At 62.9% G+C, this 56,387-nt stretch carries 52 protein-coding genes, 1 pseudogene and 1 riboswitch (1 of these 54 running past the window's edge); of the genes and pseudogenes, 23 read left to right on the forward strand and 30 right to left on the reverse strand.

Annotated elements, in window-relative coordinates; all coding sequences use genetic code 11:
• The 10 genes and pseudogenes from GCN75_RS14915 to GCN75_RS14960 all read right to left on the reverse strand — a co-directional run.
• Positions 1–625: pseudogene (locus tag GCN75_RS14915) on the reverse strand (hypothetical protein); the annotation flags it as partial.
• Positions 622–900, reverse strand: coding sequence for a hypothetical protein (locus GCN75_RS14920; RefSeq protein ID WP_226941407.1), 279 nt, complete (start codon positions 898–900; stop codon positions 622–624). The gene GCN75_RS14920 and the pseudogene GCN75_RS14915, both read right to left, overlap by 4 nt.
• Before the next feature lie 31 nt (positions 901–931).
• Positions 932–1,321, reverse strand: coding sequence for a flagellar export chaperone FliS (gene fliS / locus GCN75_RS14925; RefSeq protein WP_034757830.1), 390 nt, complete (start codon positions 1,319–1,321; stop codon positions 932–934).
• A gap of 58 nt (positions 1,322–1,379) precedes the next feature.
• Positions 1,380–2,789: a flagellar filament capping protein FliD gene (gene fliD, locus GCN75_RS14930; protein ID WP_152283208.1), complete on the reverse strand. Its 1,410-nt coding sequence runs from the start codon at positions 2,787–2,789 to the stop codon at positions 1,380–1,382.
• An 89-nt stretch (positions 2,790–2,878) separates the two neighbouring features.
• A complete protein-coding gene (locus tag GCN75_RS14935; protein ID WP_070289072.1) occupies positions 2,879–3,316 on the reverse strand; it encodes a flagellar export protein FliJ in 438 nt (145 codons plus the stop codon).
• A gap of 8 nt (positions 3,317–3,324) precedes the next feature.
• Positions 3,325–4,635, reverse strand: a complete 1,311-nt coding sequence (gene fliI / locus GCN75_RS14940) for a flagellar protein export ATPase FliI (RefSeq protein ID WP_152283209.1) — start codon at positions 4,633–4,635, stop codon at positions 3,325–3,327.
• On the reverse strand, positions 4,632–5,321 hold the full coding sequence (fliH, locus tag GCN75_RS14945; protein ID WP_152283210.1) for a flagellar assembly protein FliH: 690 nt from the start codon (positions 5,319–5,321) through the stop codon (positions 4,632–4,634). The genes fliI and fliH overlap by 4 nt, the downstream gene beginning before the upstream one ends.
• Positions 5,318–6,358, reverse strand: coding sequence for a flagellar motor switch protein FliG (locus GCN75_RS14950; protein ID WP_077403172.1), 1,041 nt, complete (start codon positions 6,356–6,358; stop codon positions 5,318–5,320). Before GCN75_RS14950 ends, fliH begins: the two co-directional genes overlap by 4 nt.
• Positions 6,336–8,072 carry a flagellar basal-body MS-ring/collar protein FliF gene (gene fliF, locus GCN75_RS14955; protein WP_152283211.1) on the reverse strand — a complete coding sequence of 579 codons (1,737 nt, stop codon included), beginning with the start codon at positions 8,070–8,072 and terminating at the stop codon, positions 6,336–6,338. Before fliF ends, GCN75_RS14950 begins: the two co-directional genes overlap by 23 nt.
• A gap of 60 nt (positions 8,073–8,132) precedes the next feature.
• Entirely contained in the window at positions 8,133–8,471 is a 339-nt protein-coding gene (locus GCN75_RS14960) for a flagellar hook-basal body complex protein FliE (RefSeq protein ID WP_099380180.1), read from the reverse strand.
• Positions 8,472–9,091: 620 nt separating this feature from the next.
• On the opposite strand from GCN75_RS14960, the gene GCN75_RS14965 reads away from it, so the two are divergent.
• The 7 genes from GCN75_RS14965 to GCN75_RS14995 all read left to right on the forward strand — a co-directional run bounded on the left by GCN75_RS14965 (position 9,092) and on the right by GCN75_RS14995 (position 15,469).
• Positions 9,092–9,889 (forward strand): FliM/FliN family flagellar motor switch protein, encoded by a 798-nt coding sequence (locus GCN75_RS14965; RefSeq protein ID WP_152283212.1) that lies wholly within the window; start codon positions 9,092–9,094, stop codon positions 9,887–9,889.
• 1 nt (position 9,890) lies between these two features.
• Entirely contained in the window at positions 9,891–10,256 is a 366-nt protein-coding gene (locus GCN75_RS14970) for a FliM/FliN family flagellar motor switch protein (protein ID WP_046684914.1), read from the forward strand.
• Entirely contained in the window at positions 10,253–11,023 is a 771-nt protein-coding gene (fliP, locus tag GCN75_RS14975; RefSeq protein ID WP_092715676.1) for a flagellar type III secretion system pore protein FliP, read from the forward strand. The genes GCN75_RS14970 and fliP overlap by 4 nt, the downstream gene beginning before the upstream one ends.
• 3 nt (positions 11,024–11,026) lie before the next feature.
• Positions 11,027–11,299 carry a flagellar biosynthetic protein FliQ gene (locus GCN75_RS14980; protein WP_034757874.1) on the forward strand — a complete coding sequence of 91 codons (273 nt, stop codon included), beginning with the start codon at positions 11,027–11,029 and terminating at the stop codon, positions 11,297–11,299.
• A gap of 11 nt (positions 11,300–11,310) precedes the next feature.
• Positions 11,311–12,108, forward strand: coding sequence for a flagellar biosynthetic protein FliR (locus GCN75_RS14985; protein ID WP_152283213.1), 798 nt, complete (start codon positions 11,311–11,313; stop codon positions 12,106–12,108).
• A gap of 137 nt (positions 12,109–12,245) precedes the next feature.
• The gene (locus tag GCN75_RS14990; protein WP_152255268.1) at positions 12,246–13,385 is read left to right on the forward strand and encodes an EscU/YscU/HrcU family type III secretion system export apparatus switch protein; all 1,140 of its coding nucleotides are present in this window, start codon (positions 12,246–12,248) and stop codon (positions 13,383–13,385) included.
• Positions 13,382–15,469, forward strand: a complete 2,088-nt coding sequence (locus GCN75_RS14995; protein ID WP_152283214.1) for a flagellar biosynthesis protein FlhA — start codon at positions 13,382–13,384, stop codon at positions 15,467–15,469. Before GCN75_RS14990 ends, GCN75_RS14995 begins: the two co-directional genes overlap by 4 nt.
• A gap of 69 nt (positions 15,470–15,538) precedes the next feature.
• On the opposite strand, the gene GCN75_RS15000 is transcribed toward GCN75_RS14995, so the two are convergent.
• The 7 genes from GCN75_RS15000 to GCN75_RS15030 all read right to left on the reverse strand — a co-directional run bounded on the left by GCN75_RS15000 (position 15,539) and on the right by GCN75_RS15030 (position 24,975).
• Positions 15,539–16,636, reverse strand: a complete 1,098-nt coding sequence (locus tag GCN75_RS15000) for a hypothetical protein (protein WP_152283215.1) — start codon at positions 16,634–16,636, stop codon at positions 15,539–15,541.
• A 57-nt stretch (positions 16,637–16,693) separates the two neighbouring features.
• Positions 16,694–17,569, reverse strand: a complete 876-nt coding sequence (locus GCN75_RS15005) for a flagellin N-terminal helical domain-containing protein (protein ID WP_152283216.1) — start codon at positions 17,567–17,569, stop codon at positions 16,694–16,696.
• 181 nt (positions 17,570–17,750) lie between these two features.
• Positions 17,751–18,626 (reverse strand): flagellin N-terminal helical domain-containing protein, encoded by an 876-nt coding sequence (locus tag GCN75_RS15010; protein ID WP_152255272.1) that lies wholly within the window; start codon positions 18,624–18,626, stop codon positions 17,751–17,753.
• 243 nt (positions 18,627–18,869) lie between these two features.
• The gene (locus GCN75_RS15015) at positions 18,870–19,745 is read right to left on the reverse strand and encodes a flagellin N-terminal helical domain-containing protein (protein WP_152283217.1); all 876 of its coding nucleotides are present in this window, start codon (positions 19,743–19,745) and stop codon (positions 18,870–18,872) included.
• Between the two features lie 141 nt (positions 19,746–19,886).
• Positions 19,887–20,615, reverse strand: coding sequence for an LbetaH domain-containing protein (locus GCN75_RS15020; protein WP_152283218.1), 729 nt, complete (start codon positions 20,613–20,615; stop codon positions 19,887–19,889).
• The gene (locus GCN75_RS15025; protein WP_152283219.1) at positions 20,615–21,769 is read right to left on the reverse strand and encodes a DegT/DnrJ/EryC1/StrS family aminotransferase; all 1,155 of its coding nucleotides are present in this window, start codon (positions 21,767–21,769) and stop codon (positions 20,615–20,617) included. Before GCN75_RS15025 ends, GCN75_RS15020 begins: the two co-directional genes overlap by 1 nt.
• A complete protein-coding gene (locus GCN75_RS15030) occupies positions 21,766–24,975 on the reverse strand; it encodes a tetratricopeptide repeat protein (protein ID WP_193317521.1) in 3,210 nt (1,069 codons plus the stop codon). The genes GCN75_RS15025 and GCN75_RS15030 overlap by 4 nt, the downstream gene beginning before the upstream one ends.
• 275 nt (positions 24,976–25,250) lie before the next feature.
• Here GCN75_RS15030 and GCN75_RS15035 point away from each other — a divergent pair, with 275 nt between their 5' ends.
• Positions 25,251–25,913, forward strand: a complete 663-nt coding sequence (locus GCN75_RS15035; RefSeq protein ID WP_152283221.1) for a NeuD/PglB/VioB family sugar acetyltransferase — start codon at positions 25,251–25,253, stop codon at positions 25,911–25,913.
• Between the two features lie 72 nt (positions 25,914–25,985).
• Here GCN75_RS15035 and GCN75_RS15040 read toward each other — a convergent pair whose 3' ends face one another.
• Entirely contained in the window at positions 25,986–27,662 is a 1,677-nt protein-coding gene (locus GCN75_RS15040; protein ID WP_193317522.1) for an electron transfer flavoprotein-ubiquinone oxidoreductase, read from the reverse strand.
• 251 nt (positions 27,663–27,913) lie between these two features.
• Between GCN75_RS15040 and GCN75_RS15045 the strand changes: the two genes are divergently transcribed.
• Complete coding sequence (locus GCN75_RS15045) at positions 27,914–28,690, forward strand: SDR family oxidoreductase (protein ID WP_034752351.1); 777 nt, start codon at positions 27,914–27,916, stop codon at positions 28,688–28,690.
• Between the two features lie 156 nt (positions 28,691–28,846).
• Here GCN75_RS15045 and GCN75_RS15050 read toward each other — a convergent pair whose 3' ends face one another.
• Complete coding sequence (locus GCN75_RS15050; protein WP_034784217.1) at positions 28,847–29,413, reverse strand: LuxR C-terminal-related transcriptional regulator; 567 nt, start codon at positions 29,411–29,413, stop codon at positions 28,847–28,849.
• Positions 29,414–29,560: 147 nt separating this feature from the next.
• Here GCN75_RS15050 and GCN75_RS15055 point away from each other — a divergent pair, with 147 nt between their 5' ends.
• Both GCN75_RS15055 and GCN75_RS15060 read left to right on the forward strand, forming a co-directional pair.
• Positions 29,561–30,262, forward strand: a complete 702-nt coding sequence (locus tag GCN75_RS15055) for a CoA transferase subunit A (RefSeq protein ID WP_077403224.1) — start codon at positions 29,561–29,563, stop codon at positions 30,260–30,262.
• 20 nt (positions 30,263–30,282) lie between these two features.
• Positions 30,283–30,933, forward strand: a complete 651-nt coding sequence (locus GCN75_RS15060) for a CoA transferase subunit B (protein ID WP_152255279.1) — start codon at positions 30,283–30,285, stop codon at positions 30,931–30,933.
• A gap of 52 nt (positions 30,934–30,985) precedes the next feature.
• Here GCN75_RS15060 and GCN75_RS15065 read toward each other — a convergent pair whose 3' ends face one another.
• Positions 30,986–31,396 (reverse strand): DoxX family protein, encoded by a 411-nt coding sequence (locus GCN75_RS15065; protein ID WP_152283222.1) that lies wholly within the window; start codon positions 31,394–31,396, stop codon positions 30,986–30,988.
• 234 nt (positions 31,397–31,630) lie between these two features.
• Entirely contained in the window at positions 31,631–32,968 is a 1,338-nt protein-coding gene (locus GCN75_RS15070) for a dicarboxylate/amino acid:cation symporter (RefSeq protein WP_226938839.1), read from the reverse strand.
• A 338-nt stretch (positions 32,969–33,306) separates the two neighbouring features.
• On the opposite strand from GCN75_RS15070, the gene GCN75_RS15075 reads away from it, so the two are divergent.
• The 3 genes from GCN75_RS15075 to GCN75_RS15085 are packed head-to-tail and all read left to right on the forward strand — an operon-like array spanning position 33,307 to position 36,885.
• Complete coding sequence (locus tag GCN75_RS15075) at positions 33,307–34,188, forward strand: alpha/beta fold hydrolase (protein WP_152283223.1); 882 nt, start codon at positions 33,307–33,309, stop codon at positions 34,186–34,188.
• Positions 34,189–34,233: 45 nt separating this feature from the next.
• On the forward strand, positions 34,234–34,584 hold the full coding sequence (locus GCN75_RS15080) for a RidA family protein (RefSeq protein WP_034784210.1): 351 nt from the start codon (positions 34,234–34,236) through the stop codon (positions 34,582–34,584).
• Positions 34,585–34,632: 48 nt separating this feature from the next.
• Entirely contained in the window at positions 34,633–36,885 is a 2,253-nt protein-coding gene (locus GCN75_RS15085) for a RelA/SpoT family protein (RefSeq protein ID WP_152255284.1), read from the forward strand.
• 95 nt (positions 36,886–36,980) lie between these two features.
• On the opposite strand, the gene GCN75_RS15090 is transcribed toward GCN75_RS15085, so the two are convergent.
• The 3 genes from GCN75_RS15090 to GCN75_RS15100 form a co-directional block, all read right to left on the reverse strand.
• Positions 36,981–37,937 carry a cation diffusion facilitator family transporter gene (locus GCN75_RS15090; RefSeq protein ID WP_152283224.1) on the reverse strand — a complete coding sequence of 319 codons (957 nt, stop codon included), beginning with the start codon at positions 37,935–37,937 and terminating at the stop codon, positions 36,981–36,983.
• A gap of 116 nt (positions 37,938–38,053) precedes the next feature.
• Positions 38,054–38,929, reverse strand: a complete 876-nt coding sequence (locus GCN75_RS15095; RefSeq protein ID WP_152283225.1) for a pirin family protein — start codon at positions 38,927–38,929, stop codon at positions 38,054–38,056.
• A gap of 57 nt (positions 38,930–38,986) precedes the next feature.
• Positions 38,987–39,586, reverse strand: a complete 600-nt coding sequence (locus tag GCN75_RS15100) for an FMN-dependent NADH-azoreductase (protein ID WP_152255287.1) — start codon at positions 39,584–39,586, stop codon at positions 38,987–38,989.
• Between the two features lie 124 nt (positions 39,587–39,710).
• On the opposite strand from GCN75_RS15100, the gene GCN75_RS15105 reads away from it, so the two are divergent.
• A complete protein-coding gene (locus GCN75_RS15105) occupies positions 39,711–40,616 on the forward strand; it encodes a LysR family transcriptional regulator (protein WP_152283226.1) in 906 nt (301 codons plus the stop codon).
• 17 nt (positions 40,617–40,633) lie between these two features.
• Here GCN75_RS15105 and asd read toward each other — a convergent pair whose 3' ends face one another.
• Positions 40,634–41,482, reverse strand: a complete 849-nt coding sequence (gene asd, locus GCN75_RS15110; protein ID WP_152283227.1) for an archaetidylserine decarboxylase — start codon at positions 41,480–41,482, stop codon at positions 40,634–40,636.
• A gap of 417 nt (positions 41,483–41,899) precedes the next feature.
• On the opposite strand from asd, the gene GCN75_RS15115 reads away from it, so the two are divergent.
• From GCN75_RS15115 to GCN75_RS15140, 6 genes are all read left to right on the forward strand, one after another.
• On the forward strand, positions 41,900–43,981 hold the full coding sequence (locus GCN75_RS15115) for a TonB-dependent receptor plug domain-containing protein (RefSeq protein ID WP_226941408.1): 2,082 nt from the start codon (positions 41,900–41,902) through the stop codon (positions 43,979–43,981).
• A 152-nt stretch (positions 43,982–44,133) separates the two neighbouring features.
• A complete protein-coding gene (locus tag GCN75_RS15120) occupies positions 44,134–45,372 on the forward strand; it encodes a DEAD/DEAH box helicase (RefSeq protein ID WP_152283228.1) in 1,239 nt (412 codons plus the stop codon).
• Positions 45,373–45,439: 67 nt separating this feature from the next.
• The gene (locus GCN75_RS15125) at positions 45,440–46,057 is read left to right on the forward strand and encodes an LON peptidase substrate-binding domain-containing protein (RefSeq protein WP_152283229.1); all 618 of its coding nucleotides are present in this window, start codon (positions 45,440–45,442) and stop codon (positions 46,055–46,057) included.
• A gap of 153 nt (positions 46,058–46,210) precedes the next feature.
• Positions 46,211–46,954, forward strand: a complete 744-nt coding sequence (locus GCN75_RS15130; protein WP_046684938.1) for a DNA-binding protein — start codon at positions 46,211–46,213, stop codon at positions 46,952–46,954.
• Between the two features lie 235 nt (positions 46,955–47,189).
• On the forward strand, positions 47,190–48,182 hold the full coding sequence (locus GCN75_RS15135; RefSeq protein ID WP_152283230.1) for a chemotaxis protein CheB: 993 nt from the start codon (positions 47,190–47,192) through the stop codon (positions 48,180–48,182).
• A gap of 52 nt (positions 48,183–48,234) precedes the next feature.
• Positions 48,235–49,182, forward strand: a complete 948-nt coding sequence (locus GCN75_RS15140) for a cupin-like domain-containing protein (protein ID WP_152283231.1) — start codon at positions 48,235–48,237, stop codon at positions 49,180–49,182.
• A gap of 272 nt (positions 49,183–49,454) precedes the next feature.
• Here the strand turns inward: GCN75_RS15140 and GCN75_RS15145 are convergent, their stop codons facing one another.
• On the reverse strand, positions 49,455–50,360 hold the full coding sequence (locus GCN75_RS15145; protein WP_152283232.1) for a DMT family transporter: 906 nt from the start codon (positions 50,358–50,360) through the stop codon (positions 49,455–49,457).
• Between the two features lie 51 nt (positions 50,361–50,411).
• On the opposite strand from GCN75_RS15145, the gene GCN75_RS15150 reads away from it, so the two are divergent.
• Positions 50,412–50,969 carry a helix-turn-helix domain-containing protein gene (locus GCN75_RS15150; RefSeq protein ID WP_152283233.1) on the forward strand — a complete coding sequence of 186 codons (558 nt, stop codon included), beginning with the start codon at positions 50,412–50,414 and terminating at the stop codon, positions 50,967–50,969.
• 6 nt (positions 50,970–50,975) lie between these two features.
• Here GCN75_RS15150 and GCN75_RS15155 read toward each other — a convergent pair whose 3' ends face one another.
• From GCN75_RS15155 to trpS, 4 genes are all read right to left on the reverse strand, one after another.
• The gene (locus GCN75_RS15155; RefSeq protein ID WP_152283234.1) at positions 50,976–51,707 is read right to left on the reverse strand and encodes a class I SAM-dependent methyltransferase; all 732 of its coding nucleotides are present in this window, start codon (positions 51,705–51,707) and stop codon (positions 50,976–50,978) included.
• A complete protein-coding gene (locus GCN75_RS15160; RefSeq protein ID WP_152283282.1) occupies positions 51,704–52,945 on the reverse strand; it encodes a voltage-gated chloride channel family protein in 1,242 nt (413 codons plus the stop codon). The genes GCN75_RS15155 and GCN75_RS15160 overlap by 4 nt, the downstream gene beginning before the upstream one ends.
• Before the next feature lie 98 nt (positions 52,946–53,043).
• Positions 53,044–53,118, reverse strand: a riboswitch (Fluoride riboswitch).
• 48 nt (positions 53,119–53,166) lie between these two features.
• Positions 53,167–54,756, reverse strand: coding sequence for a pyridoxal-dependent decarboxylase (locus tag GCN75_RS15165; RefSeq protein ID WP_152283235.1), 1,590 nt, complete (start codon positions 54,754–54,756; stop codon positions 53,167–53,169).
• A gap of 165 nt (positions 54,757–54,921) precedes the next feature.
• The gene (gene trpS / locus GCN75_RS15170; RefSeq protein WP_226941409.1) at positions 54,922–55,998 is read right to left on the reverse strand and encodes a tryptophan--tRNA ligase; all 1,077 of its coding nucleotides are present in this window, start codon (positions 55,996–55,998) and stop codon (positions 54,922–54,924) included.
• A 317-nt stretch (positions 55,999–56,315) separates the two neighbouring features.
• Here trpS and GCN75_RS15175 point away from each other — a divergent pair, with 317 nt between their 5' ends.
• On the forward strand, positions 56,316–56,387 hold the 5' end (the start) of the coding sequence (locus tag GCN75_RS15175) for a CocE/NonD family hydrolase (protein WP_152283236.1). 1,872 nt of this gene lie beyond the right edge of the window; 72 of the gene's 1,944 nt are visible here — the first part of the coding sequence; its start codon is at positions 56,316–56,318; its stop codon lies off the right edge, out of view.

Genomic DNA, 56,387 nt, shown 5'->3' on the forward strand with positions numbered 1-56,387 from the left:
CGCCATCGCGCGGGGCGGCGGCAACGGCAGGGGCGGCCGGAGCGCTTTGCTGCAGCAGCGATTCGAACGGCTGCGCCGGTGCGCTGCTTTTGGCCGCCGTCGCCGGGTTGGCGGCGGCCAGCGGCTCGCGCGTATCGCGGCCTGCCGGTTGCGCCGTTGCCTGGGCCGTGAGGGTGATGGCAGCCGGATGCAGGCTGATGTTGAGCGCCGGATTGGCTTGCGCCACATTTGCCTGCGCTTGTGTCTGTACTTGCGCCTGCGCGCTGGCGCGCGCCTCGACCGCGGCAGCGTCTGCCGGCGGCAGCATGGCGACGGGCAAGCCGAGGATGGGGGCGGCCATGGCTGGCAGGCTGCTGTCGGCCTGGCTGTCGCTGTCGCTCTCTTTGGCGGGCGCAGCGGTACTGCTCTCGCCGGCAGCGGCATCGGCCGTCTGTCCGCCCGTCACGTCGAGCACCTGCGCGAACAGTGGCAGGGCGGAGGGGGCGACGCCGTTGCCAGCGGCATTGCTTCCATAGCCCGGCGTGCCGGGCAAGGTGGTAATCTGTGCCGGCGCTGGCGCCGACGCGGGTGCCGCATTGGCTGCCGGTGCCGGAGCGGCCGGCGCCGTGTTGAAGTTCATGATCATGCTTGATTCCCGTCCGAGTCGTATTCGCCGAGCGCGGCGTAGGCGACCCAACCTTCCTTATTTGCCTGTAATGCACCCAGGTGTAAACCCAGGCGTTCTTTTTCCTCAGAGCAAATTTTAACCGCTTGCGCGTGAATTTTGCGCAATTGCAACAATTCTGTTTGTTCCAGCGCATTCCATGCGCCCCGTTCGGCCAGTAGCGGGATGTTTTTCGCCAGGCTGGCCGAGAGTTTTTCCAGCGCTTCCCAGTCCGGCTGCGCGACTGCCGCGCTCAATTGCCGGCTCAGCTGCTGCAGCGCAGCGCGCCTAGGCATTGTTGGCCTGGACGCCCACCCAGCCGCGCTTGATGGTCGTCATCAAGGTCGTCACTTCGTCGATCAGGGTCGGGTCCAGCTTGATCCCGGCCGTGTACAGGCGCGCCACGCAGTAGTCGTACAGGCGCGCCAGGTTGACCACCACTTCGCCGCCATTGTCGAAATCGAGCGAGCTCGACAAACCGTTGATGATCTGCGTGCACTTGTCCAGGCTGATCGCCTTCTGTTCGTAGCGCTTGCCCACGATATGCCCGCGCGCGCGCGCCAGTTCTTCCAGCAGGCCGTCCGTCAGCACCAGCACCAGCTCGACCGGTGTGGCGCGGGCGGTCTGGGAATCCAGGTTGACGGCGTGGTAGCTGCCGTAAGCTTCATTGTTCAACATGTCTTGGTTCTCACTGTTTCACGGTTTAACTGGCTGCGGCGCGGCGGGCGCGCCCGCCTTAGGATTTGTTGTTGCCGAACATGGCATCAAACATGTCGGCGTTCTTTTGCATCTGTTCTTGCAGGATCTGCAAGCGGGTGAACTGGTCCAGATAGCGCTTGTAGGCGGTGTCGTACTGCGCGCTCAGGCGGTCCATGCTCGTGCTCAGGTTCTTTTGCAGCTTGTCGTTGGCGGCCAGGCGCTGGGTGATCTGACCCTTGGTGACGTTGCCCCACTGGGCCAGCACCTTGTCCAGGCCGCCCAGCACGCCGGCAGGGGCGGACAGGCTGTTGTTGCCGAACAGTTTGTCCAGGCCGCCCGGGTTGTCGGCCAGCTTGGCCGTCAGCTTGGCGCTGTTCAGGCTGATCGAGCCGTCGCGCTGTGCGGTAATGCCATACGACACCAGCGACACGCCGTCGACGGTCAGGCGCAGGGCATCGCCCATGCTGGTGCGCAGGGAATTGAGGCCCGAGTCGTGGGCGAAAATGCCCGCGGCCACGTTCTTGGCCGGGTCGCCAGGGCTGGCCATGCCATCCATCAGGCTTTTCAGCTTGTTGTAGGCATCGACGAAGGCTTGCACATTGGCGATGGTGCCTGCATTGTCGGTGCCCACCGTGACGGTGACGGGATTGTCGCCGGCCGTCATGGCCTTGGTGAACGTCATCTTCACGTCGGGCACGTTGGTGAAGGTATTCGATGCCTGCGTAATCTTGGTGCCGGAACCCTGGGCGCCCAGCCAGACGACGGCATCCTTGGCCGCCACCATGGTCTTGATGTTGGCGGAGTCCGTCAGCGCCGTTTTCAAGGTGGCATTGGCGACGCTGTTCGCGTCCAGCGTGACGGCGTTTTCCACGCCGGTCACGTTCGACGTCAGGACCAGCTGCGCCTGGTTGCCGATATTGATGATCGATGCCGTGACGCGCGCATTGTTCTTGCTGTTGCCGTTGATGGCAGCGGCCATTTCCTGCGGCGTCAGCTTGCCGTCGCCATCCTTGTCGGCAGCGGCCAGGTCGATGTCGAGCGTGTTGTCGCCCACGCCATCGCCGATTTTCACTTTCAGGTTGCCCGTGCCGTCGGCCACGTTGATCGTGCTCAAGCCGCCATACGAAGTCTGGCTCGCGGTGGCCAGCTGTTCCACAAAGAACGAGTAGCTGCCCGGCGTGGCCTTGATGCCGGCCGTGGCCGTGCCATATGCCGTATTGCTGAAGGTGGCAGCCTGGCTCAGCACGGATTTGCTGGTGGTCATCGCCGTCATGGCGGTCTGGAAGGCCGAAATGGCCGTTTTCAGGTTGCCCAGTGCCGTCGCGGTGTTGTTGGCCAGCGTATTCTTGGCGATCAGGTCCGCTTTCTGCGTCGCAACTGCCTTGGTCGCCAGCTTTTCAGCCGTGGTGATTGGATCGTATTGCGGTGCGGTAATTACGCTTGCCATGCCAGACTCCTGAATAAAGGGATATACCGGTACAAGGCGACCCCCATTCCCGTTTCGTGAAGTTTTCCTGAAAGAAACTTACACAAACCTCATTTTACCTGCCCGCGGAACCAGAATTGCGTCGCCAGCTCGTCTTGCCGCTTGGCATCGACACGTTGTTGCTCGTTTGCAACATGCTTCTGTTTTTGCGTCAGCACCTGGTCCAGTACTTCGCGCTTGGCCCAGGCCGTATTCAGGGCGCGCTGCGAAACGGCCATGTTGGCTTCGTGCAGGTGCAGGTCCGTACGGTGCTGGTCGGCCATCTGCATGACGGCCTGCTTGAAGTTACCGCAATTGACGGACAGGGCCAGGGGCAGGGCGCCGCTGGGGCCACTATCCGTGTACAAGCCCGTCAGGCGTTCCAGGTTTTTCTGGTAGCGCTCGCGCACGGCCGTCTGCGCCGCCATTTCGCCTTGCAGGCGTTCCACTTCGGTGCTGCGCAGGCCGACCAGGGTGGTCAGGTTGCGGATGGTATGCGCGTCGCTCACGTATGCTCCTAGGCCATGATCTGTTCAAGTTGTTCGATGCACGGTCCCATCGGCGCCTCTTCCTTGGTGCCCTGGCACAGGAAGGCTTCGATGGGCGCGTGCAGCTGTACGGCGCGGTCGGTGATCGGGTCGGCGCCGGGCACGTAGGCGCCCAGCGGGATCAGGTCGCGCACGCGCGCATGGCGCGCCATCGACGCCTTCAGTGCGCGCGCCGCCTGCATGTGGTCGGGCGTGATCACCTGCGCCATGCAGCGGCTGATCGAGGCGGCGATGTCGATGGCGGGGTAGTGGCCCCGCTCGGCCAGTTCGCGCGTGAGCACGATGTGGCCGTCGAGAATTGCGCGCGCCGTGTCGACCACGGGGTCCTGCTGGTCGTCGCCTTCGGCCAGCACCGTGTAGATGGCGCTCATGCTGCCTTCCGGGTGGGCGCCGTTGCCGGCGCTTTCCACCAGTTGCGGCAAGTTCGAAAAGACGGACGGCGGATAGCCGCGCGTGGCCGGCGGCTCGCCCAGGGCCAGCGCCACTTCGCGCAAGGCCATCGCATAGCGCGTCAGCGAGTCGACCAGCAGCAGCACGTGCTTGCCCTGGTCGCGGTAGTGGGCGGCGATCGAATGGCACAGTTCGGTTGCCATGATGCGCATCAATGGCGATTCGTCGGCCGGCGCGATCACCAGCACGGCTTTCTTCAAGCCGTCGGCGCCCAGCGATTTTTCCACGAATTCGCGCACTTCGCGGCCCCGTTCGCCGATCAGGCCGACGACGACCACGTCGGCCACCGTCTGGCGCGTGATCAGGCCCAGCAGCACGCTCTTGCCCACGCCGGAACCGGCCATCAGGCCCACGCGCTGGCCCTTGCCCAGGGTCAGCATGCTATTGATGGCGCGCACGCCCACGTCCAGCGGCTCGACCACTGGCTGTTTCTTCAGGGGATTGATCTTCGGCGGCGTGACTTCCAGGATGTGTTCGCCACCGAGGCGGCCCAGGTCGTCGATCGGCTCGCCCAGGCCATTGACCATGCGGCCCAGCCACGACGGGCCGATCTGCAGGCTGGCCTTGTCGGGCAGGGGCAGCACGCGCGCTCCCGTGGTCAGGCCCGTGGCCTTCTTGAACGGCATCAGGTAGGACAGTTTTTCGCGGAAGCCCACGACCTGCGCATCGAGCCACTCGCCGTTCACAGTTTCAATTTGACAACGCTGGCCCGTGTGCAGCCGGCAGCCGGCGCTTTCCAGCAGCAGGCCGGAAGCGCCGACCAGGCGGCCCGTCGGCGTCGCGACCGGGATATCGCCGATCTCGAAACTGCGCAGCGTGTCGGCGATCATGCAGGCGCGCCCTGGTCTGCGTGTTCGGCGGCCAGCGCCAGGTGGCTGCTGACCTGTTCCATGCAGGCCGACAGGCGCTGGTGGCAGCCCGCGTCGACTTCATTGTCGCCCGCCTTGATGCGGCATTCGCCTGCGTCGAGGCGCGCATCGGCGATCAGGTTCCAGCGCTTGGCGCGCTTCGGATCGAGTTCGCTGATGCGTTTCAATTCTTCGGGATTGAGGAAAACGTCGATTTCTTCGCGCGTGGGCGGCATCGAGGCCAGGGTCTCGTCGACCAGGGCCAGCAATTGTACGGGCTGCAGCGCCAGTTCCGCGCGGATCACCTGGCGCGCCACCTTGGCCACCAGGTCGACCACTTCCTTGCGCTGCGCTTCGCGGTAATCGGCGCGCACTTTTTTCAGGTCGCGCAAGATGGCGTCGACGGGGCGCGCCAGACGGTCCAGCGCCACCAGGGTTTCATTGCGGCCTTCTTCGCGGCCCTGCGCCATGCCATCGCTGCGTCCGGTGTCGTAGCCATCCTGCTGGCCTTGCACCAGGCCCACTTCGTAGCCGTCGCGCTGGCCCTGCTCGAAACCTTCCGAGACGGACGCCTGCCACTGGCCATCCGTATCCTCGTTGGAGGCGCGCTGGCCGGCGGCGATGAATTGCGACAGGGGCGGGAAACGATACGAGCGGAAGTGTTTCATTCGATCACCGCTTCAGCAAACAGTTGCACTTCGATCTCGCCCGCATCGGCGAGGCCCTTGACGGTGGCCATGATTTCCTGGCGCGTCTGTTCGATGCGGCTCAAAGGCACGGGGCCGGAACGGCGCATCATGTCTTCGAAGCTCTGCGCCTGGCGGCGCGGCATGGTTTTCAGCACGGCGTCGCGGATCGACGGTTCCGCACCCTTGAGCGCGATGGCCCACTGTTCCATCGGCACGTCTTCCAGGATACGCGTGAGCGTGACATCGCTCTGCGTGGCCAGGATCAGGAAGTCGTACATGCTCAGTTCGATTTCCGACACCACTTCGGGGTCGTGCGCGCGCAGCAGTTCGACCAGCGCGGCGCGGTTGCCCGGCATGCGGTTGAGAATCTCGGCCGCCTGGCGGATGCCTTCCACGCTGGTGCTTTGCGTGTCGAGCGTGCCCAGGCAGCGGCCCACCAGTTCGTCGAGCTCGACCAGCAGGTCGCGGTCGATCTCGTCCAGGCGGGCCAGGTTCAGCAGCACCAGGTCGCGGCCTTCGACGGGCAGGGCGTCGAGGATCTGGCCCGCCAGCGCGGGCGGCAAAAAGGCCAGGAACACGGCCTGCATCTGCACGTGCTCGTTGACGATGTATTCGGCCAGCCATTTTGGCGAAGCCCATTGCAGGCGCGCCATCTTGGGGCGGATGGCGTCGCCGTAAATATTGTTCAGCACGCTATTTGCGATATCGCTGCCCAGCGCCATGTCCAGCGAGCGCTTCAGGTAGCTGCGCGAGGCGCCGTGCACGCCGCTTTGCTGGCGATAATCGTCGAAGAAGGTCTGCATGGCCGTTTTCACGGACTCGACCTTGATGCCGCTCATGCGCGACATCACTTGCGTGACTTCCAGCAATTCTTCACGCGACAGGCAGCGCAGCACATTGGCCGCCTGTTCTTCGCCTATGCTCAGCAGCACGATGGCAGCCTGTTCCACGGGGTTCAGGCTGGCGCTTTCGTATTCGGCGCCGTCGGAGGGATTATTGTTGTTGAGTTCGGCCATTTTTCTGCATCCATTGTTTGACGACTTCGGCGACACGCTCGGGTTCTTTTTCAGCCAGCACTTTCAGGTGGTCGACCATCACGTCGACCGCCGAGCCTGGTGGCGGCAAGTCATAGTTTTCCAGCAAAGGCACGACCGGCATGCTGCCGCCAGCGGCGGCTGCCGCCTGGCCTTCCAGGGCAGGCAAGCCGTTCAGGCCCAGCGCCGGCGCGCCGGCGGCGGCCACGCCATTGGCGCCGGCGGCAGTGCTGCCGGCCAGTGCCAGGGCGGGATCGATCTGTTTCAGTGCCGGCGGCGCCAGGCGCGAGGTCAGCAGACGCATCAGCGGACGCAGGATCAGGAAGTAGCCGAGGACGGCACCCAGCGCGTACAGCAGCCAGCTGCTGAAATCGACGACGGTGTCGCGCTCTTCCCACCACTGCGCCACGGGCGGCTTGGCAGGGAAGGGCAGCGCCGTCAGGCTCAGGCTGTCGCCGCGCTGGGCGTTGATGCCCAGGCCGCTGTTGAGCATTTTTTCAATATTGCCCAGTTCGGCAGGAGTCCAGCCCGTCTTCGGATTCGGTGCGGCGGCGCTGTTGAGGACGACGGCGACGCTGAGTTTTTCCAGGCGGCCACGGCTGCGCTTGATCTGGGTGATGCTGCGGTCATACGCGTACTGGCGCGTGGTGGCGTTCTTGCGGGCAGTGCCGTCGTCGGACGGTTTCGGTGCGCCATCGGCGGGCGCGGCGCCTGCAGCGTCGGCCGGGGCCGGTACGGCGGCCGCTGGCGGACGGTTCGACAGGCTGCCGGGAATGCCAGCCACGGTGCGGTTGCGTTCCTGCTCTTCGCGCATCGCCTCGCTCGTCACTTTCGGGGCTTCGCCGTATTTTTCCAGCGTTTCGTCCACGCGGTCGTTGTTCACGGCGGCCGTCACGCTGAGCTTGAAGTTGTCTTCGCCGATGACGGGGCCCAAAAGGCCCGTGACGTTGCGGCGGATCTCATCCTGGAAGCGCTTCGCGCCTTCATTGCCGGCGGCCGAGGCATCGAAGCCGTCCGTCAGGTCGACGTGCGAGGACAGCAGGTTGCCGCCTTGGTCGACCAGGCTCACGCGCGTGGGCGCCAGGCTGGCGACGCTGCCGGCCACCATGTTGATGACGGCGGCGATCTGTTCCGGCGCCAGGGTGCGGCCCGGTTTCAGCGCCACCACCACGGAAGCGGACGATTTGTCGCCGTCGCTGGCGACGAACGACGTCGACTTGGCAATCGACAGATGGACGCGCGCCGAAGCGATCGCGTCCATCGTCATGATGCTTTGCGCCAGTTCGCCTTCCAGGCCGCGGCGGAAGCGCACGTCCTGCACGAACTGGGATACGCCCAGCGGGTCGTTCTTGTCCATCAGTTCCAGGCCGGCTGGCAGCTGCGCCGTCACGCCCTTCGAGGCGAGCAGCATGCGCACCTTGCCCAGCATGGCGTCGGGCACCAGCACCTGGCCGCTGTCCGGATGCAGGCGGTAGGGGATGTGCTCGGCGTCCAGAGTGGCCATCATGTCCGTCACGGCCACTTTTTCGCGCGCGCCAAACACCGGCTTGTAGTTGGCCTGGTCGCGCCAGGCATACATGGTCACCATGGCGGTGATGCCGATGGCCAGCACGACGATGGGAACCAGGTTTTTCAGCAGGGCGGGCGGGATGGCGGGCTGGGCGCCAGGGCGCCAGCGCGCAAATGCGGACTTCATGGTGGTAATCACTTGGGGTAACTTTCGCTGGGAGGCTGGGCGGGGATCAGGACGTGAAGATTACAGAGGCAGTTTGATGAGTTCGTCGACGGCGCCCATGACCTTGTTGCGCACTTGCATCAACATGGAGAAGGACAGGCTTGCTTCCTGGCTGGCCAGCATGGCGCCGACCATGTCGTCGCTCTTGCCGCTGTCGACGTCGCTCATTTTCTGTGCGGCCATGCGGTCATCGCCGTTGACCTTGCCGATGGCGTCTTTCATGCTTTGCGCAAAGGAGAAGCCGGCTTGTTCCGGCGCGCCGAACTGGGCGGCGGGCGCGATGCTGGCGCCCAGGGCGCGCGCGTCATTGCTCAGTGCTGCCAGATCGGCCTTGATCAGACCTGCGAGTTCGTTGCTCATCTTGCCCTCTACTTTCAATATGCGGTGACGTATCAATCAGAAATACTGGTGTTGCCATTCCGGCAGTCGTGCATGGAATGCCATCCTGCCCGGCCCGACCTGCAGACCCATCAGTTTTATCAGTTGCCACACCATCCGCTCAAGCAGACTCAAACAAACCCAGCAAACCCACGCCGACATGATTTACATGGCCATGATAACTAATATTTAACTGATAAGAGTTTCTGCTGGTGGCAATAAGAGGACTGGAAACTGCCATAAAAACCGGAATCAGGTAAGCGGAATGGCGCACTGCAAATCACTATTTTCTCGCTATAAGCTTACCTCGGGGCAACTATAAAGTAAAGAGAGGATTGGCTCAAGGAATATTGATACATGGCAATATTTAGCATTTTCATGTATTGTTCAGCACCGTAGTCATCTAGCATGCGATACGATGCGCAATCGTTTGCTTGCGGACCCGTCGGCAAGGTCAAGATGATGCTGTATTTAATTTCGGGCGATCCGTATAATTTGTTCTGCCACCGCAATACGACATGACCCACATGATAACCACTAAGACAGATCAAACTGTGCGCCATCAAGTCCTCGATTCCTGTCTGCTTGGACGTCCTGTCCATTTGCTGCATGTATTCGGCGCCCAGCTGCGCGACGACCTGGCCGTGGCCCTGCGCCAGCCGATGAGCCGTCGCTATTGGGGCAATTTCCAGATCGACGCCGTGACCTTGTCGCGCGTGGAAGACGAGGACAGCGTGAACCGCTGGCTGAGTTTTTCCACGCCGGCCAGCCAGCTGGGCTTTACCCTCGAACGCCAGATACTCTTGAGCGTGCTGAACTATCGCTATGGTAGTGCCGGCGCCAAGGGCGCGCTGCCCGATCCCGCGCAGGTCCGCGTGACGGCCACGGAGGAGCGCCTCGCTGTGGTGCTGGGACAACAGTTGGTCAGCAGTTTGTTCGCCCGCGTCCACAAGAACCTGCAAACCCTGGGCAAGAGCAGCGACATCGACACCAGTGCCGAAGTCGCCGTGCAGTCCGGCGTGCACCCGGCACGCGGCAGCTGGATCGTCACCGTGGCGCTCAGCGACGTGGAAGCGGGGCAGAGCGGCCACTTCTGGTTCTCGCTCGACAAGCGCCTGATGGCCGACGTACTGCGCGGCTTGCTGCCCGAGCGCGCGCAGGCGAAGAAGGCGCTGCGCAGCGTGCGTCCGCTCGCTTCGCGCTTGCAAGTGACCCTGGAAGGCCGTCTCGTCAGCAAACAGGTGCAACTGGGCGCCTTGTTCGACTTGCGCGTGGGCGACGTGATTCCCGTCAGCCTGAGCCGCACCGACGTGATGCTCGACGATTCCCGTTTATTTACAGCTGCTGTTTCCGAACACAAGGGCAAGCTCTGTTTAACCTCATTTGAAGATGTCGAATAATATGAATATGACCGATACCAACCAGAGCGAAACCCTGCTGGAAGACCTGGGCGATGACATGATCATCGACCAGGGCGACGTGTCCGACGTGGCCAGCACCCGCGCGCGGCGCGACATTCCCCAGATGATGCGCAAGATTCCCGTCACCCTGACCCTGGAAGTGGGCTCGGCCCGCATTTCGCTGGAAGAGCTGATGGCCATCGGTCCGGAAAGCGTGATCGAACTGGACATGCTGGCCGGCGAACCGCTGGTGATCAAGGTCAATGGCACGCCGATCGGCCGTGCCGAAGTGGTGGTGGCCGGCGAGAACTATGGCCTGAAAGTCATCGACCTCGACGGCCTCAATCTCGACCTGATGACAGCATGAAGCTGGCGGTACCCGGTTTGAGCCGGCGCCGCGGCGCGCTGGCTGCCGCGCTGGCTGTTCCCGTTCTGATGCTGTGCTGCAGCGCCGCCGGGGCGCAGGATTTGCTGTCCGGCGTGGTGCCGGGCGCAAAGACCGACCTGTCGGTGAAGATGCAGATCCTCGTCGTCATGACCCTGCTCGGGCTGCTGCCCGTGATGGTCATGATGATGACCAGCTTTACCCGTTTCGTCATCGTGCTGTCCCTGCTGCGCCAGGCCCTGGGCCTGCAGCAGGGTTTGCCCAACCGTATCGTCACGGGCATCGCCCTGATCCTCACCTTGCTGGTCATGCGTCCCATCGGCGACCAGGTCTGGAAGGAAGCATTCGTGCCCTACGACCGCGACCAGATCGGCATGCAGGAAGCGCTGAAGATTGCCGAAGTGCCGATTTCGCGCTTCATGCTGGCGCAGACGAGCAAGGCGGCGCTGGCGCAGATCGCGCACCTGGCCGGCGAGCCGTCGACCATGCGCCCGCAGGACCACAGCTTCACGGTCAAGCTGGCCGCATTCGTGCTGTCCGAACTCAAGACGGCGTTCCAGATCGGCTGCATGCTGTTCATCCCGTTCCTCATCATCGATCTGGTGGTGGCGTCCGTGCTGATGGCCATGGGCATGATGATGCTGTCGCCGCTGGTGATCTCGCTGCCGTTCAAGCTGCTGCTGTTCGTGCTCGTCGACGGCTGGACCCTGACCGTCAACACCCTCGTTACCAGCATACAGGGCTACTGATCCATGTTTACCCCTGAAGTCGCCGTCGACCTGATCATCGAAGCGCTGCATGTCGTCATGCTGCTGGTGGTGATCCTGGTCGTGCCGGGTTTGCTCATGGGCCTGCTGGTCGCGCTGGTGCAGGCGGCCACCTCGATCAATGAACAGACCATGAGTTTCCTGCCGCGCCTGCTGGTCACCCTGCTGGCCCTGATCCTGGCCGGACGCTGGATGGCCGGTTACCTGATGGATTATTGCGTGTCCATTTTTCAGCGCGCCGCCACCCTGGTCGGATAGCGCCGCGCGCCATGGATCAGATTTTCAATCAGGTGCTGCCGTTTCTGCTGGCCGTGTGGTGGCCGTTCTGCCGCATCCTGGCCATGCTCAGCGCCTCGCCCGTGATCGGCGACGCCATGGTGCCCGTCCCCGTGCGGGTGCTGCTGTCGCTGGTGCTGGCGATCCTGATGCTGCCCGTGATGCAGGCGTCGGGCATCTCGCAGGACTTGCTTAAGATCGATCCGTTTTCCCTGCACGCCCTCGTGGCCACCCTGGAGCAGGCCATCATCGGCTTCGTCCTCGGCCTGGCCTTCCACTTCGCCATGTCCGTCATGTCGGTGCTCGGCTACCTCGTGTCGAGCCAGGTGGGCTTTTCCATGGCCGTCATGAACGATCCGCTCAACGGCACGTCGTCGGACGTGATCACGGGCTTGCTCACCATCATGTGCATGATCGTGTTTTTCGCCATCGACGGCCACCTCGTGCTGACGGGCGTGATCGGCGCCAGTTTCACGGCCTGGCCCGTGGGGCAGGGCTACGGGCCGATGCTGCTGCAGACGGTGGCGTATAACGTGGCGTGGATCTTCGCCGCCGCCATGCTGCTGGCCTTGCCCATCGTCTTTTCCACCATGGTGGTGCAGCTGGGCTTTGGCTTCCTGAACCGCGTGGCGCCGTCGCTGAACCTGTTTTCGCTGGGCTTTTCCATGATCACCATGTTCGGCCTGCTGATGCTGATACAGATCGTGCGCTTTATTCCGGAGCACTATGTCGCCATGACCAACCGCGTGCTCGACATGATCGCCGAACAGATGCGGGTGGCCCATGGATAGCGCACGTGCCAACAAGCTACTGCGCAGTCCACTTCCGGGCATCCGTTGCTCGCTGTACCTCCGTACAGCTGCGCTACTCAACCCGGCATTGAACTTGCTCGCTACGCTGGTAGGACACGTGCGGAAAGGTGTGGCCCATGGCCGATAGCAGCACGGGCGACAAGACAGAAAAGGCTTCAGCGCAGAAGCTGAAGAAGTCGCGCCAGGAAGGGCAGGTGGTGCGTTCGCGCGACCTGTCGACGGCGCTGGGCATCCTGATCAGCATGAAGGTCTTCATCTACCTGCTGCCCGGCTATCTGGTGAGCTTCCGCGAGCTGTTCGCCATGGCCTTCATGCCGCTCGACAGCAAGGGCGCGCTGGAAAATGCCATGTCGATGGCGTTTACCACGTCCGTGGGCTTGCTGATCAAGATGATCGTGCCCCTGTTCTGCGTGCCCCTGTTCGTGGTGCTCGGCTCATTGATTCCCGGCGGCTGGGTCATCAGCACGAAGAACTGGATGCCGAAGATGGAACGCCTGAGCCCGGCCAAGAACCTGGGCCGCTTGTTTGCGCCCAAGCATGCTTTTGAATTCGGCCTGTCGATTGCCAAGGCCGTCGTGCTGGGCATGGTGCTCGTGCACGTGAGCCGTTCCAGCCTGACGCAGTACGTGGACCTGCAGCACCGTCCCCTGCAGCAAGCCATGCTCGACGGTTCGGCGCTGATGCTCGACGGCCTGATGGCGCTGATTTCCGTCTTCGTGCTGTTTGCCATCATCGACGTGCCGGCGCAGGCGTTCTTCTTTGCCCGCAACCAGCGCATGAGCAAGCAGGATGTCAAGGAAGAGCACAAGAGCAGCGAAGGCCGCCCCGAAGTGCGCCAGCGCATCCGCCAACTGCAGCAGCAGATCGGCCGGCGCAGCGTGCGCAAGACCGTGCCCGACGCCGACGTGGTGATCGTCAACCCCGAGCATTACGCCGTTGCATTGAAGTATGACCAGGACCGCGCCGAGGCGCCGTTTGTCGTTGCCAAGGGCGTCGACGAGATGGCGCTGTATATCCGGCAAGTGGCGAAGGAACACAATATCGAGACGCTGGAGTTGCCGCCGCTGGCGCGCGCCATCTACAACACCAGCCAGGTGCAGCAGCAGATCCCCGTGCAGCTGTACCAGGCCGTGTCGCAGGTGCTCAACTACATCCTGCAGCTGAAAGCATTCCGTACTGGGCAGCGTGCCGCCCAGCCCCCATTTCCCACCGAGGTGGTCGTGCCATCTTATTTGAGCGAGGTAGTACCTTCATGAATTTCCTGAACCGGTTGGTTGCCGAAATGCGCCGCCACAAGTTCGCCACGCCGCTGTTCCTGCTGGTGATCCTGGCGATGATCATCCTGCCGCTGCCGCCCGTGCTGCTCGATATCTTGTTCACATTCAATATCGTGCTGGCACTGATCGTCATCCTGGTCAGCGTCTCGGCCAAGCGGCCGCTCGATTTCTCCGTCTTCCCGACGGTGATCCTGGCCACGACCATGCTGAGGCTGACCCTCAACGTGGCGTCCACGCGCGTGGTATTGCTGCACGGTCATACGGGGGCGGATGCGGCCGGTAAGGTGATCGAGGCCTTCGGTAACGTGGTAATCGGCGGTAACTTTGTCGTCGGTATCGTGGTCTTCGTGATCTTGATGATCATCAACTTCGCCGTCGTCACCAAGGGTGCGGAGCGCATCTCGGAAGTGTCGGCGCGCTTTACGCTGGATGCCTTGCCGGGCAAGCAGATGGCCATCGACGCCGACCTGAACGCCGGCCTGATCAACCAGGAAAAAGCCCAGATCCGCCGCAAGGACGTGGCTGCCGAAGCGGATTTCTACGGCGCCATGGACGGCGCGTCGAAGTTCGTGCGCGGCGACGCCGTCGCCAGTATCCTGATCCTGATCATCAATATGGTGGGCGGCGTGGCCATCGGCTCGCTGATGCACGACCTGTCGTTCGGCGACGCTTTCCGCCAGTACGCACTGCTGACCATCGGCGATGGCCTGGTCGCGCAAATTCCGGCGCTGCTGCTGTCGGCCGCGGCCGCCATCCTGGTCACCCGCATCAGCGATTCGGGCGACTTCGAACAGCAGGTGGCGGGCCAGGTGCTGACCTCGCCGACGGTGATCTTCAGCGCGGCCGGCATGATGGTGGCGCTGGCCCTGATCCCGGGCATGCCATGGTTCATGTTCATGACCTTTGCCGCCGTGCTGGCCTTCGTGGCGTGGCGCCTGACCAAGCGCGTGAAGGGGCCCGACGCGGCCGGCATGGCGGCCATCGAGGCAGCCTTGCGCGACGAGCGCCCGGCCGAGCTGGAATGGCAGCAGCTGCCTGCCGTGCAGCCGCTGATGGTGATGCTTGGCTACAAGCTGGTGGGCATGGTCGACAAGACGCAAGGCGAGCCGCTGAACAAGCGCGTCAAGGGCGTGCGCCAGAGCCTGTCCGAGTCGATGGGCTTGCTGTTGCCGAACATCGGCGTGCGCGACGACCTGGCCCTGAAACCGTCGCAGTATGCGATCGTGCTGTCGGGCACCGTGGTGGCGCAGGCGGAAGTGCAGGCCGACCGCCTGATGGCGATCCCGTCGCCAAACGTGTATGGCCAGCTCGACGGTATCCCCGGCATCGAACCCGCCTACGGCATGCCCGTCACGTGGATCGAGCCCGGCGAAAAGGCGCATGCGCTGGGCCTGGGCTACCAGGTCATCGAGGCGCCCAGCGTGATCGCCACGCACTTGTCGAAGATGGTGCGCGAATACCTGCCGGAGCTGTTCCGCCACGAAGACGTTTCCAACATGATGGAACGCCTGACGGCCATGTCGCCGAAACTGGCGGGCGCGCTGGACAAGGCGCTCACGCACACGCAGCTGCTGCGCGTGTTCCGCGTCTTGCTGGCAGAAAACGTGTCCCTGAAAGATATCGTGCCGATCGCCACCACCTTGCTCGACAGTTCGGAGACCACCAAGGACCCGATCCTGCTGGCGGCCGAAGTGCGCTGCGCGCTGCGGCGCCAGATCGTCAGCGGCCTGTTCGGCCAGAAGATGGAAATGCAGGCATTTAACTTGGGCGGGGAGCTGGAAAACATGCTGCTCGGTTCGCTGAACCAGGCGCGCCAGTCGGGCAAGATCACCCTGGATAACTACCCGATCGACCCGCACCTGCTGTCGCAGCTGCAGGTGAACATGCCGGTGGCGCGCGAGCAGATGAAGCAGCAGGCCACGCCGCCGCTGCTGCTGGTGCTGCCGCAGATCCGTCCGCTGCTGGCCCGCTACGCGCGCCTGTTCGCGCCTGGCCTGCATGTGCTGTCGTATAACGAAATCCCGGAAAACCGCGAAGTGAGCATCATCGGCACGGTGGGCTAAACAAAAAAAACGGCGCTTAGGGCGCCGTTTTTTTTGCTGCGTCAATTGTGCTGCATTGATTGTGCCGCCTCAATCCTGTTCGTCAATCGGCGGCAGCAGATCGTGTTCCTGGCCGTCGGCCAGCAGCAGCACGGTGCTGCCTTGCGCCGCGCCTTCCCCGTCGCCATAGTCGTAGCCGAACGGCGCCGCCACTTCCTTCGAGACGATGACGGGCTCTTCTTCGGCTGCGGCCGGCGGTGCCGCGGGCTCGTCGGGATTGGCCGCCGCTTCCGCCGGCGGCTGCGTCAGCAGCAGCGCCACTTCGGCCATGGCGCGGAACAGGGGCAGCGACAGCGTCGCGGCCGCCGCCTGCATCGGATAGTTGCCGTGCACGCGCTGTGCGTGCAGCTGGCGGTTCAGGCGGCAGCGCACCAGGCGCAGGCCCGCGCGCCGCACGGCGTCGGCGATCTCGGGCAGGGCCTGGCGCAAGTGGTGCAGGGCGCCGTCTTCATCGGCGGCCAGTTCCAGCAGCACGCCATCGCCGGCCGGCTCCATCTGGATCACCACCCGGCCGATGCCGATGATGATCACTTCGACGCGCAGCGCCACCTTGCCGCGCCGCTTCGGCGCGGCGTCTTCATCTTCGTCGCTGGCCAGCACGCGCAGCAGCAGGCGTTGGCCGGCCCATCCATACACGGCAAAGCGCCACGCTTCGCTGTCCACCGTCAATGGCGGACGGGGGCCTTCGCGCAGCAGGGCCGGCTGCTGTTCCGCCATGAACAGGTTGCCCGGCACATGCTGGCCGCGCGCCTGTTCCTGCAGGGCGGCGTACTGTTCGCCATAGGTCTTGACCATCACGCGCCACGAGGCGGCCAGCTGCGCCGCGTCGGGCGGCTGCCATATCAGCTGGCGCGTGAAGAACAGCTGATTGACTTGCATGGCGCTGCTGTCGCGCGGCATGGCGCCGCCCGCACCGTCGGCATTGGGCTTGATGAGCGACGCCAGGCCGTCCTGGCCCTGCTGCAGTTGCGCGGGCAGGGTGCCGGCATCGGGCGCGGGCGCCATGTAGGGGCCGATGGGCACCAGCGGCTGCACCACGCCCGGCACCATGGGCGTGGCGGGGCTGACGTCGAGGCGCTGGGTAATCAGGGGAGCCGGATTGCCCGATGAAATACGGTCTATCGCCATGCCATTGCTTCCAGGTGGTAAGTATGAATAAGATCCGCCATCGCGCCCGGCCAGCAATTATTGTAGTAGAGAAAGAATCAGCTTGCTCATGCTCTGGCTTTGCTTGAGCATGGCCGTACTGGCTTGCATCAGCATCTGGGCCGAGGTCATGTTGGCGCTTTCCGCCGCATAGTCGACATCCATGATGCGGCCGATGGCGGTCTTGGTGTGGGTGATCATGTTGGACAGGTTATTGTAGACATGTCCGAGCCGGTTTGCCGTGGCGCCCAGCGCCGAGCGCACGCTGCCGACCTTGTCGATGGCCGCCGCCAGTTGGTCGATCATGCCGTTGGCGCTGCCGTTGCTGGCAAATTCGCTGCCCGCCGTGGCGCCTGGCGCGAAATTGACCGAGATCGCCTGCAGCGCCGCATCCAGGCTGCCCATGTCGCCGGACACGTCAAATTGCATGGTTTCGCTGCCGCTGGCGCCGATCTGGAACGTCATCGCTTGCGACAGGGTGCCCTTGCCGGCGCTGCCATTGCCCAGCAATAAAGTGCCGCCATAGCGGGTGTTCGTCATCACGTTGTACAGCTCGGCACCCAGCGCATCATATTCGCCCTGCATGGCGTCGCGGTCTTTCTGGTTCGACGAGGCGTCCGCCGCCTGCGTGGCCAGGTCTTTCATGCGCACGAGCATGGCGGTGACTTCGCCAAACGCGCCTTCGGCCGTCTGCAGCAGCGAGGTGCTGTTTTGCGTGTTGCGCATGGCCACCGCCATGCCGCTGGTCTGGGCGCTCAGCCGGGTGGCGATCTGCAGGCCGGCCGCGTCGTCCATGGCCGAGTTGATGCGAAAGCCCGTGGCGAGGCGCGTCATCGACGTCGACAGCATTTGCTGGGCCCAGCCCATGGCCCGCTGGGCTGACAGTGCGGCAGTATTGGTATGAATGCTCAGCACGTGGCGGCTCCGGTAGGCGATTGTTCGGTGTTCTACCTTGTATAGGCGACTATGCCGGCAACATCGTTAAACGTGATGGCAATTTAGTTAAATATGCCGGGAATGCATGGTTGTACGGGCGAAAAAAAAGCCAGACCGGAGTCTGGCTTCGAGGCACGGGCCGCAAGCGGCCAGGGCGATATTATTGCAGCAGGGACATGACCATCGAGGACATGCTGTTGCTTTGTTTCAGCATCGCGGTGCCAGCTTGCAGCAGCATTTGCGACGACGTCATGTTCGAGCTTTCGGTAGCGAAGTCGGTGTCCATGATGCGGCCGGTAGCGGCTTTGGTGTTGGTGGCGATGTTCGACAAGTTGGTGTTGACGTGGTCCAGACGGTTGGCCGTCGCGCCCAGTGCCGAACGCACGGTGCTGACGCTGTCGATGGCGGTAGCCAGCAGGCCGATGGTGGCGTTGGCGGTGGCGGTCAGTTCCGTTGCGCCCGTCGATGCTGCCGACGAGAAGTTTTTGCTCAGGCCGGTCAGGGCTGCGTTCAGCGCGGTCAGGTTGCCCGACACGTCGAAGCTCATTTTTTCCGTCGAGCTTGCGCCGATCTGGAACGTCATCGAGGTCGACAGCGTGCCGGAGGCAGCAGCCGCGCCGTCGCCCAGCAGCTTGGTGCCGCCGAACGTGGTGTTGGTCATGACGTTGTACAGCTCTTGACCCAATGCATTGTATTCAGCTTGCATTGCGGTTTTGTCGTTGGCGGTCGACGAGGCATCGGAAGCTTGGGTAGCCAAGTCTTTCATGCGCACCAGCATGTTGGTGACTTCGGCGAATGCGCCTTCAGCCGTTTGCAGCAGCGAGGTGCTGTTTTGCGTGTTGTTCATCGCAACGGTCATGCCGCTGGTTTGTGCTTTCAGGCGGGTTGCGATCTGCAGGCCGGCAGCGTCGTCCATTGCCGAGTTGATGCGGAAGCCGGTGCTCAGGCGCGTCATCGAAGTCGACAGTTTGGATTGGGTATTCGAGATCGAATTTTGTGCCGACAGGGAGGCAGCGTTGGTGTGAAGGCTCAGCATGGTGTCATTCCTAATTGGGTGGTTACGGTGAGGAGCGACGGTTTATCTGCTCCTATCAGTACAAGACGACCGTGCCGCCACCTTAATTAAATGCTTTAAGGAAATTTCTTAAAATAATTGGTATTTCTTGTTTCGCCGGCCCGTTCGGCGGGTATTGCGGCATGCCTGCGCCCGCTGCACACGAAAAAAAAGCCAGACCGGAGTCTGGCTTCGAGGCACGGGCCGCAAGCGGCCAGGGCGATATTATTGCAGCAGGGACATGACCATCGAGGACATGCTGTTGCTTTGTTTCAGCATCGCGGTGCCAGCTTGCAGCAGCATTTGCGACGACGTCATGTTCGAGCTTTCGGTAGCGAAGTCGGTGTCCATGATGCGGCCGGTAGCGGCTTTGGTGTTGGTGGCGATGTTCGACAAGTTGGTGTTGACGTGGTCCAGACGGTTGGCCGTCGCGCCCAGTGCCGAACGCACGGTGCTGACGCTGTCGATGGCGGTAGCCAGCAGGCCGATGGTGGCGTTGGCGGTGGCGGTCAGTTCCGTTGCGCCGGTCGATGCGCCGCTGGAGAAGTTCGCGCTCAGGCCGCTCAGGGCCGTGTTCAGCGTGGACAGGTTGCCCGATACGTCGAAGCTCATTTTTTCCGTCGAGCTTGCACCGATCTGGAACGTCATCGAGGTCGACAGCGTGCCTTTGGCTGCGCCGCTACCGTCGCCCAGCAGCTTGGTGCCGCCGAACGTGGTGTTGGTCATGACGTTGTACAGCTCTTGACCCAATGCATTGTATTCAGCTTGCATTGCGGTTTTGTCGTTGGCGGTCGACGAGGCATCGGAAGCTTGGGTAGCCAAGTCTTTCATGCGCACCAGCATGTTGGTGACTTCGGCGAATGCGCCTTCAGCCGTTTGCAGCAGCGAGGTGCTGTTTTGCGTGTTGTTCATCGCAACGGTCATGCCGCTGGTTTGTGCTTTCAGGCGGGTTGCGATCTGCAGGCCGGCAGCGTCGTCCATTGCCGAGTTGATGCGGAAGCCGGTGCTCAGGCGCGTCATCGAAGTCGACAGTTTGGATTGGGTATTCGAGATCGAATTTTGTGCCGACAGGGAAGCAGCGTTGGTGTGAAGACTCAGCATGATGTCATTCCTAATTGGGTGGTTATGGTGAGGAGCGACGGTTTATCTGCTCCTACCAGTACAAGACGACCATCCTTTCCGTTTTATTAAATGCCGTGTGGAAATTTATTTTCCATTGACTGAATGGCAATGTTGGCAGATTCAATCCGCCACGCCGCCGTGTTCCGCCTCCCATTGCCGGCGGCTGCTCTTCAGGATGTCGATGACCAGCAATGCCTTCGCTTCGTCGGCGCACAGGTCTTCCATGAACATGGCGTTATTGTTGCGTACCCAAGGCAGCGGCATTTCCCACCATGCCAGCTCCAGCAGCGCGGCACGGACTTTTTCCGTGAAACGGTAGCGTATCAGGCGCGCCGGCGACCCCGCGTAAATGCCATAGGGTTCCGAGCGGAAATTGGGCGGCAGCAGCGAGCGGGCGCCGATGACGCAGCCGTTTTCGATCACGCTGCCGCCCAGCACCATCACTTCGTCGCCGATCCAGACATCGTTCTTGATCACCGTGTCGGCATACTGTGGCGGGGGCGCATTTTTCAAGCCGCCGCCGAGGATGGACAGCATGTACGTCGAGATCGTGCGCATCTCATGCTGGCCATTGAGGATGAAACTCAGGCGCGAGCCGCCGGCCACATAGCGGCCGACGCACAGGCTTTGCTGGCCGCTGTCATATTTCACCAGCGAACCGACGCCGAAACAGGAGCCGCGTCCGATATAGAAGTGGCCGCTCTCCGGTTCCTGGTCCAGCCAGTTGCGGAAAAACTGGTGGGGCAGGGTGCTGATGGCGCCATCCGCGTAGCCCAGCACCGTGAACTGGGCCGACCAGGGGTGGTTTTCCGCCACGCCGGAGAAATTGGTTTCGGTGGAAATTTGCATCAGGCGATGTTCCGTACGGGTTCTTGTTGCAGCGCGGGGGCGGCGATCATGGCGATAATGGCGTCCACGGTTTCCATCGCCAGGTCCGGATAGATGGGCAGGCAGATCACCTGCGACGACGCCAGCCGCGCCACGGGCAGGTTCGCGTGCGCGGCGGACGGCATGCCGCGGTACATGGGGAAGTCGCTGATGAGCGGATAAAAATAGCGGCGCGCGTAGATTTCCTGGTCGCGCAGCAGCTGGAACAGGGCGTCGCGCGACAGCGGGTAGCCGGGGCCCACGAGGATGGGGAAATACGCGTGGTTGGCCGCCTCGCCGTCGCCCTGCTGCAGGCAGGTGATGCCACCGATGCCGGCCAGCTGCTGGCGGTAACGCGCATCGATCGCCTTGCGCTTCTGGCGCGCGCCGTCGATGCCCTTGAGCTGCAGCAAGCCGAAGGCGGCGTTGATCTCGCTCATCTTGCCATTGATGCCGGCGGCCACGACGGTCACTTCATCGACGAAGCCGAAGTTTTTCAGGTGGTCGATGCGCTGCTTGGTCTTGGCGTCGGGACAGACGATGGCGCCGCCTTCGAAGGTGTTGAAGATCTTGGTGGCGTGAAAGCTGATCACGGACAGGTCGCCGTGATTGAGCACGCTGCCGCCCCGGTGGCGCACGCCGAACGCATGGGCCGCATCGTAGATCACCTTCAGGTTGTAGTTGTCGGCGATTTTTTCGATCGCTTCGATGTCGCATGGCCGGCCGTAGCAGTGCACGGGCATGATGGCCGTCGTCTGCGGCGTGATGGCCGCTTCTATCTTGCTCGGGTCGAGGTTCAGGCTGTCCGGCTCGATGTCGGCAAACACGGGCTTGATGTTATTCCACAGCAAAGAGTGGGCGGTGGCGACGAACGAGTACGGCGTCGTGATCACTTCGCCATTGATGCGCAGTGCCTGCAGGGCCGTCATCAGGGCCAGCGTGCCGTTGGCGAACAGGCAGATGTGCTTGACGCCCAGGTAGTCGCACAGCGCCTGCTCCAACTGTTGGTGGAAGGGGCCGCCGTTGGTGAGGATCTTGTTGTCCCAGATCGTCTCCAGGTACGGCAGGAAATCCTCCAGCGGCGGCAGCAGGGGCTGGGTGACATAGACGGGTTTGTTTTTTTGAGCGCTCATCATAATCCGATCGGCGGGTTGGGCACGGCAACGGGGGCTTCGAACGAGACGGGCGGCAAGCCTTCGCACCAGCGTTGCCAGATGATGCGCAGGCCGTTTTCCAGGCCTTCCGTGATCAGCTTGGGCTTGCCCAGGGTGGAGCGTTCCAGGCGGTGCCGCATGCTGAAGCGGTAGGCGCCCAGCAGCATGGGGTTGGCCGCCATGGCCACGCTGCGGCGCACGAAATCATCTTCGTCGGTGGCGACAAAGTCATCGAGTTCGACCTGGCGCATGATCATGTTGCCGGCGCGGCTAGGCATGGTCGGGCCTGCCGTCGTGAGCGTGGGCACGCCCATCCACAGCGCATGCAGGGTCGTCGTGCTGCCGCAATACGGGAAGGCATCGAGGCAGATATCGATGCGGTGATGGATGGCCATGAACTGGGCCATGCCCGTGCGCCCTTCGAAGGTCAGGCGTTCCGGCGCAATGCCTTCTTCCGCGAACCAGGCCGCCAGTTGCGGCGGCGCCTCCGATTTCGGCATGGCCGCCACGATCATCCTGGCGTCGGGGACGGCGCGCAGCACCCTGGCCCAGCGCGCGATGACCTGGCGGTTGATCTTGTTGGTACGGTTGAAACTGCCAAACGTGATATAGCCATTCGTCAAAACGGGCGCGGGCTGGACGCTGGGCGCCACCTTGGACGGCAGGAATGGCACGCAGGCGGGGAGCAGCAACAGCTTTTCGGAGAATTGGTCGCCCAATTCGTCCGGTGGCGTGAAGAACTGGTCGCCCAGATAGTAGTCGATCGATTGCAGCCCCGTCGTGAGCGGGTAGCCGATCCAGCTGGCCTGCACCGGGGCGGGCTTGGCGGCAAACATGAGCAGCCGGTTCTTGCCCGTGTGGCCGGACAGATCGATCAGGATGTCGATGCCATCGTCGCGGATCAGCTGGCCCAGGTCCGGATCGGACAGGTGCTCGACCTGGCGCCAGTGGGGAATGACTTCCTGCAGGCGCTTCGTGATATCGTCGTTTTGCGGATTGTTGTGGTATGCATACAGCGACAACTTGGCGCCATCGGCGATATTTTCCAGTATCGGAATGAGGAAATGCGGCACCGGATGGTTGTGCAGGTCGCCCGACACGAAGCCGACTTTCAAGGTGCGCAGCGGGTCGCGGACATTGCTGTGCCCTGCGTGTTCCTTGGCGATATGCGTTTCAAAGGTGTCGCTGAAGCGCTGATGCTCCGCATACAGCGCCTGCGGATCGATCTCGGTGCTATGCGACAGCAGGAACAGGTAGTTGCTGAACAGGGTTTCCCACAGGGGGCAGACGGCCAGGCCCTTGCGGCAGGCTTCGATGGCTTCTTCTATCCGGCCGATATTGCTGAAAGTGGCGCTGATGTTGACGTAGGCATCACGATAGTCGGGATTGATTTCCAGTGTCCTGTGGTAGCACTCGAGCGCCAGCAGCTGTTCGTTCATGAGCACGTAGCAATTGCCGAGTGCAAAGTGCGCGCGCTCGAATGCGGGGTCGATCTCGAGCACAGCCAGATACGTCTGCTTGGCCTGTTCCAGCTGCTTTTGCGCCTGCTGCGTCGAGCCCAGGTTGCACAGCGCCGAGATGTTTTTCGGTTCCAGTGCAAGCGCGCGCTCATAGGCGGCGGTGGCTGCGTCGTATTGCTCGAGCTCTTGCAGGGCGACACCCAGGTGGTTATGCGTTTCGCTATCGCCGGAATCGAGTTCCAGGGTGCGGCGGTACGCCTCCACCGCGAGGGGATAGCGCTTGATGGTGCTGTAGTAGTCGGCCAGTTGCCGGTGGCTCGCGGCGCTGTCGGGGGCCAGGTCGACGGCTTGCTGGAAGTATTTCAGGGCGTTGTCGCGGTCTTCGGCGGCGCCGTAGGCGATGGCGAGCTGGCCGCTCGCTTGCGCATCGTCCGGCTGCAGGCGCAGCACTCTTGCGCAGTACTCGATGGCCGCCGTGTAATTCTTCTGTTTGCATTGCAGCAACCCCAGATTGCTCAGCGCCTGGGGGAAATCGCCATCGAGCGCGATCGCCCGTTCATACGCGGCGATGGCTTCCTCGGCCTGGTCCAGCGACTGGAGGGCGCGTCCCAGGTTGTTGTGCAGCTTGGCATCGTCGGGATGCAACTCGATGGCGCGCCGGTAGCTGGCCACGGCGCCCGCGTAGTCTTCGGCCCCATGCAGCGCCGCGGCCAGATTCGCATGCGCCGCCTTGGTGTGGGGCGCCAGTTGCAGCACGGCCCGGTAGCTGACGATGGCCGCTTGCCATTGCTGCAAGTCTTGCTGGGCATTGCCCAAATTCAGGTAGATTTCAGCATCGCCCGGCAGCAGGGCCAGCGCGCTTTGATAGCACGCGACGGCTTCGGCGCTGCGCTGCATCGATTGCAGTGTATTGCCGAGATTGAAATGGCCCTTGGCGTAGTCGGGACGCAGCGCCAGCGCTTGCCGGTATGCCTGTTCGGCCTGTTCCAGCTTGCCCTGTGCCTGCAGCGCCGCCGCCAGGTTGCCATGCGCCTCGACAAAGTCCGGATTCAGTTCCAGCGCCCGCGTATAGCTGTCGATCGCCTGATCGTACATGCCCCGTTCCTGCCATGCGGTGCCCAGATTGCCATGCGCTTCGGCATCGTTGGGCGCCAGTTGCGCGGTTTTTTGCAGGGCTTCGAAGGCATCCTTGCCCTGCAGTTGCAGGGAGGTGCCCAGCACGCTCCAGGCAAAGTCCGATTCGGGGTAGCGCTGCGTCAAGGCGTGGCTGGCCGCTTCCAGTTCGGCATGGCGGCCGGCTTGATACAGCTCAATGACGTGCTGCGTTTCCTGCGCCGTCGGCGTGCTTGCGATTGCCGTTTCGATGCGGCTGCGCAAGCCCTGCGACTGTTCGTTGTCGAGGCCGCGCGCGATGGCCGCCGTGACGATCTCCAGCGCCTGTTCGCGTTCGCCCGCCTTGAGCAAGCCATCGGCATACGACAGCCAGAACTGGCCTTCGTCGGGGTTCACCGACAGCGCCTTGTGCAGGTATGGCAAGCCGGCCTGGTATTGCCCGACCTGTCCCGCCAATAAGCCCATATTGTGGTTGGCAATGGCGTGATACGGCTGTGCCTGCAAAATCGCCAGGTAAAGCTCTTCCGCCTCGGCAAAACGGCCAGCCTGGTGTTCGGTGATTGCCTGCTGTAATTCGGCGTCGAGGGGCACTGCGGGGGGGGCGGTTGCGTTCATGGGCGGGCGGCAGTTGAAATATTTAGCAAAGGGAATTGTAACTGGTGGAAGTGCTTCTGAGAAACTTTCCAGGTGGAATTTATCCGGGAATGCTGTCGCAATGCAAACTTGGTGTTGCTGGCTGGTCAAAGCGGGGGGGAAAGTGGCTGTTTTCGAACAATCCGGACGCCGGACGGGCGGCATGCCTAGCGCCGGGCTGCTGGTATGATGCCCGGGATGGGCCCATTCCTTGCCGGATGGCTGCCGCCCGATTTCGTTCACTTTTCAGCTTGAATATGCAAAACATTTTAATCATAGGCTCGTCGGGCCACGCGAAGGTCGTCATCGACGTGGTTGAACGGCAGGGGATATTTCACATTGCGGGCTTGATCGACGCGTTTCGGACGGTCGGCGAGGAAACCTCGGGCTATCGCGTTCTTGGCGCCGAGTCCGATTTGCCGGTCCTGGTGGAAAAGCTCGCTGTCGCAGGCGTGCTGGTGGCCATCGGCGACAACTTTGTAAGGGCAAGCGTGACTGCCCGCGTGGCGGCATTGTGTCCGCAGCTGCCATTCGTCAGCGCCGTGCATCCGCAGGCCAGCGTCGCCAGGGCCGTGCGGCTCGGCGCGGGCAGCGTGGTGATGGCGGGGGCGGTGATCAATCCCGGATGCGACGTCGGGCAGGGCTGTATCGTCAATACGCGCGCCTCGCTCGATCACGATTCCGTGATGGAGGCCTTTGCCAGCCTGGCGCCCGCTGCTGCGACAGGTGGCGGCTGCTTCATCGGCACGGGCAGCGCCCTGGGCATGGGCGCCTTGCTGCTGCAGCGCATGCGCATCGGCAGCCATTGCGTGGTCGGTGCCGGCGCCGTGGTGACGCGGCCCGTGGCCGATCTGTGCGTCAGTTATGGCGCGCCGGCGAAAACGATACGCAGCCGCCTGGCCGGCGACAAGTATCTGTAAGGCCGCGGCAGCCGAAGCGGGGCGGCGCTACCGGATGCGGTAGCGCCGCTGCTGCGGCATGCCGGACGGCGCTTACATGTTTGGATAGTTCGGTCCGCCGCCGCCTTCCGGTGTCACCCACACGATGTTCTGCGTCGGGTCCTTGATGTCGCAGGTCTTGCAGTGCACGCAGTTCTGCGCATTGATCTGCAGGCGTTCGGCGCCGTCGTCGTTCTTCACGAACTCGTACACGCCGGCCGGACAGTAACGGGCTTCCGGACCCGCATACGTGGCCAGGTTCACGTCGACGGGCACGCTGGCGTTCTTCAACGTCAGGTGGATGGGCTGGTCTTCTGCGTGGTTCGTGTTCGAGATGAACACGGACGACATCTTGTCGAAGGTCAGCTTGCCATCGGGTTTCGGATACACGATCTTCTTCGACTGGGCGGCCGGTTTCAGGCATTCGTGGTCGCCATGCGAGTGGTGCAGGGTCCAAGGCGCCTTGCCGCGGAAGATCAGCTGGTCGATGCCCGTCATCAGGCTGCCCAGGTACAGGCCTTTCGACAGCCATGGCTTGACGTTGCGCGCCACGTGCAGTTCTTCATGCAGCCACGATTGCTCAAACGCGACAGGGTAGCTCGTCAGTTCGTCGTGCTGGCGCTGTTCGCCCAGGGCGCCGAAGGCCGCGTCCGCCGCCAGCATGCCGCTCTTGATGGCTGCGTGGCTGCCCTTGATGCGGCTCATGTTCAGGAAGCCCGCATCGCAGCCGATCAGCGCACCGCCCGCAAACACCAGTTTCGGCAACGATTGCAGGCCGCCGGCCGCAATCGCGCGCGCGCCGTACGAGATGCGCTTGCCGCCTTCGAAGAACTTGCGGATTTCCGGATGCGTCTTGTAGCGCTGGAATTCCTCGTACGGGGACAGGTAAGGATTCTCGTAATTGAGGCCGACGACATAACCGACCATCACCTGGTTGTTTTCCAGGTGGTACAGGAAGGAGCCGCCGTAGGTTTTCGTGTCCAGCGGCCAGCCGCTCGAGTGGATCACCAGGCCCGGCTTGTGCTGGGCGGGGTCGATTTCCCACAGTTCCTTGATGCCGATGCCATACGATTGCGGATCCTTGCCGGCGTTCAAATCATACTTGGCCATCAATTGCTTGCCCAGGTGGCCGCGTGCGCCTTCCGCAAACAGGGTGTACTTGGCGTGCAATTCCATGCCCAGTTGGAAGTCGGGGCCCGGTTCGCCGTCGCGCTTGACGCCCATGTTGCCGGTCGCTACGCCCTTCACGGAGCCGTCGTCGTTGTACAGGATTTCCGCGGCAGGGAAGCCGGGGAAGATTTCCACGCCCAGGTTTTCCGCCTGCTGGCCCATCCAGCGCACCACATTGCCCAAGGAAACGATGTAGTTGCCGTGGTTTTCAAAGCAGGCAGGCACGGCGAAGCCCGGCGTTTTATATGCCTTGGTCTCGGTCAGGAACAGGATGCGGTCTTCCGTCACTTCCGTGTTCAGGGGCGCGCCCAGTTCTTTCCAGTTTGGAATCAGTTCCGTCAGCGCTTTCGGGGCCATGATGGCGCCCGACAGGATATGCGCGCCCAGTTCGCCGCCTTTTTCCAGTACGCAGACGGACACTTCCTGGCTCTTTTCAGCGGCCAGCTGCTTCAGGCGGATCGCGGCCGCCAAGCCTGCGGGGCCGCCGCCCACGATCACCACGTCGTACTCCATGGTTTCGCGCGGTCCGTACTGTTCAACTAAGTTATTAGGCTGTGTCATGGTCTCGATTTATAGTCACTAAATGGGTGGGTGAGGAATCTTCGAAGAAATTTAAGCACGAGTGTGCTTGTTTTTGGCGAGGATTGCAACTTTGGCGCCATTTTGCGTGACATTGCCCCTCGCCGCAATCTAAATCCGGCCATTTTGTGTAATGATGGCGTTTACTTTTGCTCGAGTGCGCCGCGGGCGATTTTGCCCGCCTGCCATCGGCACGGCGCAAAGTGTTATCTAAAATAAAACAGGAGTAGCTCGTGGGCATAGAAGTCAATTTCGAGGGCAAGATTGCCCTGATTACCGGCGCATCGAGCGGCCTCGGCGCGCGCTTTGCGAAAGTGCTGGCCCAGGCCGGCGCGCAAGTCGTGCTCGCTTCGCGCCGCACGGAACGCCTCAAGGAGTTGCGCGCCGAAATCGAAGCGGACGGCGGTGCCGCGCACGTGGTGTCGCTCGACGTGACCGACTTTGCCAGCATCAAGTCGGCCATCGCGCATGCGGAAACGGAAGCGGGTCCCATCGATATCCTCGTCAACAATTCCGGTGTCTCCACCACGCAACGCCTGGTCGACGTCACGCCCGAAGATTACTCGTTCGTGATGGATACCAATCTGCGCGGATCATTCTTCGTGGCCCAGCAGACGGCCAAGCGCATGATCGCGCGGGCCAAGGGCGACCCGAAGAAACAGCACCGCATCATCAATATCGCCTCGATGGCGGGCTTGCAGGTGCTGCCGCAGATCGGCGTGTATTGCATGAGCAAGGCGGGCATGGTGCACATGACGCGCGCCATGGCCGTGGAGTGGGGCAAGTACGGCATCAACACGAACGCCATTTGTCCCGGCTACATTTCCACGGAAATCAACGAAGATTACTTTGCCACCGAGCAGGGCAAGAAGCTGATCGAAATGCTGCCCAATAAACGTCCGGGCAAGCCGGAAGACCTCGATGGCTTGCTGCTGTTGCTGGCGGGCGAGGATTCGCATTTCATCAACGGCGCCATCATCTCCGCCGATGGCGGCATGAGCACGTTTTAACGCCATAAAACCTGCTGCGCGTCGCGCTTAGCGGCCTGCGATGCTCACCGGCTCGGCGCCCCCGTGCGAAAGCATGGTTGCGCTTCTCGGCCACAAATCGCTGCCGCTCGCGACGGTTTTACTTGGCGTTAAACGATAGTCACCCTGGCTGCAGCCCTAGCGCTGCAGCTGCAAGCCCACCAGCTTGTGCACCAGCTCGGACGACGTGGAAGCGGCGAACTTGCGCATCAGCTTGGCACGGTGCATTTCCACCGTGCGGGGGCTGAGGTCGATCTGGCGGGCGATGACCTTGCTGGTCTTGCCTTCCACCAACAGGGCAGCGATTTCGCGCTCGCGCGGGGTCAGCTCCGCCGTCACGGGACGCTTCTCGCTGACATCCTCGAACGTCCAGATGCCCGGCCCCAGCGGCTGCGCGGCCAGCATGGCGTGGCCCGTGACGTGGCACCAGAACAATTCCCCATTGCTGCGCCGCATGATGCGTTCGTCCGAATAGCGGCCTTTGGCGTTCATGATGGGAATGATGCGGTCACCGGTGCGCAGGAATTCATCGTGCGTGGGGTAGAGTACTTCGAACGACTGGTCGTCCAGCTGGGCGCGTGCATAGCCGAACATGGCTGCCAGTGCTTCGTTGCAGCTGCGCATGATGCGGTTTTCCGACATGCACATGCCCACGGGCGCGTGCAGGAAGATGCTTTCATAATCGATGGCTGACGCGGCGTTCATCTGATACGTATCACTCTCACAGGGGGATTGCCGGCACGGCGCCGGTAGTTCTACGGTATTGTACTTTCCACTCGCGTATTTTATGCTGAGTCGCTGCCTGAGTCATGGACTCAAGACCAAAGCTTAACAAAAGATAGAGGGACACCCATGAATAAAGTTTATCCTGACGCCGCCTCGGCGCTGGCCGGTATCGTCCAAGATGGTCAGACCATCGCCGTCGGCGGCTTCGGCCTGTGCGGCATACCCGAAGCCCTGATCGGCGCCTTGCGCGATTCGGGCGTGACGGGCCTGACGGCCATTTCCAACAACGCGGGCGTGGATGGCTTCGGCCTGGGCCAGTTGCTGACCACGCGCCAGATCAAGAAAATGATCGCCTCCTATGTGGGCGAAAACAAGGAATTCGCGCGCCAGTACCTGGCCGGCGAACTGGAGCTGGAATTCACGCCGCAAGGCACCCTGGCCGAGAAGCTGCGCGCCGGCGGCGCCGGCATTCCCGCCTTCTTCACGAAAACCGGCGTGGGCACCATCGTTGCCGACGGCAAGGAACTGCGCGAATTCGACGGCGAACAATACGTGATGGAACGCAGCCTGGTGGCCGATGTATCGCTGGTCAAAGCCTACATGGCCGACCGCGCGGGCAATTTGGTCTACCGCAAGACGGCGCGCAATTTCAACCCGAACGTGGCCATGGCGGGCAAGATCACCATCGTCGAAGTGGAAAAACTGGTGGAAGTGGGCGAGATCGACCCGGACCAGGTGCATACCCCCAGCATCTTCGTGCACCGCATCGTGGTCAACGCGAACCCGGAAAAACGCATCGAGCAGCGCACCGTGCGCGCCGAAGCTTAAAAAAGAATACGGAGAACATCATGGCTTGGACTAGAGACGAAATGGCCGCGCGCGCGGCGAAAGAATTGCAGGACGGTTTTTATGTGAACCTGGGCATCGGCTTGCCGACCCTGGTGGCCAACTACGTGCCGGAGAATATCGAAGTGTTCCTGCAGTCGGAAAACGGCTTGCTGGGTATCGGCCCGTTTCCCACCGACGATGAAGTCGATGCGGACCTGATCAACGCGGGCAAGCAGACGGTGACGGCCTTGCCGGGCGCCGCCTACTTCAGCTCGGCCGACTCGTTCGGCATGATCCGCGGCGGCAAGATCAACCTGGCCATCCTGGGCGCCATGCAGGTGTCGGAAAAAGGCGACCTGGCGAACTGGATGATTCCAGGCAAGATGGTCAAGGGCATGGGCGGCGCCATGGACCTGGTGGCCGGCGTCAAGCGCGTCGTCGTGCTGATGGAACACGTGGCCACGGCCAAGGATGGCACGACGTCGCACAAGCTGCTGAAACAGTGCGACCTGCCGCTGACGGGCGTGGGCGTGGTCGACGTCATCATCAGCGACCTGGGCGTGATCGACGTGACGGAAAACGGTTTGAAACTGGTGGAACTGGCGCCAGGCGTGAGCAAGGAACAAGTGCAGGCGGCCACGGGCGCTGAGCTGGACGTGTCCGCCGTGTAAGCAAGCGGAGCGTCGTATCGAAGCAGGGCGGACAGCGATGTCCGCCCTTTTTTTATGCGCCAGCCTTGCCGCGCAAGCCGTCCAGGCTGTAGGCGCCGGCGCCCGCTGCCGCGAAATACAGGAAGGCGAAGCAGTACATGACGGCCATTTCGCCGCCGTTCAGGATGGGCAGGAAGGCGGCTGGCGCGTGCATCATGAAATAGGCGACGGCCATCTGGCCCGACAGGATGAAGGCGACGGGACGCGTGAACAGGCCGACCAGCAGCAGGGCGCCGCCCACCAGTTCCAGCACGCCGGCCGCGCCCATCAGGGAAAACAGTTGCAGGCCGTCGAACATGGCCACGTGGGGCGCGCCGAACAGCTTGGCGGTGCCGTGCTGGATGTACAGGAAGCCGAGGATGATGCGCAGCAGGCCCAGCAGGCGTGGGCTCCAGGTGGCGTAGAAGGCGGGCGTGAGGGACATGACGTACTCCATTCAAAAGGGTGGATGGTTCGGTGTCAGGCTTGCATTAACGCAATGTCATTATGCGGGAGCTTGCCGGCGAACAGTGGTGTAACTGTAATCGTTTTTCATTCATTGATCATCTAATGAAATATTGATGCATGATTTACTCTATGTTGATGATGCAATAAAACCCGCGCGCATGAAAAAAGCCCCGCAGATCGCTCTGCGGGGCTTTTCAATGAAGCGTACGGCTTACTTGACGATATTCACGGTCGGGGCGACATAGGCGTCGTCGGTCGGATGGGTTGGATGGGCCAGCTCGCTGTGCAGCTTGTCCATGTCCAGTTCTTTTTCCCATTTCGACACGACGATGGTGGCCACGCCGTTGCCGACAAAGTTCGTCAGCGCGCGGCATTCGCTCATGAAGCGGTCGATGCCCAGGATCAGCGCCATGCCGGCCACGGGGATGGTCGGCACCACGGCCAGGGTGGCGGCCAGGGTGATGAAGCCGGCGCCCGTGATGCCGGAGGCGCCTTTCGAGGTCAGCATCGCCACGCCCAGGATGGTGAGCTCTTGCCAGATCGTCAGGTCCGTGTTGGTAGCCTGGGCCACGAACAGGGCAGCCATGGTCATGTAGATGTTGGTGCCGTCCAGGTTGAACGAGTAGCCGGTAGGCACGACCAGGCCGACCACCGGTTTCGAGCAGCCCAGGCGCTCGAGTTTTTTCATCAGGGCCGGCAGCGCCGATTCCGACGAGCTCGTGCCCAGCACGATCAGCAGTTCTTCCTTGATGTACAGCAGGAAGCGGCCGATGGAGAAGCCCGTGTACTTGGCGATCAGGCCCAGCACGACGAAGACGAACAGGAAGCAGGTCAGGTAGAACGAACCCATCAGTTTAGCCAGCGGGATCAGCGAAGCCAGGCCGTATTTACCGATGGTAAAGGCCATCGCGCCGAATGCGCCGATGGGAGCGACTTTCATGATGATGTTGACCATGCCGAAGATGGCATGCGACAGCTCGTCGATCAGCTTGGTGACGGGACGGCCGCGCTCGCCCAGCAGGGACAGCGAGAAGCCGAACAGCACGGCGATCAGCAGCACCTGCAGGATGTCGCCCTTGGCGAAGGCATCGACGAAGGTCTTCGGGATGATGTTCATCAGGAAGTCGACGGTGGTCATGCCTTCGGCGTGCGTGTATTGCGCGATCGACTTGGCGTCCAGGTGGGCCGGATCGGCGTTGAAGCCGGCGCCCGGTTTCAGGATATTGGCAACCAGCAAACCGATGGCCAGCGCGAACGTGGAGACGATTTCAAAGTACAGCAGGGCCTTGCCGCCGACCCTGCCGATTTTCTTGACGTCCTGCATGCCCGCGATGCCGGAGACCACGGTACAGAAGATCACCGGGGCGATGATCATCTTGATCAGTTTGATAAAGCCGTCGCCCAGCGGTTTCATGTCGACGGCGTTCGAAGGGTAGAACACCCCCAGCAGCACGCCGGCCACGATGGCGAACAGCACCTGCACGTACAGGATTTTATAGAATGGTTTTTTCACGAGTGGTCTCCTCTTGCGGGTTGATGCTGCGATCATCCGCCCATTGCCAGGCCCGCTCAATTGTGGATAACCGCAGATATGCATTTTCGCTATATCGGGTATTGCCCCATGACTGGCGTGCTGCGGCGCAGCATTTCAGGCGTGCGCTTGGAGCATTGCCCGCGCTGCGCTACACTGCCGTAGCGTCGCGCGCGAGGCAACCGGCAAATCGCCGGTTTCTTTGTTTTTTACTACCAAATAACGACGCCGGACAAAACCGTAGCGAGCGGAAGGAAGTTGTGGCCGAGAAGCGCAACCGTACTTTGGTACGGTGAGCATCGCAGGCCGCAACCACCGACGCGCAGCAGGTTTTTTCCGGTGTGATAAGGAATGGCATGATCGAAGCGAGCATCAAATCCGTCCAGTGCATCTCCCCCGCAGGCTTGCACACCATGTCGTACAAGGAGTGGGGCGCACCCGACAATCCGAACGTGCTCGTCTGCGCCCATGGCGTGACGCGCGTGGCGGACGACTTCGACAACCTGGCGCGCGCCATGGCCAGCGATTACCGCGTCATCTGCCCCGACGTGGTGGGGCGCGGGCGCTCGGGCTGGCTGGCCAATCCGCAGTTTTACCGCGTACCGCAATATGTGAGCGACATGGTGACCCTGCTGGCGCGCGTGCTGGCCAATGGCGAGCGCCAGACGGTGGACTGGTTCGGCACCTCGATGGGCGGCTTGATCGGCCTGGGCCTGGCATCGCTGCCCGACAGCCCGATCAGCAAGCTGGTCCTGAACGATATCGGCCCCACCCTGGCGCCGGAAGCGTTGCAGCGCATCGGCGACTACATCGGCCAGGACTTGCGTTTCGAAACCTTCGAGCAGGGCGCCAAGTTTGTGCGCGACGTGTCCGCCAGCTTCGGTCCGCATACGGACGCGGAATGGCATAAACTGGCGGTGGATGTACTGCGGCAAGACAAGGATGGCCACTGGCGCCGCCACTACGATATGGGCCTGGCCATGCCGTTCCGCTCGGCCACGCCGGAATCGGCGGCCAGCGACGAAGCCATGCTGTGGGCCGCATACGATGCCGTGCGCTGCCCCACCTTGCTGGTGCGCGGGTCGGAATCGGACTTGCTGTCGCACGAAACGGCCACCTTGATGCTGGGCCGCGGCCCGAAGGCGGAACTGGTGGAAATCGCCGGCGTGGGCCACGCGCCCACGTTCGTCCACGACGACCAGATCGCCATTGCCCGCAAGTTTTTGCTGGGCAAATAATAGCCGGTAACGCTGTACAGATTTTGAAACGACTGAAAGAAGAGCATGGAAATTACACGACTGCACGTAGGCAAGCGCCTCTCCGAAGTAGCCATACACAACAACACCATCTACCTGGCCGGTCAGATCGCCGAAGACACGACGCAGGGCATCGTCGGCCAGACGCGCGAAGTGCTGGGTCACGTCGACCGTTTGCTGATGGAAGCGGGCAGCGACAAGACTTGCATCCTGTCCTGCCAGATCTACATCGCCGACATGAAGGATTTCCCCGGCATGAATGAAGTGTGGGACGACTGGGTGGCGTCCGGCCACACGCCGCCGCGCGCCACGGTGGAAGCGAAACTGGCCAATCCGGCTTGCTTGGTAGAAATCGTCATCATCGCTGCAGAGCGCTAAGTTATTCAGTTATTCAGTTATTGAGTTGTTAAGTTTATAAGGTATCACATGGTTTCCATCTCGGCCCCGAATAGCGCCACATCGGAACAACTGGTAGAGGGCTTGAGTGCGCCGGACAGCGCGCGCGTGCTGGATGCGCTCGCGTATGCTACCGACGCGTATGGCGACAAGCTGACCTTTGCCGGCCGCTCCGCGCTGGACTTCGCCATCGGCGTGGCCACCACCCTGGCTTTCCTGCGCAGCGATGCGGAAACGCGCATTGCCGGCCTGATGTTCGAGCTGACCCTGCTCGAGCCGGACACCGCGGCCGATATCGAGCCGCGCTTCGGCAAGCAGGTGTGCGACCTGGCCACCGGCGTGCGCCAGCTGATCCGCTTGCGCGCGTTGACCCAGGCGCAACATGGCGGCAGTGCAGGCCGGGGCAAGAATGCGGCGCAGCAAGCCGTGGCCCAGGTGGAAACCTTGCGCAAGATGCTGCTGGCGATGGCCTCCGACATGCGTGTCGTGCTCGTGCGCCTGGCAGCGTGCGTGACGACTTTGCGTTACTTTGCTGAATTAAAACTGTTCAACGAAATGACGCGCGAATACGGCAAGGAAACGCTGGATCTGTACGCGCCGCTGGCCAACCGCCTCGGCATCTGGCAGCTGAAGTGGGAACTGGAAGACTTGTCGTTCCGTTTCATCGAACCGGAAGCGTACAAACGCATCGCCAAGATGCTGGAAGAAAAGCGCATGATGCGCGAGGGCTTCGTGTCCTCGGCGATCCTGCGCCTGCAGACGGAACTGGCGTCGGCCGGCATCCAGGCGGAAGTGTTTGGCCGCCCGAAACACATCTACAGCATCTGGAACAAGATGCGCGGCAAGGAACTGGACTTTACGGCTTTGTACGACGTGCGCGCCTTCCGCGTCATCGTTGCCGACGTGAAAACCTGCTACACGGTGCTGGGCGTGGTCCACAATATCTGGACCCCCATCCCGAAGGAATTCGACGATTACATTTCGCGGCCGAAACCGAACGGTTACCAGTCGCTGCACACGGTGGTGACGGCCGAGGATGGCCGGCCGCTGGAAGTGCAAATCCGCACCAATGAAATGCACAGCTTTGCCGAATACGGCGTGGCCGCGCACTGGCGCTACAAGGAAGAGGGCGGTTCGAACTTTGCCGGCCAGAAGTACGACGAAAAGATCGCCTGGCTGCGCCAGTTGCTGGCGTGGAAAACCGAGGTGGCCGACGCTGTCGTGGGCCAGGAAGAAATCCAGCGCGAATGGGTGGAAAAGCTCAAGTCCGCCACCCTGGATGACCGCATCTTCGTCATGACGCCGCAAGCGCGGGTGCTGGAATTGCCCGTGGGCGCCACGCCCGTCGATTTTGCGTATCACCTGCATACGGACGTGGGCCACCGCTGCCGCGGTGCCAAGGTCGACGGCATCATGGTGCCCCTGAATACCCAGCTGAAAAACGGCCAGACCTGCGAAATCATCACGGCCAAGGGCGCGCCGGGCACGGCCGGGCCGTCGCGCGACTGGCTCAGCGCCGGCTACGCCGTCAGCACGCGCACGCGGTCAAAAATCCGCGCCTGGTTCCATGCCATCGACATGCAGGAAACCCTGGCCCATGGCCGCGCGCTGGTGGAGAAATCGTTGCAGCGCGAAGGCAAGACGGCCGTCAACCTCGAAGCGCTGGCGCAAAAGCTGGGTTTTGCGAAAGTCGACGAGCTGTTCCTGTCCGTGGGCAAGGATGAATTCAGCCTGCGCCACGTGGAGCAGGCGCTGCACGACAATGGCGAAGTGGTGGTGCCGGAAGACGCGGTGCTGGTAGGAAAAAGCCGCGCTTCCAGCGTGGAGCAGGGCGCCAAGTCCGGCGTGCTGGTGGTGGGTACCGAGGGCTTGATGACGGTGCTGGCCAAGTGCTGCAAGCCGGCACCGCCGGACAGCATCGTGGGTTTTGTGACGCGGGGCAAGGGCGTTTCCATCCACCGCGCCACGTGCAAGAATTTCGAGGAAATGCGCGCCAAGGCGCCCGAGCGCGTGATCTTCACGGAGTGGGGCAGCACGGGTGGCCACGACACCGTGTATCCGGTCGACATTTTCATTCTCGCCGGCGACCGCCAGGGCTTGCTGCGCGACATCTCCGAAATCTTCTCGCGCGAAAAGATCAACGTCATCGGCGTCAACACCCAAAGCGCCAAGGGCCAGGCCCGCATGACCTTTACGGCCGAGATCAGCTCGACGGCGCAGTTGTTAAAAGCCTTGAATGTGATCAAGGATGTGAGCGGGGTGCTGGAGGCAAGACGAAGTTAGCGTATCTTGGGGTCTGTCGCTTCGCGATCGCATTGCGCCCCATTGGGACGCGATGCCCCGCAGGGTCTGACCCCGGTATTTGCCCTTGGGTTCAATCAATGCGTCTTGTCACCCGCATGCAATCCCGCCATCGCGGCCGTCTCCGGCTGCAGGGTGATGTGGTCGATGCCATGCTTGCTCAATAACATCTTCTTGATCGCGCGCAAGACCTTCGGCCAATGGTCGAGGTGCTCGATTTCCACGTGGCCGATCAGGGCCGGTTGGCCTGGCGACATGTCCCACACATGCAGGTCGTGCACGGCAATCACGCCGTCCACCTGTTCCACGTCCGTGCCCACGGCGATGTAATCGATGTGCATGGGCACGCCTTCCATCAGGAAGTGGTAGGACTCGCGCAGCACGCCGAATGTCGACTTTAAAATCAGCAGGGACACCAGCACGGACAGCAGCGGGTCGATCTGCATCCAGCCCGTAAAGTAAATGACGGCGCCGGCGACGATGGCGGCGACGGAACCGAGCAAGTCGCCCATCACGTGCACGAGGGCGGCGCGCGTATTGACGCTTTGCTTGTCTTTCGATAAGACCCACGCCACCACCACATTGATCGCCAGGCCGATGAAGGCGACGATGAAGACCATGCCGCCCTTGACGGGTTGCGGGGAGGAAAAGCGCAGCACGGCTTCATAGCAGATCCACCCCACCACGCACAGCATGGCCAGGCCGTTGACGAAGGCGGCCAGCGCCTCGGCGCGGCCAAAGCCGAACGAGTGGCGCGGCGAAGGCGGGCGGCGCGCGATCAGTTGCGCCAGCAGGGCCAGGCCCAGCGCGGCCGCGTCCGTGACCATGTGGCCCGCGTCGGAAATCAGGGCCAGCGAATTGGACAGGAAGCCGGCCGCCACCTCGATGCCGGCAAACGACAGGGTCAGGCCCAGCGCCCACGCGAGGATGCTCTGGCTGCGCCCCTCGAACGAATGGGTGTGCTTGGCATCGCCTTTCAGGTGGGCGTGCAAATGGGTGGCGTCGTGTTCGGTGTTGCTGTGCGTGGGCTGCATGGAATGCTTTGTGGAATGATGTTGCCGTCAGTGTAATTGAAAAGCAACAATATAGTCGGCACGAAAAAAAACCTGCAGGCCCGGAGGACTGCAGGTTTTTGATGGAACAGGCAACTTTATTGCGCCGCCGTCTCGCCAAACTTGCCTTCGCGGAAGTCCTGCACGGCCTGGAACACTTCCGCCTGGGTATTCATCACAAACGGGCCGTACTGCGCGATGGGTTCGTTCAAGGGCTGGCCGGCGACGAGAATCACGCGTCCGCCTTGCGGCGCCTCGATGCGCACGCCGTTGGAACCTGGCGTGTTGGCGAAGATCGCCATGCGCAGGGCGGGCACGGCTTTGCCGTCTACCTGCACTTCGCCACGGAACGTGTACAGGAAGGCGTTATGGCCTTCCGGCAGCGGCTGCTCGAAGCTGGTGCCCGCCGGCAAGTCGATGTCGAGGTATAGCGGTTCCGTCAGCTCGCGCTGCACGGCGCCCGTCACGCCATGGCTGGCGCCGGCGATCACTTGCACTTTTACACCCGCGTCCGTCGTATAGCGGGGGATTTCAGTGCTGTCGAAATCGCGGTACCACGGCGTGCGCATCTTGTCGCGCGCAGGCAGGTTCAGCCACAGCTGAAAACCTTCCATCACGCCTTCTTCCTGTTCCGGCATTTCCGAGTGGATCACGCCGCTGCCGGCCGTCATCCATTGCACGCCGCCCGACGTCAGCAAGCCTTCGTTGCCCGCGCTGTCCTTGTGGCGCATGCGTCCCGTGATCATGTACGAGACCGTTTCAAAGCCCCGGTGCGGATGCTCGGGAAAGCCGGCGATATAGTCGTTCGGCTTGTCGCTGGCAAAGTTATCGAGCATCAAGAACGGGTCGAGGCGGCGCTGCAGCTGCTGCGTCAGCACGCGGTTGATCTTCACGCCGGCGCCATCCATGACGGCCTGGCCGGCGATCACGCGCTCGACGGCGCGTGGCTTGTTGACGGTGGTGATGTTGCTCATTGTTCTCTCCTCTAGGCCAGGACGGCGCCAGTGCACCGTCCCTTTCACTGCTGGGGATTACACCAGGATCGCGTTGATCTCGGCGTCCGCTTGCGCCTGCGCCTTGGCCACGGCTTCCGGGCCCATGCCCATGCCTTCCGAATACACATACTGCACGTCGGTCATGCCCAGGAAACCGAACATGGTGTTCAGGTAAGGCACCTGGCTGTCGTGCGCGCTGTCACGGTGCAAGCCGCCGCGGGACAGGCCCACATAGACTTTCTTGCCGGTCAAGAGACCCACGGGGCCGTTTTCCGTGTACTTGAAGGTGACGTTGGCGCGGGCAATCGCGTCGAACCAGCTTTTTAGTTGCACGGTGATGCCGAAGTTGTACATGGGTGCGCCGATGACGATCACGTCAGCTGCTTGCACTTGCGCAATCAGCGCATCGTCGAGGGCGATGCGGGCCGCTTGCTCCGGCGTACGCTTGTCCGCTGGCGTGAACAGTGCTTGCAGGGTCGGCTCGTCGAGCACGGGGTGCGGTGCTGCGGCCAGGTCGCGGCGCACGAGGGCGGCGCCCGGGTTGGCGGCTTGTACGCGGGTAACGATGGCGTCAGCCAGGCGGGTCGAGGCGGAGCCGGTGCTGCGGGCGCTGGAATTGATTTGCAGGATGTTCATCTTGTTTCTCCGTTGTGAGGTGTCTTGCGATGGATGAACTATAGCAATTCCAAAATTGATGTGGAAGCCGTTAAAATGGATAACATTAATCCACTAATGGAACAATTGAGTGTAAAGGTCAGTGATGGATATCGATCCCGGAGATTTGCTGCTGTTCGCGCGCGTCGTCGAATGCGGCAGTTTCAGCCGTGCCGCCCAGCGCGTGGACTTGCCCAAGTCGACATTGTCGCGCCGCATCTCGCTGCTGGAAGCGAAATTGGGCGAACGGCTGCTGCTGCGCACCACGCGCAAGCTGGCGCTGACGGAGTTTGGCGCCAGCCTGCTCGAGCATGCGCGCAAGGTGGTCGAGGAAACGGAGGCGGCCGGCGCGCTGGCCCAGCACCGCCAGGCGGGACCCAGCGGCTTGCTGCGCATTTCCATGCCGGCCGATTTCGGCGATGCGCTGATGCGCCAGGTGCTGGCCGAGTTCGTGCGCCGCTATCCGGCCATCTCGCTGGAACTGGACTTGTCGGCGCGCCGCGTGGATTTGCTGGAAGAGAACTTCGACCTGGCCATCCGCATGGGCAACTTGCCCGACGACGCCAGTCTGGCCGCGCGCCGCGTGGCTTTCAGCACCCTGGCCCTATATGCCTCGCCGCAATACACGAGCGTGCACGGCTTGCCCGAGCATCCCGACGATCTGTATGGCCACGATTTGCTCAGTTTGCCACGGTCCGTGCATGGCCTCGTGCACTGGACTTTGATCCGCGGCAAGACGACGTGGGAACGCGACTTGCCCGTGCGCTTGCTGGCGAACTCGCCGGAATTGCTGGTGCGCATGGCGTGCACGGGCGTGGGCATCGCGGCCAGCACGGACCGCTTTGCCAAGGCCTATGTGGCGACGGGGGAACTGGTGCGCGTGCTGCCGGAATGGAGCTTTCCGCTGGTCACGGGCTGGGCCGTGTTTCCCGGCCGGCGTTTGATGCCGGCCAAGACGCGCGCGTTTCTGGACTTGATGGAAGAGATGTACCGCACCGACGCGCCCGTATAGGCGCGCGTCGTGCCGCCTTACTGGGGCAGCTTGCCCATGACTTCGCCCAGCTGCACGGGGCCGGCCGGTTGCCAGTTGGCATTGAATGCCACGGTATCTTTCGGGAACAGCATGACGACGGTGGAGCCGAGCAAGAAGCGGCCCAGCTCTTCGCCCTGCTTGAGCACCACGTTGTCGTTGACATAGCTCCAGTCGCGCACCTGGCCCGTGCGGGGCGGGTTGACGACGCCGTGCCAGACGGTGGCCATGCTGCCGACGATGGTGGCGCCCACCAGGGTCATGACGAAGGGGCCGTTGGCCGTGTCGAACACGCAGACGACGCGCTCGTTGCGGGCGAACAGGCCGGGAATGCCGCGCGCCGTGGTCGGGTTGACGGAAAACAGTTCACCGGGAACATAAATCATGCGCGTCAATCGGCCATCGCAGGGCATGTGGATGCGGTGGTAGTCGCGCGGGCTCAGGTACAGATTGGCGAAGCTGCCGTGTTCGAACTGGGCCGCCAGGGCCGCATCGCCGCCCACCAGGGCCGTGGTGCTGAAATGGTGGCCCTTGGCCTGGAAGATCTGGTCCTTGTCGATCGTGCCGAACTGGCTGATGCGGCCGTCGACGGGGCACACGTAGTCGGCCTTGGCCAGCGGACGGGCATCGGGGCGCAGCGCGCGCGTGAAAAAGTCGTTGAAGCTCGCGTAGTGCGTGATGTCCGGGTCCAGCGCCTCATCCATGTTGACGTTGTAGCGGCCGACGAACCAGCGGATCAACCGCGTGGTCATGGCGCCGCCCTTGGCACCGGCGATCCGGCCGGCAAAGTTGGTCAACGCTCCCTTGGGCAGCAGATATTGAGGCAAAACGGCAAGACGGTCAGACACGATGGGAAGCCTTTGACGGGGTGATGGGAATAATGATGAAAACGCATTATAGCGGCGATGTGGCGCGCAATGATATGCGCCGTATGCAAGGGTGCGTATGGCAGTCTGCCACCGAATTTAATTTGCCATAGGAAATATTTTCAAGAAACTGTGCCAGTCGGAAAAAATTGCAGCACAATACGGCGGCCTGTTTTTTAGCTTTTAGCCATTTTTATTCAGCCAACTTTTTTCAGCCAGGTCATGATGCCACGCCGTTGCCTACGCCTTACCGTACTTTGTTCCGCTGTGTTACTTGCCTGGAATGCCCAGGCCCAGCAATCCGAAACGCCCGCCGAGACTGATGCTGCCGCTGTTGCCCCTTCTGCGCCGCTGAAGGCCGAAAAAGCCGAGAAGGCCGAGAAGGCAGCCGCGCCCGCCATGCAAAAGGTCGAAGTCAAGGGCAGCGGCTACGATCCGCGCCGCGACGATACGGCCAGCAAGATGATCGTGAGCAGCGAGGAAATCCTCAAGTATGGCGACAGCAATGTCACCGACGTGCTCAAGCGCCTGCCCGGCATTACCGTGTCCGGCGCGGCCGGGCGCTCGGGTGGCGAAATCCGCATGCGCGGCCTGGGCAGCGGCTACACGCAGATCTTGCTCAACGGCGAACGGGCGCCGGCCGGTTTTTCGCTCGACACCCTGTCGCCCGACGTGATCGAGCGCATCGAGATCTTGCACGCGGCCAGCGCCGAGTACAGCACGCAGTCGATCGCGGGCACCATCAACGTGGTGCTGAAAAAGGCCGTGAAAACGGCGCAGCGCGAGCTCAAACTGGGCGTGCAGGGCAGCGACGTGAGCTTTTCGCCCAGCGTCAACGTGCAATTGTCCGACCGCGACGGCAATTTCTCGTACTCGCTGGCCGGCTCGCTGTTCCGCTACGACTACCATTACGACAATCCCGGGCTGGAACTGGGCTACGCGCCCGATGGCCGGCAAAACCTGCTGCGCCGTACCAGCGGCACGGGCGATGGCCGCCCGGAAGGCATCAACCTGTCGCCGCGCCTGAACTGGGTGCTGGCCGGCGGCGACAGCCTGACGGCGCAATTCTTCTTCAACGGGGGGCGTTCGAACCACCGCAATTTCAGCCGCGCCGAGACGGCGCTGGGCTTGCGCCCCGATTACGACACCAACACGGGCAGCTCCAGCAACCACAATGCCTTCGGCCGCAGCGACCTGACGTGGATGCACAAGCTGGACGGCGGCGCCAAGCTGGAACTGAAAATTGGCGCCTCGGCCGCCCGCAATACGTCCGACAGCCTGCAGCAGGGCTTTATCGATGGCAGCGGCCTGGCGCTCGAACGCAAGGTGGGCGTGAAGGCGACGGAAAACGGTGTCAGTTCGACCGGCAAGTATTCCGCGCCCTTGCTGCCCGGCCATGCCTTGTCCATGGGCTGGGATGGCGCCTACACGGAGCGCGAGGAAGCGCGCCGGCAGCGCGAAGCGGCCCTGGACGCGTCGGGCGCGCGCCCGCCCGTCAACAGCGTCGAAGGTTTCGACGCCACCATCCAGCGCCTGGCCCTGTACGTGCAGGACGACTGGGAACTCACGCCGCGCTGGTCCATGTATGCGGGCGTGCGCTGGGAAGGCATCGATACGCGCAGCGCGGGCGATACCTACGACGAAGTAAATCAGCGCACCAGCGTGTGGAGCCCGCTGCTGCAAACCCTGTGGAAGTTGCCCGATACCAAGGGCGACCAGGTACGCCTGGCCTTGACGCGCACCTACAAGGCGCAGCCCACGTCCAGCCTGATTCCGCGCCGCAATACCTCGACGAACAATAGCCAGACGGACCCTGACCGTGAAGGCAATCCGTATCTGAAACCGGAGCTGGCGCTGGGCATCGACGCCTCGTACGAACACTACTGGGCCGAAGGTGCCTTGCTCAGCGCGCGCGCCTCGGCCCGCCGCATCGATGGCTACACGCGCCAGGGCTTGCTGTTCATCAATGAGCGCTGGGTGTCCACGCCCGTCAACGATGGCCGCGCGAATACGCAGACACTGGAACTGGAAGCGAAGTTCCCGCTGCGCGCCGTGCTGGCCGCGCCCGTGCCGGCCATCGACTTGCGCGCCAGCGTCAGCCGCAACTGGTCGCAGGTGGAGCAGGTGCCGGGGCCGGACAATAGGCTCGACCAGCAAACCCCCGTCAGCGGCAACTTCGGTCTCGACTACAAGACGCCCGATGGCATGCTCACCACGGGCGGCAGCTTCAATTTCCGCAATGGCGGCCCCGTGCGCATCACCGAACGCCAGAGCGCCTACACGTCGCCGCGGCGCGACCTCGATATCTACGCGCTGTGGAAATTCGATGCGAAGAACCAGCTGCGCCTGGCCGTGTCCAACCTGCTGGCGCAAGACTTCGAAAGCACCACCACGTATGCGGATGCCAGCGGCACGATCATCCGCAACAGCATTTCGCCCAGCTCGCCCCAGGCGCGCGCCACCCTGGAAATGAAGTTCTGACGGCGCTGCCTGCTTGCGGCGTACTTGCCGCTTGCTTGGCACTCTCGTGCTGAAAACCCCGGCCGGCATCCCCGCTGGCCTATAATCTCGGCAATCGCGCGCACGGCCAGTCCGTGCGCGCCACCTTTTACTTTGCCAAGATTGCTTTCCCCATGACGTTTTCCTCCCTCGGTCTGATCGATCCCCTGGTCCGCAAACTTGAAGAGCTCGGCTATGCCAAGCCCACGCCCGTGCAGGCGCAAGCGATTCCCGCCGTGCTGGCCGGGCGCGACCTGATGGCTGCCGCCCAGACGGGCACGGGCAAGACGGCCGGCTTTGCCGTGCCGCTACTGCAGCGCCTGACATTGGCTGGCGTGGTGGCGCCCCAGTGCGTGCGCGTGCTGGTGCTGGTGCCCACGCGCGAACTGGCTGAGCAAGTCTATGCCAGCTTCCGCAGCTATGGCGGCAACTTGCCGCTGCGCAGCTTTGTCGCCTATGGCGGCGTGCCCATCGAGCCGCAGATCAGCAAATTGCGCAAGGGCCTCGATGTGCTGGTGGCTACGCCGGGCCGCTTGCTGGATTTGCAGACGCAGGGCGCCGTCAAGTTCGAGCAGGTGCAGACCCTGGTGCTGGATGAAGCGGACCGCATGCTGGACCTGGGCTTCGAGCGCGAACTCGATCTGCTGCTGATGACCATGCCCAAGCAGCGCCAGACCCTGCTGTTCTCGGCCACCTTCTCGGACGCCATCCGCGCCATGGCCAAGACCATGCTGAAGGACCCTGTCTCGGTGGAAGTGAGCGCGCGCAACAGCACGGTCAAGGCCGTAAAACAGTCGGTGATCGTGTGCGACAAGAAACGCAAGCCGGAACTGTTCCTGCACCTGATGAAGAAAAAGCGCTGGGGCCAGATCCTGGTCTTCGTCAAGACGCGCAAGGGCGTCGAGCAATTGGTTATTACCTTGCTGGAGCAGGGCGTGCGCGCCGATTCGATTCACGGCGACAAGACCCAGCCGAACCGGCTGCGCGCGCTGGCCCGCTTCAAATCTGCCGAAGTGCAGGTGCTGGTGGCGACCGACGTGGCCGCCCGTGGCCTGGACATCGACCAATTGCCCGTCGTCGTCAATTTCGACTTGCCCACCGTGGCGGAAGATTATATCCACCGCATCGGCCGCACGGGCCGCGCGGGCGCCTCGGGCGAAGCGATCTCGCTCGTCTGCGCCGACGAGGTGGAACTGCTGTCGGCCGTGGAAGCGCTGACGCGCCAAACCCTCAAACGCAGCGAAGAGCCCGGTTACGAGGCGGAACACCGTGTGCCGGGCACGTCCGCCGGCGGCGCCATCCAGAAAAAGCCCGTCAAGGTGCTGGCGCCGAAGGCGGCCGAACGGGCGAAAAAACGCCGCTTCTACAAGTAATCGGGGAAGTTGGCCAGGCAGGGCAAGGCGCGCTGCACGGATATGCCATTCGTGCCATCATGCGCCTATGACCTCGATACCTTTGTTCCCGCTCAATACGGTGCTGTATCCCGATGGCTATCTGCCCCTGCAGATCTTCGAGGTACGCTATCTGGACATGATACGCCAGTGCATCATGGGCGAGCAGCCGTTCGGCGTGGTGCAGCTGCTGGACGGCACCGAAGTGCGCAAGCCGGGCCAGCAGGAAACCCTGGCGCCCGTGGGTACCTTGGCGCGTATCATCGACTGGTCCGCGCCCCTGTCTGGCTTGCTGCAAATCAAATGCATGGGTATGCAGCGCTTCCACATCGTCTCCAGCGGACAGCTCAAGCATGGCTTGTGGATGGCGCAGGTTGAAACCTTGCCGGCCGATAAAGCCATTCCCATCCCGCAAGAACAGCAGAACGTGGCCGACGCGCTCGGGGCACTGATACGCACCTTGCAGGAGCAAAAGATTCCCCCCGACCAAATGCCCCTGCAACCCCCATACCGGCTCGACGAGTGCGGCTGGGTGGCGAACCGCTGGTGCGAGCTGCTGTCCCTGACCGCCATGCAAAAACAACTACTGCTGAGCCAGGACAACCCCGTGCTGCGGCTGGAACTGGTGCAGGACATGCTCACGGAAAACGGCTTGCTGGAAGAGTAAAACAGCGGAAGCCGCATGTTTGCACACGGTTCCGTTGTGCAATTGCAATTTCTATTGAGAAATACTTTACGCTTTGCCGCCGCTGGCATAAGATGATGCCCCTGGGCAAGATAGTCCCAGATGACCCTGAGTAACATTCAAGAGCACACGACAATGGCAAAAGTAAGCGCGGAACAGATCAATGCGGCAATGGAAGCGATGGCAGGAGAAGGCCAGGCCATCACGGTGCGCGCCTTGCGCGAACGGTTGGGCAACGGCGCCTGCCTGGGCACCATCAGCAAGCTGTTGCAGCGCCGCAAGGCTGGCGCGCAGCGCCAGATCGCTGCCGCCGCCGAACTGTCGCCCGTGCTGCAGCAAGCCATCCTCGATTATGTAGGACAGGAATTAAGCGCCAGCCACAGCGCGCATGAAGCCGAGATGAACGACAATCAACAGGAATTGATGGACCTGGCCAGCGAGAACGAGCGCCAGCAAGAGTTGCTCGACCTGCAGGCGGGCGAGCTGGAAACCTTGCGCGAGGAACTCGAACGCGAGCGGCAAGTAGCGAACCAGGCCCGCACGGACCTGGCCAAGGCGCAGCTGCGCCTGGAAGGCTTGCCGCGCCTGGAAGAGGCGGCCGAGCAGGCGCGCATGGACCTGGCCAAGGCGCAGTTCAAGCTCGAAGGCATCCCACGCCTGGAAGAGGCTGCCGAAGCGGCGCGCGCCGAATTGATCCAGGCCCAGCTGAAGCTGGAAAGCCTGACGCGCGTGGAAACGGAACTGGCGGCCGCGCGCCTGGAACTGGAAGCGGAACGCGAAGAGCTGGGCGAAACGCGCGCCGAGCTGGACGAAGAGCGTACCTTGCGCATCAAGGCGCAGCAGTTCATCGTCGATCCCATCTTCAAAACGCCTGTCTGAGGACGCCTGAGCAAACCTGCTGCGCGTCGCGCTTTGCGGCCTGCGATGCTCGCCGGCTCGGCATAAAGTACGGTTGCGCTTCCTGGCCAAAAATCGTTCCGCTCGCCAGGTTTTCCCCGGCGCCGATGCGTCGCGGGGTGTCGTGGTTTCATGAGGTCCTGTGTTAAACGGCGCACGGAACCGCGATGCGGGGCGCAGCAGAATACCTGCTGGACCTGGAGCGAAAGGGGCTGGCATGCAGGCCTTGATACTCATCGGTGCTTCCGCGGGCGGCGTGGAAGCGCTGTCCGCCATCTTTGCCGCCTTGCCTGCCAGTCTGCCGGCGCCCGTGCTGGTGGTTGCGCATGTGGGGGCGCGCAAGAGCCTGCTGCCCGACATTCTCGGCAAGACTGCCGCCTTGCCCGTACGCTTTGCCGAAGAGCGTGAACCCGTGCACGCCGGGCGCATCCTGCTGGCGCCGCCGGACCGGCACATGCTCGTTGCCAACCTGGCCGGCCGGGCGATGGTCGAACTGACCCGCGGTCCCAAGGAAAACCATACGCGTCCCGCCATCGATCCCCTGTTTCGCAGTGCCGCCGCCGCTTTCGGACCGAAAGCGGTGGGCGTGATCCTCAGCGGCTACCTCGACGATGGCACGGCGGGCTTGCAGGCCATCAAGGCTTGCGGCGGCAAGGCGCTGGTGCAGGAACCGCAGGACGCGGCGGCGCCGTCGATGCCGCAAAGCGCGATCGACCATGTGGAGGTGGACTGGCGCCTGCCAGCCGCCGAGATCGGCCCAGCCCTGCTGGCGCTGGCCAGCGGAAAGCCGGCGGCGCCCAAGGCAACACAGCCCTTGCAGCCCGCGCCCCCGTGGATCGCCGTGGAAAACCGTTTTGCCCGTGGAGTGGGGAATATGGAACAACTGGAAAAAATTGCCGCGCCATCCACTTTCACCTGTCCCGAATGCCAGGGCACCTTGTGGGAATTGCACGGCCAGCAGCCGCAGCGTTTCCGCTGCCACACGGGCCACAGTTTCACGGCGCACGTGCTCGGCGAGTTACAGCATGACAAGGCGGAAGACGCCATCTGGGCCGCCGTCAGGGCCTTGCAGGAAAAGGAAAAGCTGTACCTGAACCTGGCTGCCAAGGCCCAGGCCTGGCTGCATCCGGGCGCGGCCGGCGAATACGCGGAGAAGGCGCGTCAGGCGGGAGAGCAGGCCGAGGTGCTGAAACGGGCCTTGCTGGCTTAAAATGGCGCATTGCCGCGCCATGCCGCGCGGCGTCCGATCGCAAAGAAGGTTTATGTCTGTAGAAAAGAAAGTGCCGCACGAGCGTGCGGCCAGCCCCATCGTGCCCCGCGCGCTGCCGCCCAGGCCGCCAGCCGAATTCAGTTCGCCCGAAGCGGCCCTGGCGCGCAAGCTGGCGCGCGAACACAAGGATGCACAGGTGCGCGGCGTCACGTCCATCGACGCCATACGCGTCGCCATCAGGCAGGCAGCGCGTGGCTTGCCGGCCATCAGTGCCGTGCCGCGCCTGGGCATGCTGGACGCCGCCGCCTTCCGCGCGCGCGCCGCGCGAGGCTTGCCCTTCCTGATGCGGGGGCTGGTGCAGCGCTGGCCCCTGTCTGCGCTGGGCCCCGAAGTCTTGCGCGAGCAGTTCAGCCACGTGCCCGTGCGCGCGCGGGTGGGCGACTACATCAACACGGCGTTTGCGCCGGACCGCGCCATGCAGGACATGTCGATGGGGCAATACCTGGATCTGGTGGAAGAGGGGAGCCATGCATTGCCGCCCTACCTGGGCAACCTGGAATTGCGCGAATTGAACCGCCTGTGCCACTGGCCCACCTACTTCGACAAGATGGGCCCGCCGCGCTTCTGGGTGGGGCCGGCCGGCACGGTCACGCCTTTGCATTGCGATTACGACGACAATATCTTTGCGCAAGTGTGGGGCCGCAAGCGCATCATCCTGTCGCCGCCGCACCACGACGCCTTCCTGTATCCCAGCGAGGCGAACGCCATCCTGTTCGGCTCGCCCTTCGACCCGGAAGCGCCCGATTTCGAGCGTTTCCCGCTGGCGCGCCAGGCCAGCATGATCGAATGCATCGTCGAGCCGGGCGACATGCTGTACGTGCCCGCCGGCTGGTATCACCAGGTGCGCGCGCTGACGTTCTCGCTGTCCTCGAACCGCTGGGCCAGGGCCGTGCCGTTTGCCCTGCATGGCGATGCGGCGCTGCGGCGCGCGGCCGATTGAAGCATCATTCTTGAATCACTACTGGAGCAGCATATCGATACCCTCGCCCGCGCCCTGATACTCGCCACCACCTACATCGAAGGCCAGGAGGAAAGTGATCCCGATACCGACATTGCCGCATTGGAATCGATCGCCGCCGAATTGCGGCATGCCAGTGTGGAAGAGCAAGCCAGTCTGGTACGGGCCGCCCACGCGCTGGGCTTTCCCGACTGGCCAGAAGAGATGGGGCTGGGCTGAAGGCCAGGGTGTCGGTCTGATGTTGCGCAATCGCCCTATGGCTGCAGGGCCTCGGCCGCGCCGCGTGCCTTTTTCGGCCGCCACTCGCTGAGGATGCCCGCACAAATGATCAGGATCGCGCCCATGATGGCCAGGGCCGGCAGGCGCTCGCCGGCGATGCGTCCGATGACGCCGGCCCACACGGGTTCGCCCGCATAGATCAAGGTGGCCTTCGTCGCGGAAATGCGCTTTTGCGCCCAGTTCATCACATATTGGATTAGCGCGCTGGCGCAGCCCAGCGCCAGCACGCTGAGGATGAAGGTCCGGCTCAGGGCCGGCGGCGCTTCGCCCATCACGGGCATCAGCAGCACGGCGATTAGCGATGCCGTGGCCAGCTGCACGATGGTCACGCGCAAGATGTTCAGCTGCGGCGAGACGCGGCTGATCAGGATGATTTCCAGGGCAATGGCGATGGCGCCCACGGCCGTGATCAGCTCGCCGGTGCCAAATGCCATGCTCAGGCCATCCGTGCCCGTCAGCAGCACCAATCCCGCGAATGCCAAGGCCACGGCCGCCCACACGGCAGGGCGGGGCCGCTGCTTGAACACCAGCCATTGCACCAGCGGCACGATGGGCACATAGAAGGCCGTGATGAAAGCCGACTTGCTGCTCGTGATATGCATCAAGCCATAGGTTTGCAGCGCGTAGCCGCCAAAGATGCTCACGCCGATGGCCATGCCCGTGAATAACTCGGCCTTGCTCAACTGCTTCAACTGGCCGCGGCAGATCAGGGCGCCGATGCTGGCGGCCACGGCAAAGCGGGCCGCCACGAAGGCCAGCGGACCGCTGACCGTCATGGCATGTTGCACGACAAGAAAAGTGCCGCCCCAGATGAGGGTGATGGCGATCAGGGCCAGTTCGGGCAGGCCGAGGGCGGGCGGGGGACTTGCGTGTGTTTTCATGGGGAGCTATGCTATGAGCAAAATATTTCCCATCATCATAGGAGCAATATATTGCGCAGTCAAGCCGAGGCCGGTGGTGTGCTGGAACACCTGGCCAAAAATCTGCGGCGCTTGCGTCTGGCCGCCGGTATCAGCCAGGACGAGCTGGCGCGCAAGTCGGGCCTGAGCCGGCGCATGGTCAATGGCGTGGAAGCGGGCGGCACCAACATCAGCCTGGCCAACCTCGACCATGTGGCGGCCGCGCTGAACGTGGCCTTTGTCGACCTGGTCCAGCCGCCGCGGCAGCTGCATGACAGCTTGCGCGTGCTGATGTGGCAAAGCGAGTCGCAGGCCAGCCAGGCCGTGCTGCTGGGTGCCGCACCCGCCAGCCGGCAGGTGGAACTGTGGTCGTGGACCCTGGCGCCGGGCGAACGCTACGATGCGCAAGCGGACCCGGCCGGCTTCAGCGAAATGCTCTACGTGCTGGAAGGCGAGTTGCAGCTGGAGCTGGCGGCCGGGACGAAACGGCTGGCCACGGGCGATTTTTTCGTGTTCAGCAGCGCGCAAGCGTACAGCTATGTCAACGCTGGTCCATCCACCTTGCGGTTTACCCGCAACGTGGCCAGCTGAGGCGGGCTACGCCAGGCCGCAGCCGATGAGGAGCAGCATCGGCCGTTCGCGTTCTTCCGCCAGCGCCGGCTGCAGGGCGACCTGTTCATCGCTGGGTCCCCATTCCTCCACGTGCTCCAGCTGGAAACCCGCTTGCAGCAGCGCATTGATGGTCGTGCCCATGGTGCGGTGCTGCTTGATCACGCCGGGCGCCAGCCAGTCCGACACGCGAGGGCCTTGCTGCTGGTAACTGTCGACGGGCCAGCGCTTGCGGCCTTGCGCATCCGTCAGCCAGCCGGGCTGGCGCGGCGCCATGAAGATCGGGTGCTCGATGGAAAACACCAGCTTGCCGCCCCGTTTCAAGCCATGGCGGATGGCGGCCAGCAAGGCCGCGAAATTGTCGATGTAGTGGAATGCCAGCGAGCTGTAGACGAGGTCGTAGGCCGCTGGCGCCACGGCAAGCTGTTCCAGGTCCATCCTGGCATAGCTGACGGCCGGGTGTTCGCCCATGCCGCCTGCTTGCGCGAGCATCTTTTCCGACACGTCCACACCCAGCACCCGGGACGCGCCCGCTTCCGCAGCCCAGCGGCAGAACCAGCCATAGCCGCAGCCCAGGTCGAGCACGTTTTTGCCGTGTAGCGCAGGCAGCATGGCGCGCAAGGCCGGCCATTCGGGTGCGCTGCCGAGTCCGCCCACGGAGCGGGGCAGCTGGCTGTAGGCCGTGAAGAAGGCGTCGTTGTCGTAGATATTCTGGGTCATGGCTCGGGTTCCTTGTGGGGCGTGCGCTTGGCGTGGCCGCTGCGTTGTGCCCGGTAAATGCCCGCGTGGCCGGAAAACAAATAGGCCACCACGCAGGCGATGGCCGCGTACACGCCGATCTCGGCGCCGAACAGTTCCATGGCCATCAGGGTCGAGGCGATGGGCGTGTTGGCCGCGCCCGCAAACACGGCGACGAAACCGATGGCGGCCAGCAGGACAGCGGGCTGGTGCAGCAGCGGTCCCAGCGCATTGCCCAGGGTCGCGCCGATGAAGAACAGGGGCGTCACTTCGCCGCCCTTGAAACCGGTGCCCAGCGAGACGATGGTAAACGCCATCTTGCCCAGGAAATCCCAGGCGGGCAGCGGTTCCTTCAGGGCATCGACGATGGTGGGGATGCCCAGGCCGATGTAGCGATCCGTGCCCAGCAGCCACACGGCGAGGGCGACGACGAGGCCGCCCGCCAGCGGACGCAGGGGCGGGTAGGCGATCCAGCGTTTCATCAGTCCGCTCAAGCCGTGCGTGGCTTGCGCAAACAGTTTACCCGTCACGCCGAACAGCACGCCGGCGACCACCATGGCGCCCAGGGTCCAGGCGGACATGGCGGGAATGCCGGGTACGGCGTAATGCACATGCTGCACGCCCCACAGCAAGCCCACCTGGTCGGCGATGACGGCAGCAGCCAGGCAGGGCAGCATGGCTTCGTAGCGCAGGCGGCCGATGGCCAGCACTTCCAGGCCGAAGATGGCGCCCGCCAGCGGCGTGCCGAAAACGGAAGCGAAGCCGGCGCTGATGCCGGCCATCAGGATGATGCGGCGGTCTTCATTGTCCAGACGAAATAATTTGGTCAGCTGGTCCGCCAGCGCGCCGCCCATCTGCACGGCCGTGCCTTCGCGCCCGACGGAGGCGCCGAACAGGTGCGAGACGACGGTGGCGCCCAGCACCAGCGGCGCCATGCGCAGGGGGATGATTTTTTTCGGATCGTGGATTTCATCGATGAGCAGGTTCGCGCCCCCTTCCACGCTATTGCCGTAGCGTAAATACAGCCAGCCGACGGCAAAGCCCGCCACGGGTAGCAGCCAGATCAGCCAGGCATGCGCCAGGCGGGTCGTGGTTGCCCAGTCGAGGGCGAACAGGAAGCCGGCCGAGGCCGTGCCGGCCAGGACGGCCACGGCAAAGGCGAGCAGCAGCCATTTCAGCAGATGCAGCAATAGATCGGTGAGGGCGGTGAGGCGGGTCATCATGCGTGTCCAGTCGTCTGGTGTGGGCCGAACCTGGACAGGTGGCGGAAGCTGCATTGGCGCCGGGCGCATGCCTGCAACTTTCCGGCTATCCAGGAAAGTGTGCAGGCATCATCAGCCCGAGGGCGGTTCACGCAGAGTTGCGTGGGAGGAATGCCATCTCCGGTAGAAATTCTAGCACTGCCGGGTGATGGACACTATTGAATTTTAACAACAGCCTTTTATAAGCCCAGTTCGGCCACCAGCGCCTGGCCGATGGCCCGCTGTTCGGCCAGGATGGCGCGCAGGTGGTGGGGGCGCGTCTTGACATTGGTCATGACCACGCGCAGCACGTTGGTGGGACCAGGGTAGCGCGTCGATTCGAGCACCGTGCGCGACACGAAGCTGTGGCCCTGCGCCTTTTGCCGGTTTTGCAGCTTGGCGTTGAGCGTGTTCAGCTGCTTGTTCAGCTCCGTTGCCGCCTCCGCCTGGCCGCCGGCCAGCAAGGCCTCCATGCGCTGGCGCAAGTGCGCAGGCACGTAGCGGTAGGTCAGGATGAAGGTGTCCGAACGCGTGAGCAGTTCGAAATCCTGCTGGTCGGCCAGCAAGTCCTGCAACTGTCCGGACAGGGTGGCGGCCTGTTGCAGCAAGGTGGTGTAGCCGGACACGCCCAGCACCTTGAACGAGGTCCACAGTTTCAGGGCGTCGAAGCGGCGCGAGCCTTCCAGCGAGGTCTGGCCCAGGTCGCCCGAGTTGTCGCGCAAGATGTAGTTGGCGTTGTGTTTCAGCAGGTTCAGGCTGGCGCTGTCCTTGAACAGCACCATGCTTTGCGCCATCGGCACCCACAGCAGTTTATGCCCGTCGATGACGACGGAGTCGGCCAGGGCAATGCCGTCGTACAGCGCGCGGTACTGTTCCGCGATCAGCAGGGCGCCGCCCCAGGCCGCATCCACATGGAACCAGATGCCTTCCCGCGCCGCAATGGCCGCCATGGCGGCCAGCGGGTCGATGGCGCCCGTTTCCGTCGTGCCGGCGATGCCGATCATGGCGACGACCTTGATATTGCGCGATTTCAAGTCGGCAATCGTGGCTTCCAGCGCGGCGACGTCGATGCGGTTGTCGCGGTCGACGGCCACCAGGTGCAGGGCGTTTTCACCGAGGCCCAGGGTCGCCAGCGCCTTTTTCACGGAATAATGGCTGCGGGCCGAGCCGATCACGGCCAGTCCCGCGTGGCCGGACTCCTGCATGGCGGCAAACAGGCCCCGCTTGCGCGTGCCGGGCAATTGGCTTTCCAGCGCCACGGCCAGGGCCGTCAAATTGCCCATGGTGCCGCCATTGACGACATTGCCCAGCGCGCCGCTGGCGGCGGCCATGGCCTGCGTGTAGACGCTGTCGGCCTGCTGGTAGACCTGGCGGTGCAGCCAGCCCAGGATCTGCTTTTCGATCAGGGTCGACACGTACGCCGTCTCGATCTTGACCTGGTTCTGGTTCAGGGTGGCCGTAAATGCTTCGGCCAGCACGCTGATCCAGGGCAGGGCCTGGGTCATGTGGCCGATGTATTGGGGATGGTTCAGCTGGGCCGTATTGGCCAGCACGGTGGTGTCGAGCTCCTGCAGGAAATCCGCCACGGGCATGCCGTGCGCGGGCAGGCTGGTGTCGGACAGTTGCGTCAGCAGTTCCGCATACGGCGTGTGCGGATACGGCTCGGCGCGCTCGGCAGCCAGCCAGCCGCCCAGCATGCGCAGCGCCTGCTGCAGGGGCGCGGGCGCCTGTTGCAGCGCATCGATGGAAAAATGCTGCTGCAGCAGCTGTTCGATAGCGGAGTCGGTCATTAGCTACGTTTCAATATATGGTGACCCTAAGTCAAGTGCCGGGGGCGGACCCTAAGGGTTCGACCCCGGACTTTGCTGTTGGGTTAGGCAAAAAAATAGCCCTGGCGGAGACGGGATTCTACCCGACTCCGGCAGGGCGCATCAGTTTGCTATTGCTAGCGGTGGTCAGAAATAGTTGAGACCCAGCGCCGACTTGACTTCATCGGCCGTGCGGGCCGCCACTTCGCGGGCCTTGAACGTGCCTTCCTTGAGCATCTGGATGACCTGGCCCTTGTCCTTGGCGAACTCTTCGCGGCGGGCGCGGATCGGCGCCAGCAATTCCTGCAAGACCACGTCCAGGCGCTTCTTGACGATGCTGTCGCCCAGGCCGCCCCGCACGTAGTGGGCTTTCATCTCGGCCAGCGCCGCTTTTTCCGGATCGAACGCGTCCAGGTAGGTGAAGGCCACGTTGCCTTCCAGGTGGCCCGGGTCTTCCACGCGCAGGTGCAGCGGGTCCGTGTACACTTTTTTCACGGCAGCCGTGATTTCGGCCGGCGTCGCGCCCAGGTTGATGGTGTTGCCCAGCGACTTGCTCATCTTCGCCTTGCCGTCGATGCCGGGCAGGCGGCCGATGTCCGGCACCAGCGCCTTGCATTCCATCAGCACTTCGCGGTTGTACATGCGGTTGAAGCGGCGCACGATTTCATTCGTTTGCTCGATCATCGGGATCTGGTCTTCGCCCACGGGTACCACGCCTGCCTTGAAGGCCGTGATGTCGGCCGCCTGGCTGGCCGGGTAGGTCAGGAAGCCGGCCGGGATATCGCGCTCGAAGCCGCGCAGGCGGATTTCTTCCTTGACGGTGGGGTTGCGCTCGAGGCGGGCCACGGTGACGATGTTCAGGTAGTAGAACGTCAGCTCGGCCAGTTCCGGGATCTGGGACTGGATGAACACGGTCGTTTTCGTCGGATCGATGCCGACGGCCAGGTAGTCGAGCGCCACTTCAACGACGTTGCGGTGCACCTTGTCGATGTCGTCCATATTGTCCGTCAGCGCTTGCGCATCGGCCAGCATGATGAATTGCTTGTAGCTGTTCTGATAGGCGACGCGGTCGCGCAGGCTGCCTACGAAGTGGCCCAGGTGTAAGGGACCGGTGGGACGGTCGCCCGTCAGGATCACGGATTGCGAAGCGATGGCGGCAGCCGACAGGGGCGCGGCCGGGGTGTTATCGGTGTCGGGAGTATCGGGGGTATTCGGCAAGCTCATCAAGTTTCCTTTCGAGCCGCCTGCATCGGGGATGATCCAGGCTGAAGCCTGTTACGCCACCGATCGAGGCGGCGTTGATCATGATCACATCACTATGCAGTGGCCGCGCGGAGTGAGCGGGACCACCAATTCAAGCAGGCGTGTTGTGACGGGATAAATTTCATGGCGTTATGGTTGCAGTTCGTACGCGTTCTGTCAAGTTGCGGCCCCATATATCTGCTGCGCTGCGTCAGAGGCTGGCCTTCTGCAGGACTTGCTTTCCGGGTACTATTGCCGTTCGGCCACTTTTGCGTGGCATGAATCCATTGGAGAACAGTATGCGCGTTTCGTCCCCCGTCCGGCTCACCGGTCTGGCTCTTGTTATCAGTTCCCTGTTTGCCGCGCCCGTG

This window comes from Janthinobacterium violaceinigrum (assembly GCF_009208555.1).
GTDB classification, from domain to species: Bacteria; Pseudomonadota; Gammaproteobacteria; order Burkholderiales; family Burkholderiaceae_D; genus Janthinobacterium; species Janthinobacterium violaceinigrum.

Bases quoted from the DNA above. Each gene is read 5' to 3' on its own strand.
- GCN75_RS14990 (WP_152255268.1), top strand. From the start codon at position 12,246: ATGGCCGATAGCAGCACGGGCGACAAGACAGAAAAGGCTTCAGCGCAG.
- GCN75_RS14960 (WP_099380180.1), bottom strand. From the start codon at position 8,471: ATGAGCAACGAACTCGCAGGTCTGATCAAGGCCGATCTGGCAGCACTG.
- GCN75_RS15135 (WP_152283230.1), top strand. From the start codon at position 47,190: ATGCAGGCCTTGATACTCATCGGTGCTTCCGCGGGCGGCGTGGAAGCG.
- fliD (WP_152283208.1), bottom strand. From the start codon at position 2,789: ATGGCAAGCGTAATTACCGCACCGCAATACGATCCAATCACCACGGCT.
- GCN75_RS14995 (WP_152283214.1), top strand. From the start codon at position 13,382: ATGAATTTCCTGAACCGGTTGGTTGCCGAAATGCGCCGCCACAAGTTC.
- GCN75_RS14985 (WP_152283213.1), top strand. From the start codon at position 11,311: ATGGATCAGATTTTCAATCAGGTGCTGCCGTTTCTGCTGGCCGTGTGG.
- GCN75_RS15015 (WP_152283217.1), bottom strand. From the start codon at position 19,745: ATGCTGAGTCTTCACACCAACGCTGCTTCCCTGTCGGCACAAAATTCG.
- GCN75_RS15115 (WP_226941408.1), top strand. From the start codon at position 41,900: ATGCAAAAGGTCGAAGTCAAGGGCAGCGGCTACGATCCGCGCCGCGAC.
- GCN75_RS14950 (WP_077403172.1), bottom strand. From the start codon at position 6,358: ATGGCCGAACTCAACAACAATAATCCCTCCGACGGCGCCGAATACGAA.
- trpS (WP_226941409.1), bottom strand. From the start codon at position 55,998: ATGAGCTTGCCGAATACCCCCGATACTCCCGACACCGATAACACCCCG.
- GCN75_RS15120 (WP_152283228.1), top strand. From the start codon at position 44,134: ATGACGTTTTCCTCCCTCGGTCTGATCGATCCCCTGGTCCGCAAACTT.
- GCN75_RS15105 (WP_152283226.1), top strand. From the start codon at position 39,711: ATGGATATCGATCCCGGAGATTTGCTGCTGTTCGCGCGCGTCGTCGAA.
- GCN75_RS15040 (WP_193317522.1), bottom strand. From the start codon at position 27,662: ATGACACAGCCTAATAACTTAGTTGAACAGTACGGACCGCGCGAAACC.
- GCN75_RS15055 (WP_077403224.1), top strand. From the start codon at position 29,561: ATGAATAAAGTTTATCCTGACGCCGCCTCGGCGCTGGCCGGTATCGTC.
- GCN75_RS15000 (WP_152283215.1), bottom strand. From the start codon at position 16,636: ATGGCGATAGACCGTATTTCATCGGGCAATCCGGCTCCCCTGATTACC.
- GCN75_RS15030 (WP_193317521.1), bottom strand. From the start codon at position 24,975: ATGAACGCAACCGCCCCCCCCGCAGTGCCCCTCGACGCCGAATTACAG.
- GCN75_RS15160 (WP_152283282.1), bottom strand. From the start codon at position 52,945: ATGACCCGCCTCACCGCCCTCACCGATCTATTGCTGCATCTGCTGAAA.
- GCN75_RS15155 (WP_152283234.1), bottom strand. From the start codon at position 51,707: ATGACCCAGAATATCTACGACAACGACGCCTTCTTCACGGCCTACAGC.
- fliS (WP_034757830.1), bottom strand. From the start codon at position 1,321: ATGTTGAACAATGAAGCTTACGGCAGCTACCACGCCGTCAACCTGGAT.
- GCN75_RS15095 (WP_152283225.1), bottom strand. From the start codon at position 38,929: ATGAGCAACATCACCACCGTCAACAAGCCACGCGCCGTCGAGCGCGTG.
- fliI (WP_152283209.1), bottom strand. From the start codon at position 4,635: ATGATCGCCGACACGCTGCGCAGTTTCGAGATCGGCGATATCCCGGTC.
- GCN75_RS15100 (WP_152255287.1), bottom strand. From the start codon at position 39,586: ATGAACATCCTGCAAATCAATTCCAGCGCCCGCAGCACCGGCTCCGCC.
- GCN75_RS15085 (WP_152255284.1), top strand. From the start codon at position 34,633: ATGGTTTCCATCTCGGCCCCGAATAGCGCCACATCGGAACAACTGGTA.
- GCN75_RS15130 (WP_046684938.1), top strand. From the start codon at position 46,211: ATGGCAAAAGTAAGCGCGGAACAGATCAATGCGGCAATGGAAGCGATG.
- GCN75_RS15090 (WP_152283224.1), bottom strand. From the start codon at position 37,937: ATGCAGCCCACGCACAGCAACACCGAACACGACGCCACCCATTTGCAC.
- GCN75_RS15140 (WP_152283231.1), top strand. From the start codon at position 48,235: ATGTCTGTAGAAAAGAAAGTGCCGCACGAGCGTGCGGCCAGCCCCATC.
- GCN75_RS15065 (WP_152283222.1), bottom strand. From the start codon at position 31,396: ATGTCCCTCACGCCCGCCTTCTACGCCACCTGGAGCCCACGCCTGCTG.
- GCN75_RS15060 (WP_152255279.1), top strand. From the start codon at position 30,283: ATGGCTTGGACTAGAGACGAAATGGCCGCGCGCGCGGCGAAAGAATTG.
- GCN75_RS15165 (WP_152283235.1), bottom strand. From the start codon at position 54,756: ATGACCGACTCCGCTATCGAACAGCTGCTGCAGCAGCATTTTTCCATC.
- GCN75_RS15050 (WP_034784217.1), bottom strand. From the start codon at position 29,413: ATGAACGCCGCGTCAGCCATCGATTATGAAAGCATCTTCCTGCACGCG.
- GCN75_RS15145 (WP_152283232.1), bottom strand. From the start codon at position 50,360: ATGAAAACACACGCAAGTCCCCCGCCCGCCCTCGGCCTGCCCGAACTG.
- GCN75_RS15010 (WP_152255272.1), bottom strand. From the start codon at position 18,626: ATGCTGAGCCTTCACACCAACGCTGCCTCCCTGTCGGCACAAAATTCG.
- GCN75_RS15125 (WP_152283229.1), top strand. From the start codon at position 45,440: ATGACCTCGATACCTTTGTTCCCGCTCAATACGGTGCTGTATCCCGAT.
- fliH (WP_152283210.1), bottom strand. From the start codon at position 5,321: ATGAAACACTTCCGCTCGTATCGTTTCCCGCCCCTGTCGCAATTCATC.
- GCN75_RS14980 (WP_034757874.1), top strand. From the start codon at position 11,027: ATGTTTACCCCTGAAGTCGCCGTCGACCTGATCATCGAAGCGCTGCAT.
- GCN75_RS15035 (WP_152283221.1), top strand. From the start codon at position 25,251: ATGCAAAACATTTTAATCATAGGCTCGTCGGGCCACGCGAAGGTCGTC.
- fliF (WP_152283211.1), bottom strand. From the start codon at position 8,072: ATGAAGTCCGCATTTGCGCGCTGGCGCCCTGGCGCCCAGCCCGCCATC.
- GCN75_RS15020 (WP_152283218.1), bottom strand. From the start codon at position 20,615: ATGCAAATTTCCACCGAAACCAATTTCTCCGGCGTGGCGGAAAACCAC.
- GCN75_RS15070 (WP_226938839.1), bottom strand. From the start codon at position 32,968: ATGATCGCAGCATCAACCCGCAAGAGGAGACCACTCGTGAAAAAACCA.
- GCN75_RS15025 (WP_152283219.1), bottom strand. From the start codon at position 21,769: ATGATGAGCGCTCAAAAAAACAAACCCGTCTATGTCACCCAGCCCCTG.
- GCN75_RS15080 (WP_034784210.1), top strand. From the start codon at position 34,234: ATGGAAATTACACGACTGCACGTAGGCAAGCGCCTCTCCGAAGTAGCC.
- fliP (WP_092715676.1), top strand. From the start codon at position 10,253: ATGAAGCTGGCGGTACCCGGTTTGAGCCGGCGCCGCGGCGCGCTGGCT.
- GCN75_RS15075 (WP_152283223.1), top strand. From the start codon at position 33,307: ATGATCGAAGCGAGCATCAAATCCGTCCAGTGCATCTCCCCCGCAGGC.
- GCN75_RS14970 (WP_046684914.1), top strand. From the start codon at position 9,891: ATGAATATGACCGATACCAACCAGAGCGAAACCCTGCTGGAAGACCTG.